This is a genomic window from uncultured Algoriphagus sp., from assembly GCF_963974835.1.
In the GTDB taxonomy this organism is placed as follows: Bacteria; Bacteroidota; Bacteroidia; order Cytophagales; family Cyclobacteriaceae; genus Algoriphagus.
Map to the genome: position 1 here is coordinate 1 of NZ_CAXBET010000014.1, position 57,671 is coordinate 57,671.

The 57,671-nt window shown below is 39.6% G+C and carries 38 protein-coding genes (1 of these 38 running past the window's edge); 14 read left to right on the top strand and 24 right to left on the bottom strand.

Annotation, left to right across the window (positions count from 1 at the left end; genetic code table 11):
* From AACZ73_RS19450 to AACZ73_RS19495, 10 genes are all read right to left on the bottom strand, one after another.
* Positions 1 to 825, bottom strand: an 825-nt coding sequence (locus AACZ73_RS19450; RefSeq protein WP_339880470.1) for a c-type cytochrome domain-containing protein, incomplete at its 3' end; no start/stop codon positions are given.
* A gap of 150 nt (positions 826 to 975) precedes the next feature.
* On the bottom strand, positions 976 to 2,478 hold the full coding sequence (locus AACZ73_RS19455; protein WP_339880471.1) for a RagB/SusD family nutrient uptake outer membrane protein: 1,503 nt from the start codon (positions 2,476 to 2,478) through the stop codon (positions 976 to 978).
* Positions 2,479 to 2,488: 10 nt separating this feature from the next.
* A complete protein-coding gene (locus AACZ73_RS19460; protein ID WP_339880473.1) occupies positions 2,489 to 5,827 on the bottom strand; it encodes a TonB-dependent receptor in 3,339 nt (1,112 codons plus the stop codon).
* A 149-nt stretch (positions 5,828 to 5,976) separates the two neighbouring features.
* Complete coding sequence (locus AACZ73_RS19465) at positions 5,977 to 6,987, bottom strand: FecR domain-containing protein (RefSeq protein WP_339880475.1); 1,011 nt, start codon at positions 6,985 to 6,987, stop codon at positions 5,977 to 5,979.
* Between the two features lie 300 nt (positions 6,988 to 7,287).
* Positions 7,288 to 7,956 (bottom strand): RNA polymerase sigma-70 factor, encoded by a 669-nt coding sequence (locus AACZ73_RS19470; protein WP_339880477.1) that lies wholly within the window; start codon positions 7,954 to 7,956, stop codon positions 7,288 to 7,290.
* A gap of 616 nt (positions 7,957 to 8,572) precedes the next feature.
* Positions 8,573 to 11,380: a PQQ-dependent sugar dehydrogenase gene (locus AACZ73_RS19475; protein WP_339880479.1), complete on the bottom strand. Its 2,808-nt coding sequence runs from the start codon at positions 11,378 to 11,380 to the stop codon at positions 8,573 to 8,575.
* Positions 11,381 to 11,609: 229 nt separating this feature from the next.
* Positions 11,610 to 13,817, bottom strand: a complete 2,208-nt coding sequence (locus AACZ73_RS19480; protein ID WP_339880481.1) for an alpha-galactosidase — start codon at positions 13,815 to 13,817, stop codon at positions 11,610 to 11,612.
* Positions 13,818 to 13,878: 61 nt separating this feature from the next.
* On the bottom strand, positions 13,879 to 14,673 hold the full coding sequence (locus tag AACZ73_RS19485) for an SDR family oxidoreductase (protein WP_339880483.1): 795 nt from the start codon (positions 14,671 to 14,673) through the stop codon (positions 13,879 to 13,881).
* Between the two features lie 137 nt (positions 14,674 to 14,810).
* On the bottom strand, positions 14,811 to 15,812 hold the full coding sequence (locus AACZ73_RS19490; RefSeq protein ID WP_339880485.1) for a Gfo/Idh/MocA family oxidoreductase: 1,002 nt from the start codon (positions 15,810 to 15,812) through the stop codon (positions 14,811 to 14,813).
* A gap of 40 nt (positions 15,813 to 15,852) precedes the next feature.
* Complete coding sequence (locus AACZ73_RS19495) at positions 15,853 to 17,055, bottom strand: FAD-dependent oxidoreductase (RefSeq protein WP_339880486.1); 1,203 nt, start codon at positions 17,053 to 17,055, stop codon at positions 15,853 to 15,855.
* 208 nt (positions 17,056 to 17,263) lie between these two features.
* Here AACZ73_RS19495 and AACZ73_RS19500 point away from each other — a divergent pair, with 208 nt between their 5' ends.
* Positions 17,264 to 18,022: a DUF6503 family protein gene (locus tag AACZ73_RS19500; protein WP_339880487.1), complete on the top strand. Its 759-nt coding sequence runs from the start codon at positions 17,264 to 17,266 to the stop codon at positions 18,020 to 18,022.
* Positions 18,023 to 18,139: 117 nt separating this feature from the next.
* On the opposite strand, the gene AACZ73_RS19505 is transcribed toward AACZ73_RS19500, so the two are convergent.
* From AACZ73_RS19505 to AACZ73_RS19515, 3 genes are all read right to left on the bottom strand, one after another.
* A complete protein-coding gene (locus AACZ73_RS19505; RefSeq protein ID WP_339880488.1) occupies positions 18,140 to 18,631 on the bottom strand; it encodes a heme-binding domain-containing protein in 492 nt (163 codons plus the stop codon).
* Between the two features lie 293 nt (positions 18,632 to 18,924).
* Positions 18,925 to 19,158, bottom strand: a complete 234-nt coding sequence (locus AACZ73_RS19510) for a hypothetical protein (protein ID WP_339880490.1) — start codon at positions 19,156 to 19,158, stop codon at positions 18,925 to 18,927.
* A 299-nt stretch (positions 19,159 to 19,457) separates the two neighbouring features.
* Positions 19,458 to 20,918, bottom strand: coding sequence for a Gfo/Idh/MocA family oxidoreductase (locus AACZ73_RS19515; RefSeq protein ID WP_339880492.1), 1,461 nt, complete (start codon positions 20,916 to 20,918; stop codon positions 19,458 to 19,460).
* Between the two features lie 410 nt (positions 20,919 to 21,328).
* Here AACZ73_RS19515 and AACZ73_RS19520 point away from each other — a divergent pair, with 410 nt between their 5' ends.
* The 3 genes from AACZ73_RS19520 to AACZ73_RS19530 are packed head-to-tail and all read left to right on the top strand — an operon-like array spanning position 21,329 to position 24,142.
* Positions 21,329 to 22,453: a Re/Si-specific NAD(P)(+) transhydrogenase subunit alpha gene (locus AACZ73_RS19520; protein ID WP_339880494.1), complete on the top strand. Its 1,125-nt coding sequence runs from the start codon at positions 21,329 to 21,331 to the stop codon at positions 22,451 to 22,453.
* A 19-nt stretch (positions 22,454 to 22,472) separates the two neighbouring features.
* Positions 22,473 to 22,760: an NAD(P) transhydrogenase subunit alpha gene (locus AACZ73_RS19525; RefSeq protein WP_086501027.1), complete on the top strand. Its 288-nt coding sequence runs from the start codon at positions 22,473 to 22,475 to the stop codon at positions 22,758 to 22,760.
* Positions 22,757 to 24,142, top strand: a complete 1,386-nt coding sequence (locus AACZ73_RS19530; RefSeq protein ID WP_339880498.1) for an NAD(P)(+) transhydrogenase (Re/Si-specific) subunit beta — start codon at positions 22,757 to 22,759, stop codon at positions 24,140 to 24,142. Before AACZ73_RS19525 ends, AACZ73_RS19530 begins: the two co-directional genes overlap by 4 nt.
* A gap of 99 nt (positions 24,143 to 24,241) precedes the next feature.
* Here AACZ73_RS19530 and AACZ73_RS19535 read toward each other — a convergent pair whose 3' ends face one another.
* The 3 genes from AACZ73_RS19535 to AACZ73_RS19545 all read right to left on the bottom strand — a co-directional run bounded on the left by AACZ73_RS19535 (position 24,242) and on the right by AACZ73_RS19545 (position 28,106).
* Entirely contained in the window at positions 24,242 to 25,183 is a 942-nt protein-coding gene (locus AACZ73_RS19535; RefSeq protein WP_339880500.1) for a dihydrodipicolinate synthase family protein, read from the bottom strand.
* Between the two features lie 27 nt (positions 25,184 to 25,210).
* On the bottom strand, positions 25,211 to 26,212 hold the full coding sequence (locus AACZ73_RS19540; protein ID WP_339880501.1) for a sialidase family protein: 1,002 nt from the start codon (positions 26,210 to 26,212) through the stop codon (positions 25,211 to 25,213).
* Between the two features lie 100 nt (positions 26,213 to 26,312).
* Positions 26,313 to 28,106: a hypothetical protein gene (locus AACZ73_RS19545; protein ID WP_339880502.1), complete on the bottom strand. Its 1,794-nt coding sequence runs from the start codon at positions 28,104 to 28,106 to the stop codon at positions 26,313 to 26,315.
* Positions 28,107 to 28,895: 789 nt separating this feature from the next.
* Here AACZ73_RS19545 and AACZ73_RS19550 point away from each other — a divergent pair.
* Both AACZ73_RS19550 and AACZ73_RS19555 read left to right on the top strand, forming a co-directional pair.
* The gene (locus AACZ73_RS19550; protein WP_339880503.1) at positions 28,896 to 31,967 is read left to right on the top strand and encodes a TonB-dependent receptor; all 3,072 of its coding nucleotides are present in this window, start codon (positions 28,896 to 28,898) and stop codon (positions 31,965 to 31,967) included.
* Positions 31,968 to 32,009: 42 nt separating this feature from the next.
* Complete coding sequence (locus AACZ73_RS19555; protein WP_339880505.1) at positions 32,010 to 33,755, top strand: RagB/SusD family nutrient uptake outer membrane protein; 1,746 nt, start codon at positions 32,010 to 32,012, stop codon at positions 33,753 to 33,755.
* Positions 33,756 to 33,983: 228 nt separating this feature from the next.
* Here the strand turns inward: AACZ73_RS19555 and AACZ73_RS19560 are convergent, their stop codons facing one another.
* Positions 33,984 to 35,804: a metallophosphoesterase gene (locus AACZ73_RS19560; protein WP_339880506.1), complete on the bottom strand. Its 1,821-nt coding sequence runs from the start codon at positions 35,802 to 35,804 to the stop codon at positions 33,984 to 33,986.
* A 14-nt stretch (positions 35,805 to 35,818) separates the two neighbouring features.
* Positions 35,819 to 36,895, bottom strand: a complete 1,077-nt coding sequence (locus tag AACZ73_RS19565) for a phosphatidylinositol-specific phospholipase C1-like protein (RefSeq protein ID WP_339880507.1) — start codon at positions 36,893 to 36,895, stop codon at positions 35,819 to 35,821.
* A gap of 253 nt (positions 36,896 to 37,148) precedes the next feature.
* On the opposite strand from AACZ73_RS19565, the gene AACZ73_RS19570 reads away from it, so the two are divergent.
* The 3 genes from AACZ73_RS19570 (at position 37,149) to AACZ73_RS19580 (ending at position 44,927) form a co-directional block, all read left to right on the top strand.
* Positions 37,149 to 38,960 carry an alkaline phosphatase gene (locus tag AACZ73_RS19570; protein ID WP_339880509.1) on the top strand — a complete coding sequence of 604 codons (1,812 nt, stop codon included), beginning with the start codon at positions 37,149 to 37,151 and terminating at the stop codon, positions 38,958 to 38,960.
* A gap of 1,106 nt (positions 38,961 to 40,066) precedes the next feature.
* A complete protein-coding gene (locus AACZ73_RS19575) occupies positions 40,067 to 43,342 on the top strand; it encodes a TonB-dependent receptor (RefSeq protein ID WP_339880510.1) in 3,276 nt (1,091 codons plus the stop codon).
* A gap of 28 nt (positions 43,343 to 43,370) precedes the next feature.
* Positions 43,371 to 44,927, top strand: a complete 1,557-nt coding sequence (locus tag AACZ73_RS19580) for a RagB/SusD family nutrient uptake outer membrane protein (protein ID WP_339880512.1) — start codon at positions 43,371 to 43,373, stop codon at positions 44,925 to 44,927.
* Positions 44,928 to 45,069: 142 nt separating this feature from the next.
* Here AACZ73_RS19580 and AACZ73_RS19585 read toward each other — a convergent pair whose 3' ends face one another.
* Both AACZ73_RS19585 and AACZ73_RS19590 read right to left on the bottom strand, forming a co-directional pair.
* Complete coding sequence (locus tag AACZ73_RS19585) at positions 45,070 to 45,729, bottom strand: TetR/AcrR family transcriptional regulator (RefSeq protein WP_339880514.1); 660 nt, start codon at positions 45,727 to 45,729, stop codon at positions 45,070 to 45,072.
* Between the two features lie 102 nt (positions 45,730 to 45,831).
* Complete coding sequence (locus AACZ73_RS19590; RefSeq protein ID WP_339880516.1) at positions 45,832 to 47,274, bottom strand: sulfatase; 1,443 nt, start codon at positions 47,272 to 47,274, stop codon at positions 45,832 to 45,834.
* 345 nt (positions 47,275 to 47,619) lie between these two features.
* Here AACZ73_RS19590 and msrA point away from each other — a divergent pair, with 345 nt between their 5' ends.
* The 4 genes from msrA to AACZ73_RS19610 all read left to right on the top strand — a co-directional run bounded on the left by msrA (position 47,620) and on the right by AACZ73_RS19610 (position 52,004).
* The gene (gene msrA / locus AACZ73_RS19595) at positions 47,620 to 48,120 is read left to right on the top strand and encodes a peptide-methionine (S)-S-oxide reductase MsrA (RefSeq protein WP_339880518.1); all 501 of its coding nucleotides are present in this window, start codon (positions 47,620 to 47,622) and stop codon (positions 48,118 to 48,120) included.
* 357 nt (positions 48,121 to 48,477) lie between these two features.
* Positions 48,478 to 50,169: a sulfatase gene (locus AACZ73_RS19600; RefSeq protein WP_339880520.1), complete on the top strand. Its 1,692-nt coding sequence runs from the start codon at positions 48,478 to 48,480 to the stop codon at positions 50,167 to 50,169.
* A gap of 383 nt (positions 50,170 to 50,552) precedes the next feature.
* Entirely contained in the window at positions 50,553 to 50,750 is a 198-nt protein-coding gene (locus AACZ73_RS19605) for a hypothetical protein (RefSeq protein ID WP_339880522.1), read from the top strand.
* 447 nt (positions 50,751 to 51,197) lie between these two features.
* Positions 51,198 to 52,004, top strand: coding sequence for a phytanoyl-CoA dioxygenase family protein (locus AACZ73_RS19610; protein WP_339880524.1), 807 nt, complete (start codon positions 51,198 to 51,200; stop codon positions 52,002 to 52,004).
* Between the two features lie 134 nt (positions 52,005 to 52,138).
* Here AACZ73_RS19610 and AACZ73_RS19615 read toward each other — a convergent pair whose 3' ends face one another.
* The 4 genes from AACZ73_RS19615 to AACZ73_RS19630 all read right to left on the bottom strand — a co-directional run bounded on the left by AACZ73_RS19615 (position 52,139) and on the right by AACZ73_RS19630 (position 56,476).
* Positions 52,139 to 53,131, bottom strand: a complete 993-nt coding sequence (locus AACZ73_RS19615) for a kinase (protein WP_339880526.1) — start codon at positions 53,129 to 53,131, stop codon at positions 52,139 to 52,141.
* A gap of 363 nt (positions 53,132 to 53,494) precedes the next feature.
* Positions 53,495 to 55,288, bottom strand: coding sequence for a DUF2326 domain-containing protein (locus AACZ73_RS19620; protein ID WP_339880527.1), 1,794 nt, complete (start codon positions 55,286 to 55,288; stop codon positions 53,495 to 53,497).
* A 1-nt stretch (position 55,289) separates the two neighbouring features.
* The gene (locus tag AACZ73_RS19625) at positions 55,290 to 55,556 is read right to left on the bottom strand and encodes a hypothetical protein (protein WP_339880528.1); all 267 of its coding nucleotides are present in this window, start codon (positions 55,554 to 55,556) and stop codon (positions 55,290 to 55,292) included.
* Between the two features lie 2 nt (positions 55,557 to 55,558).
* Positions 55,559 to 56,476 carry a hypothetical protein gene (locus AACZ73_RS19630; RefSeq protein WP_339880530.1) on the bottom strand — a complete coding sequence of 306 codons (918 nt, stop codon included), beginning with the start codon at positions 56,474 to 56,476 and terminating at the stop codon, positions 55,559 to 55,561.
* Positions 56,477 to 56,822: 346 nt separating this feature from the next.
* On the opposite strand from AACZ73_RS19630, the gene AACZ73_RS19635 reads away from it, so the two are divergent.
* A protein-coding gene (locus AACZ73_RS19635; protein ID WP_339880531.1) for a sugar porter family MFS transporter crosses the window boundary here: on the top strand, positions 56,823 to 57,671 show its 5' portion. 555 nt of this gene lie beyond the right edge of the window; the window shows 849 of its 1,404 coding nt (coding positions 1-849); its start codon is at positions 56,823 to 56,825; its stop codon lies beyond the right edge, outside the window.

A 57,671-nucleotide genomic window follows, 5' to 3' on the forward strand; every position in this document is an offset into this window, starting at 1 on the left:
ATCTGGCCAAGGTGCGCCATTGGCAATCCAAAGCGCAATCAAATCTCGTTCGTCTTTGCTGAGTAGTTTGCCCTTGGAAGGCATCACATCATCATGGTTTTTGGCGAGGTTTATTCTCCGGACGATGTCACTTTCCCCGGGATTTCCAGGGATTAGAATCTGACCATTTTCACCTCCGGCAAAAACAAACTCTTTTTCATCCAAGCGTAATTCCCCTTCGATCTTTGCTCCGCTATGGCACTTGTAGCAGTTGTGCGCCAAGACCATCCGAACTTCCCCGATGAGTTTCATCTCTTTATCAGGAGTGAGTTCTGTGCTGTAGGAAGCAAGGTTGATCGGGGTTTTTTCTATTTCTGATTCATCCTCTGTGCTGCTAGGCAAAATCTCGGTAAGGAAATCTTCTCCATGCGTCAAAGATCCTCCATAATGCCCCGCAGCCGAAACACCGATGGCGGTAAAAAACAGCAGAAATCTAAATCCAGTGATTTGTGATTTTGACGGACTACTGTTGATTTTGACCATCATTGCCAAGACGGCCATACTGAATACAGCAGTTCCGATTCCGATCCATTTATGTAGATCTAATGTACTACCTGTCGTCCCTTCATTAGTTGCCAGAAGCCAACCCATTGGTGCGGCAACAATTGCACTCACTGTGCCGATAGTAGCTAAAATCAAAATTCCGGGCCGAATCTTCGAGTTGAATTTTCCGAAGGTGAAAAGCTCCATCAAAGCCGCAACCACGATTAATGCAATCGGGAAATGGACGATTAGTGGATGAAGTCTTCCCAGAAATTGCCATAGCCAAAATTCACTTACTAGCATTACTTTTATATTTATATTTTAGTTAGAAAAAGCTGACAAATCCACCCACATGCGGCTAGGAATATGTCCAGCTTTTCTGTCCATTTTTGTTTTATAGTAAACGGTATTCTACGCTGCTATTTTCAGTTTTGCTTAGAATACCGTTTATAATTAATACCCTGGGTTTTGTTGAATATTCGGATTAATTCTTATTTGGTCAGCTGGTATAGGAAACAGCAACTGATATTCTTCAATTTGATAATCGCCATTGGAAAACGGAATTCCTCCACGATCAGTAGTAGGATTTTCTAGTTCAGAACGTCCATGGGCTTTTAGCAATTGGATAAGCTCTGAGTTGGAAAGTGTTCTTTTTAAGTCAAACCATCTGTGATTTTCGAAAGCCAACTCAATTCTTCTCTCTTTCCAAATCGCAGTTCTAAATCCATTTTGGTCCAATCCTGATAGTGCAGGGAGCCCTGCTCTTTCCCGTACCATGTTCACGTAGTTAAAGGCTTCGGCTGATGGGCCACTTAGTTCATTAATCGTTTCTGCTAGCATAAGAAGCACATCTGAATAGCGGTACACAGGCCAGTTGTCATCTGAAGCTCCCCGAACTGTATGTTCATGGTTATACTTTTCGATATAGGGCACTGGTATCCATTCACCTGATTGATCGAAATATCCTTCTTTCAGTGATGCATCTTTTCTTGTATCGCCATCTTCATACAGCGCTATGATTTCATTGGTTGGGATATTCCACCCACCACCATTTTGTCCTGGGAAATTAATAACAGAACCGTTTGATGAGCGTGGCGCGAACGTATAAATAAACGAGCTGTTTACACCTCCAGTACTTAAGCCTTGGTATTGGATTTCCCAGATGGATTCGCTGTTATTTTTATTGCTTGTCAGGAATATATCTGCATAATTATTGACTAGCGTATATCCAAGAGGAAGTATTTTATTCAACGTACTTAAGCATTCTGTGTAATTTTTCTGTGTTAAATATACTTTAGCCAACAGCGTAAGTCCTGCACCAAGCGTGACTTTGCCTGCTTTAGTAGGAGCATAATTTGCAGGTAATTTTTGTACAGCATCATCAAGATCTTGTAGGATGAATTGATAGACTTCAGCCTCAGGTTTTCTAACTGCCAAAAAAGCGTCTTCTGGGTTTGTAATTGGAGTGTCGATAATTGCTACATCTCCAAAGGAGCGTACCAAGTCAAAATACATCTGTGCCCGGATGAACTTTACCTGCCCGATTGCTTGGTCCTTTATTTCTTGGTCAAGTTCGACCTGATCTAGATTGAATAATAGGGTATTTATATTCGCAATTATATAGTAGGAACTATTGTAGAGAGTGGCGAAATTTTGTGTTCCGGGATTGTATTGCCAGTATTCTAAAGCTTCTAAGGATGGTCCTTGTCCACGATCTCCTACGTTAAACTCTAACGTGGTATTATCACTGACGTATTCAGTAAACTGCCACTGGTTATTGAAGTAGTCCTGAAGAAGAGCATATACCCCGTTGACAGCCTGTTCGACTTCCGCCTCATTCTTATAAAAGGTATCAACCACTAACACGGTAGGGTCAGTTTTGTCCAGAAATCCGTCACAAGACGAGGCCAAAATAAGTACGAAAGGGATTAGTATAAATTTTTTAATAAGTTTCATGGGTCAGGAATTAAAAGTTGATACTTGCGCCAATTGTGAATACTCTCGGAACGGGATATGCTTCATCGTCTACCCCTAGATTAACCCCTCCTCTTGTATTGACATCAGGGTTTGAACCTGGAAACTTGCTGAGCAGGAACACGTTTTCGCCACTTAGGAATACACGGGGATTGTTCTTAAATTTTTTGACAGGAATAGTGTAGCCAAGTGTGATATTTCTTAGCCATACGTGTGAAGCATCATAAACATATCTTGAATTTGATTCTCTTTCCCACTTCCAGGTGTTTGATGTTGCACCTACGCCATCATCAGGGTTTTCAGCAGATCTCCATCTATTCACCCCAGACTGTAGGATGTTGAAAACCCCATCCATATTCATTGTGGTAGCTTCAATATTTCTAAATACATCATAATTGAAGGCACCTGTAAAAAGCACATTGAAATCAAAATTGCCAGCGTCTCCGCCAATAGTCCAGCCCATTAGTAATTTTGGATGGGGATTTCCGATTTCCACCATGTCTTGTGTGTCGTAGGAGATCACGCCATCACCATTAGTATCCTCATATTTATATGTTCCGGGAATAGCTCCATCTTGTGTTGGAGAGTTGGCTACTTCATCATCGGTATTAAAAATCCCTAAATTTTTAAAGCCATAGAGCATTCCCATAGGTCTTCCTGATTTAGAAACATTGTAAGTGTCGTAAAATCCTCCAGTCCAAATCGCGTCATTCTCACCCCTGATCTCCAGAACTTCATTTCTGTTCATCGTGAAGTTCAGATTGCTTCTCAAATTCACTCTTCTAACGGTAGTCCTAAAATCCAGCCCAAGCTCAAAGCCGTTGTTTTTTACTTTTCCAACATTGTTCAGAGATTGAGTGAAGCCAGATACTGATGGCATCTCGACGGATAGCAGCATATCGTCAGTCAATCTGTTGTAGTATTCTGCCGTTACAACCAGACGATTGTCGAATAGTGCCAAATCAAGTCCAATGTCAGTTTGCTGACTTTGTTCCCACCCTAGGTTACTGTTCCCAAAATTTGCCAACACTTGGCCATTTACAAGTACTCCACCTAACACATAATTAGAAATTCGGAGATTTGAGTAACTGGAATAGTTTCCTATTGCATTATTTCCGGTGACGCCAAAGCTACCGCGAAGTTTTAAGTCAGTAATCCATTGTGCCTTTGGAAAAAAATCTTCTTCATAAATCCTCCACCCAATAGAAAGTGCGGGGAAATCACCATACTTGTTATTAGTGCCAAATCTAGAGCTTCCTTCTCTTCGGATAGAAGCGGAAGCGAGATATTTATCCTTGTAAGAGTAGTTCGCTCGCATAAAGTAGGCCAGTAGGCTCCATCCATATTCTCCTGAGCTTGTCGTTTGAACAGATGCTGCACTCAAGTATCTATTTTCATCGTTTGGAAATGTATTCCCATTTCCTAAAAGAAACGTGGTATTTTCTTGTTGGGCAGAAAACCCTATCAGACCTTCTATTCTATGGGAATTAAAGTTCTTCGAATAACTTAGCAGCTGATCTCCTGAAATATTATATGTGTTATAGGTAGACTGGCCGAGTGTAGCTACACTGGGAGGTGGCTGATTATACCCAGTGCCAGCAAGAGTTGAGGGTCTAAATTCTTTCTGCTCACTACCATTATAAATAGCATTGACAGAGCTTCGAAATTTGAAGTTTTTTAAAAAGGTTAACTCGATATAGCCATTTCCTAAAATGTTATTGCTAACTCTGGTCCTCGTTACTTCATTCAGCTCCTGAACGATATTAGCTGTACCGAAAACACCATTGGTCCCACCTATATAGGAATTGTAACTTCCATCCTCGTTATAAACAGGGTATCTAGGATCAGCCCAAAGTGCTCTTCCTATCACACCATCCCGACCATTGGTAGGAGCGTAGTTTTCTTCAATATGTGCTGCTGACATATTCCATCCTATGGTCAGGAAATCATTGATTTTACCTTCAACATTTACCCTTGCATTAAAACGGTTGTAATCGGTTTTTATCACTGCACCTTCTTGGTTAATATATCCCAAGGATGCGATTGTCTTAAAAGTGCCCTTACCTGCTGTTAAAGTACCATTGATATTGGTGAAGCTTGCATTTTGATTTAAGATCTCTTCAAACCAATCTGTATTAACGGTGGTTTCTTCAGGATATCTAAACTCTGCCGGTATTTCCTCGATATTAGGTTCACGATTTTCAAAATATCTGATTTTGTCTACAAAGCTCTCATTCTTAAAATAAGCGAACTCTTTTCCACTCATCATTTTTGTACGCCTAGATGTTGGTATATTTGTAATACCTTGATTTACAAATAGCTGAAAATTTATCACATCGGATGCGGCGGATTTAGTAGTGATTAATACTACTCCGTTTGAGCCCCTTGCACCATAAATAGCAGTGGAAGCAGCATCTTTGAGTACTGTAATGCTTTCGATATCAGCTGGATTCACAATGTTTCCTATAGAAGTTCCTATAGGAAATCCATCTACAACATATAATGGATCACTTCCGGCACCCAAAGATCCTATTCCACGGATAGTGATTTTCATATCTTGCCCAGGGGTTCCGGATTGTTGTTGTACTTGGACTCCGGCAGCTTGTCCTTGTATAAGTCTAGATGCATTTGTGGTAGGAATATTTCCGATAGCGTCCATGTCTATGACAGAAACAGCTGAGGTTATATCTCCTTTTCTCTGTGATCCATATCCTATCACCACTACCTCCTCAAGAGCCTTCTCATCCTCCATCATTGTTACATTGATTTCGGTTTGGTTACCCACGGCTATCTTTTGCTGCATGAAACCAATAAATGAAAACAATAAAATGTCCTCTGGCTCAGCAGTAATTGAATATTTGCCATTAATATCCGAAACTGTACCACTGGTAGAACCTTCCACGATTATGGTCACTCCAGGTAAAGCTGCTCCTGTATTATCCTGTACTTCCCCTATAATTTCTATTCCCTGAGCGATACCTAGTTCTTCATTTGTCGTAGAAGTGTTTTTGGCAAGCCACATGGATATATTTCTATTTACCTGTTGAAAATTCAAGCCTGTCTGCTTGCCAATTTCTTTCAGTAAGTCTTCTACAGATATATTGGAGTGATTTATCGAGATCTTTTGAGTCAGATATTTTTCATTTTCCTGAATGGTAAAATGAAACTCTGTCTGCTTTTCTACATCATGTAGAACCTTGATTAATTTTTCTTCGCTGAAAGAAACTTTCACAAAGACTTCATCGATTTTTTGGGCTTTAATTGTGTGGGCAAGTACCACGTTCAATACGAGCATCTGAAACAAAAAACCATATAGGGTGTATTTTGTCATTTTCAGAATTAGCAGTAAAGGTTTATTTATCATAATTTTGGGTTAAAAAGTACTGACAAGTATTTTGACAGGTCTAGCTAATCTGCGTCCAAACAATTAGTTAAACCAGCTCAGAATCAGTGGGATCCAATCCCATTGGTTCTGTTTTTTTAAAATGTGATAATCACATTTGAGTCTATTATTTCATAGGCGAATTTTTTAGAATATTGAAGATCAGTTAATACATTTTTCAAAGTTTGATTTTCGTAAACAGTAGTCACTTTCCAATTTGCCGGCACTTTTCCTTTAGTCTGAATTTTCACTCCATACCATCTTTCCAGTTTTTGGGTAACTTCATCAATTGAAGCATGATTAAAGACCAGTTTGCCTTCCTTCCAACCAATCGCATCATTTAAATCAAATGACATCTCTAAAAATGTATGCGCTTCTGGATAAATCAACAGCTCCTTGCCAGGACTAAGAGTGACGGTTTTGCCACTGGTTTCCATTTGATTAATCCTCACTTCTCCTTCTACTAGCGAGACACGCATTTCTTTCTCATCATTAAAAGCGTTCACATTGAAAGCCGTACCCAGTGCAATTGTTTCTATAGTTTTGCTTTCTACTATAAATGGTTTTGAAACATCCTTAGCCACTTCAAAAAATGCTTCCCCTTCCAAATAAACCCGTCTTTCATCTCCCATAAAACCATTCAAATATTTGATTCTTGAACTGCTGTTCAAATAGGCAATTGAGCCATCTGGAAGAAAAATCTTAGTCTTTTGGCCAGGTTTGTTTTCCCTAAAAGTGTAGCTTGGTGTAAGCTCCACTACATCTGCATCTTTTTCTTTATCTGGTTGGGAAGAATAAAAAATCCAGAAAGATGAACTCAATACTATTAATGCTGCCGCCGCATATTTTTGTATAAGATTCCATTTCAGTGATCTCTTCGGCTTGACCAACATCCCTTTCTCCCAAATCTCATTTATCTTTTCATCCACATTTACCAATATGGGCTCAGCAGTCTTTTCCATCCAGACTTGTTGGAAAGTCTCCATGAGCTCCAAATTCTCCTCGCTTTGGCTTGCCCAGTTTTTTAAAATTTCAAGTTCCTCATAGCTGGCAGTATTTGTAAGCCACTTTGTAAGAATTTGGTCAATATGGTCTTCAGGTACATTCACATAGTGATAGACAACCGAAATCAGGGAAAGGCGTAACGCATTTTAAATATTTTTCAAAAAAAAATATTGTCACTAGATTACAAATCCATATAAAATGGCTTTAAAATCGTTGGATATAAAATTTTACATCCATTTTCTTTTTTGAGAAAACCTATGGATTATGGCTTCCAGTCCAAGCTTTGAAGGCATAAAGTGTGATAGAAGAAAAACACCAGATTCCTGCTTGTGCAGGGGGATAGAGTTGTATCAGCGTTTTAAAAGAATTTTCAGTAACAGGAATATTTTAAACTTGTTACAGTGTTAGAGTGATTCACCTGTCATCAAAAAAAACTCAGAAGCTAGTACAAGCAATACACCTAAACCACTCACTTTCCTCGAAATGGGTATTATATTGGAATGGTCATGCTGATTTGAAAGGTATAATCTCATTTCAGTTTTCACATCCCTCACTGCTAATTCTAGGTGTTTTTTCACTGTTTTATTGGCTATATCTAATAGCTTGGCAACTTCATCAATATTCAGACCATCATCTTTGATCATTTTATATACCAGTCTTCTCTTTTGAGGCAAGCTATCTACGCATGCTGTAATTTTCTCACGTAGTTCTTTTGTAAGTAATTGTTCAAGAGGTTGGGTAGATTCTCCTGTTTTGAAATCCTGCAAATCAAGAGGAGTAAAGAGACTATTTTTCCTTTTGTTTTTTTTAAGCTGATTTAGGCATTGATTCTTTACACAATAATAAAGGTAGCCTTCAAAGTTCTCAATATCTTTCAGCTGCTTATGGTTTTGAAGAAGTCTGATAAACACCTCAGAAACCATATCCTCGGCCTCTCCATAATTAGGCAAATAACAAGTCGCAAATGAGATAAGTTTGGAATGGTATCTTTTAAAAAGTTCAGAAAAAGCACTTTTGTCGGAATTGGTAGATATTCTATCAAGAAGAATTTTATTTGAAGCCGAATAGGTCATTGAGTTCCCGATTAAGTTTTTATAAAATTCCAATAAGAGATTTAAACATTCCGGACATAGTTAAACAGTTTGTTTCAATTTGTCTTTAAATAAAAAATACGTTTATTAGATACATGATATTGAATGTGTATATCCACTTTTCTACCAGTAAAGAGAAAACACAAATAAAGGATTTGGTTAACACTAACATTTAGCCCTCTTCAATCACCTGTCTTAAGGCATATGTCTGGGTAAGCGAAGAAAATTATGGATAATTATAATGTTCAAATAATTTTCACTTTTCCCCGTCCTGTACTATATGGTTTATACAAATATTCTAAAGCAAAAATCTTTTTCATCTTAATATAGAATGGGGCATCTCTTTTATCTTTCCATTCTCAATAAATCCCATTGTAGGATTTAGATTTCCTACTTTTATTAATTCAATTTATTAAGCTTAGATTAACAGCTGTCTTGTATAAATTAAGTATTACAAATCCTAAAAATTCATAGTGTTAGGCATCAATGGAAATGTAGTGTATTCAGTCTGGCAATGAAGCATTTCACGAAACAATTACGTCGCAAAAAAAGCCCTGTCTCATAGTGAAACAGGGCTGTTGGATGATAAGCTAAACTTTTACTGAGCACTACTTACAAACTGCACCTCATTGACACTCATGAGGATTTCTTCTCCTTTTACAGCAGGATTTTTGAAAATGATGTATACATCATGTCTTCCTTCGATAGGGGACAATGTGACAACTCCCAAACTAGAATTTCCTCTTCTCCATTCGTTGAAATCCATTCCGACAGGTGGTCTGAAACCTCCTCCTTGTTTGGCCACCAATGGTTCAGATTGCCCGATCATTTCTCCAGTAGGGGAATCAATTCTTATTTCCACAGATCCGCCTTTGGCGTCCACTCTGCCGCTGATGCTGGCATACACAACGATTTCCTTGATTCCAGTCAGATCCAGATTTTTGAAACCGATATGAGATTGATCACCTATCATAAAGAAATTCACACTAGGAGTAGTGAGCAAGTTTACTCCTTTTCTGATTTCAGCAGTTTGAGGATCCAAGTATGGATTTCTTAAAGCAACGTAGTCGCTTCCAGCTAATGCCGGAACATTTCCATTTCCTTTGTCTGTATATGCTGCATGAAGGAGAAAGCTTCCTTGACCATCTTCGTCTGCAGGAATGATGGTCTTCACTGAGCCATCCAAAGGCAAGGATTTCACTGTAGCTTTCACCGCATTCATATTCATAATATAATCTACCATCCGTTTAGCATCGGCTTTCGAAAGTAGCGGGTGGGCGCTCATAGCATGCTCGCCCCATACTCCAGCTCCGCCGTTGATGATTTTGTCTACCAGCATATCGATGTTTTCAGGGATGTTTTCATATTTGCCTGCCACTGCATCATAGCTAGGTCCAATAGAAGTCTCTGAATATTGATGACAGGATTTGCAATCGCTGGTTTCTATAAGATTTCGTCCGATATTTTCCAAAGCTTCGGCTTCTGCACCGCTTTGCTTGGATGCAATATGTATTGGATCAAATCCTGATGGCACATAGTCAAAAGTAACTGCAACTTCATTCTCCTGAATTTTATCGTCAGCCGTACCACCATCTTCATTGTCTGTTACAGAAATGATGTAGGGCAAGGTATTTTCGCCAAAATAAAATGACTTGTTAGCTCCTTTGAAATCAATGCTGACTTTAGGTGCTGCATTTCCTGCAATGACATCGAAGGAAGATGTATTCGCCTCGCCTTTGGTGTCAGTTACTGTAAGTGTCACCTGATGTTTGCCTTCTTCTTCAAATGTGAAGGAAGCATCAGCCCCTTTTAGCTCAGTAGTCTTACCATTTACACCATTTATTTTCCAGGTATATTCCAAGTTGCCCTGATCGTACTCATCGTAATCGTCGGTACCTTCTGACGAGAAATTGGCAGTAAATGGAATTGCTCCCGACATCTTATCCGAAGTAGCCATTACATTAGGCTTGCGGTTTCCTGCATTATATTCAATTTTTACTATTCTGGAATTGGCATTTCCACGAAACCAGGCACTTCCATATTCCAAAACATAAAGTGCACCGTCCGGACCAAAGTCCATATCAATAGCAGAGCTAAAAGTCTCATTTGGGAGGAATCTTTCCATGGATTCAAAATCGCCATTTCCATCCATGGTCACAGACATGATCCAACCTCTCATGAAATCCACCAGAAGCCATTTGCCTTCGTAGTAAGCAGGGAAAACGTAAGGAGCATCAGATCTGAAATCTGCTTTTCTAAATACCGGGCCGCCCGTAGCACTTCTTCCTGAGCTTCCCAAAATCGGGAACTGCTCCGATACACCATAAGGATACCAGATCATGGCGGGAACCACTGGAGTTGGTAAGTCCACTAGACCTGTATTATTCACTGATTCATTTACCGGTTTATTCACATCGAATGGTTCACCATAGGTGTCTGTCTCCAAATCATGTCGGTTATAAGGAATATTGTCACCGATAAAATATGGCCATCCGAAGAAGCCAGGACCTTTTGCCTGATTGAATTCATCATATCCTCTTGGTCCCCAGATCGAATCTTTTGCAGCATCTGGACCTACTTCACCCCAGTACAAATAGCCGGTCTTGCTATCCAAAGTTGGTCTCCAAGGATTTCTATGTCCCATGGTATAGATCTCAGGTCTGGTTTTTTCGGTTCCTTCAGGAAAAAGATTACCCTCAGGAATAGTGTAAGTTCCGTCATCCTCAGGATGGATTCTGAGTATTTTGCCTCGCAAATCATTAGTGTTGCCCGGAGCACGCTGATCATCTGAGTTTTCATGGCCTGGACGCTCATCAAGATTAGAAGTTCCTGAAGTTGGATTGACGGTATTATTTCCTACGGTTAAGTACAAGTTGCCTTCCTGATCAAATACCATCCCACCACCTGTGTGGCAGCATTCTTGACGCTGAGTCGGGATTGTTAAAATGACCTTTTTGGATGACTCCACCAAGGTGTTTCCATCCAGTTCCCATCTGGTAAGTATATGTTGGGTATCTTCAGGATCAGCGTAATACAGATAGATCCAGTGATTTTTTTCATAGTCAGGATGTACGATTACGCCCATCAGACCTTCTTCTGCCTCACGAACTACTCCTTCTTTGTTGGTGTATTTAGTATTGACAGGAATGGTAGCAACCAAAGTCACTTCGCCTGTCTTTTCATCAAGAATTTTCACACCGCCTTTTCTCTCTACAAAAAGAATTTTTTTATCAGGTAAAAAAGTCATTTCCATCGGTTCGTCCATGCCTTCTGTGAGCACGACTTTGGTAAAGCGATTTTCATCAGGCTTTTCTTTGGATTCTGTAGGTTCTGGTTTGGAGCAGGAGAAAAATCCCAGTAACAGCGCAAAGCTCAACACTGCTGTAGATCGGTAAGTTTGTTTCATAGGTTTTTGTTTTGGGCAAATAGGTACAGTCAGAAATGTTCCCTTATATGGATAAATTTTTATCTAGTTCAGTCTATTATCCGCAGAAAAGCAAGATTGAATTAGCCTGCTAATATTTTTCCGGATTAGACATTTCTGACGCTAAATATATTGTGTCAAATTGAAAAAATATGGTTTTGAAGAAATTATTTTTAAGGCCTACAAAATTGATTTTCAGCAATTCAACAATTTACTTCACTACAAACCAAGTGTATCCGCCCGCCGGTATTTCTACTGGAATGTCAATAACGTAATCTCTATCCAATAGAAAACTTTCCATTTCTCCGTTTTCAAATGTGATCGAAGCAGTTTTGTCTAATCCCGAATAGTAGAGAGGCACAGAGATAGTTTTGCTGATAGGCTCGGAGGTTGGGTTGAAAAGCATTCCCAAACCCTTTTCTTTTCCAGTTGGGTCCACATGTATCCATCCATCCCAATCCCGGCCATCCGCTCTTCGGAGTCTTACGATATCCGCATTGAGGATATCACGATATTTCTTATACCAGTCGATCACTTCGATGACTACTTCCTTTGTTTCCTCAGTATCATACAATCTTGGGCCTCGGTAGCAAGCTTGCACACCTGCACCATAATATTGCATCATCAATTGCTTGTAATCGCTCAGGTGTTCTGAAAGAGGTTCCAAAACCGCATTTTCTCCACCTCCATGATAGGCAGTCAATGGCACAAAACCCCAGCCCATGGAAGGAGTCTTTTCCCAGGTTCCATCGTGGATGTTTTGTCGGTTTAGGATTTTTTGTTGTTCACGCGAAAGAGAGAAATTGACTTCACGGTATCCTAGGGCGATTTTGTGAGAACCATCTAAGAAATACCAGTCAGGTGCGTTGATGTAGATTCCCCTACCATTCATCCAATGGTACAATTCCTTCTGTAGATTCATCTGAACCCATTGGGAATCCTCCAAGCCTTGGTGACCGGGATGGGAGGTGGAGGCGCATACATCTCCTGGATATGGGCCGTCATTCTCAAAAATATCGAAACCTGTTTCAGTGTAAAAACTTTTAAGTTTTTGAAGATATTCCAAACCCCATTCACTGGCCAGGCAGGGTGCATTTCCAAAAAAGGCTCCTCCCGGTTTGCCGGTAATTGGACTGATGACGTCATTTTCGGCATTTATACTTCGGGAGCTAAAAAGTGAGTACCCGCCGATTTTTATTCCCCGTTCATGTGCGTAATCCGCGAGCGATTTCCAGCGGGAGATATTTTCGGGTGAATTGTCTTCCATATTAATGTGGCTACCAAAACTGAGAATCAATGCTTCATAACCTGTGGCTACACACTGATCTATGGCAGTTTTTACCTCTTCATCATTTTTGCTCACCAAGTGCATAAATATTGGATTCTGAAGCACCCATGGGGCAATGGTTCGGTACATCTTCTTCCTTGCCAATCCATTTCTCTCCCGATCATAACTGTCCAGCACGAGTTCGTAGCTCCGGATTGATTCAAAAGCCTCACCCGGTCCAAGCGAAATCCCCACACCTTTCTCAGGATATATTTCCAAAACTGCCGGTGTTTCGTAGTTATAATTGACTTGAGAAGTATAGCTGGAGTCCATTTTCCAATGTGAAGCCTGGTTGCTTAGTTCGGCGTGCATGGCATTATTGAAGGCAAAATTGTTTTCAACATACAGTTGATGCTGCTTTTTCATTTTGTCGGTGGCACCTACCACAGCAGATTCCTCCTCTACGACAGCCAGCATTTCGTGCTTGACCTGATCGAGTTGGTAGGTTCTATTGCCTTGATTGTCAATCGTCAGGTACTTTGAGATTAGCGGAAGATTGTCAAAAATTTCATAGTGCACCTCAAGAGCAAAGCCTGAAAGTTTTGGATGTGTGTAAGAAAATGAAATTTTGATACCTTTTGCGGGAAGAGGTTTGCCTGTCCAGTAAGCAATTTTTGTGGAGAAGTGGGGAGTGATTTCAGAGACTTTATAGCTTTGGTACTGGAAATTATTATCTCCTTTTTCCAAATCTTTAAGCCATTGATTCAGAAAATAGCCTTTTTCGGATAGCTCGAGTTTTCCTCCGACATCATATTTTTCCCCATCAATAGTAAGTCTGGCTTCAGGCAAAACTGAACGAAGGAGTTGCTCTCCATTCATGAGATTTTTAAAATCGTAACAAACTAGGTTGGGGGAGAGGTAAAAGCTGCGCTGCACGAGTCCATTGCTGAGGGTGAGTTCGTTCTCTGAAGTGGTAGTTAATTCTGCAGGAAAGGATTTATTGAAAAGCAGCCAGTCGTCTTTAGTTTGCTGCGAAAAAGCAGTGAAACTGATCAGGATGAAAAAAAATACTGAAGAATAAATTTGAAATCCTTTAATAAGACCTGATGGTCTTGACCAAAGAAATAGCTTTCCAAAAATACCCTTCAGCATGATTTAATCGTGGTTTTGCTTTGTCAATAAACAAATATTGTATTGACAAGGCAATACTTATTTAGATAATTGATTTCACCAATCCACCTTCGACGCGGATTGATGCGCCATTGGTAGCTGAAGCCAACGGGCTTGAGTAATAAACTAACGTATCTGCCACTTCTTCTACGGATGCAAAGCGCTGAATCAATGAAGTTGGCCTCATGTCCTGAAAGAATTCTTCCTCAACCTTTTCAACGGATTTTCCACTTGAAGATGACATATCTTCGATGAATTTGCCTACACCTTTGGATTTTGTTGGTCCAGGCAAAATTGAGTTAACGGTGACATTGGTGCCTTTGGTAAGCTCAGCCAAACCTCTTGCCACGGCGAGCTGAGCAGTTTTAGTCATGCCATAATGAATCATTTCATCAGGAATAAATACGCCTGATTCACTTGAGATGAAGATGATTCTGCCCCAGTTTTTTTCCAGCATTTTAGGAAAATACTGCCTGGATAGCCTGATTCCGCTAAGCACATTTACTTCAAAAAACCTAAACCAATCTTCGTCAGGAATTTCAGCAAAAGCTTTTGGCTCAAAAATGCCAGCATTGTTGATCAGAATATCTACTTCAGGAAGTGCTTCCAATAAGTTGTCTACTTCTTCCACTTTGGAGAAATCTGCCGGAATCCCGGTGACTTTATCAGAACCAGTTTCCGATTTTAGTTCTGAGATAGCCTTATCTATGCCTTCTTGAGATCTGCCGTTAATAATTACTGTTGCTCCTTCCATCAGGAATCTCTTTGCGGTAGCATAACCAATTCCAGCAGTGGAACCAGAGATAAATACTTTTTTGTCTTCTAATTTTAAGTCCATTGATTGTAATGATTAAAAATGGTTAGTTCAAAAGCAGCGAAGTGCCACATGCTTGATTAAACTAAGTAGAGAATAAGAAAATTCGGATGAGCGTAAAATTCTGGCTAAAAAATGCCCTGAGTTTACCCGATGGGATATTACACTCTTGCCTTCACCAATTGATCCATAGCCCAATTGGCTCTTGCTCCACTTATACCTGTGCTTTTGCAGGTTGCCGTTCCTAGCAGATCTCCGACTATGGTTTTGATTAGAGGTTCCTGAATGTGTTTAGGTAATTCGAAAGAGAAGGTCTCTATTCCTTTTTCATCCGTGTCTAATTCGAATTCCCCTTTTCCAAAAGTCGCAAAACGGATATTCCCTTTGCTACCATAAATGATGGTTTCGTCAATTTCTGCATTTGCTGAAGTCGTAAAACACCAGTTACCTGAGCCAAGAACGCCACTATCGAAGACAAAACTTCCTGTGACAATATCTTCTGCTTCGTATGTTTTAGCCTGATTGGAAGCAAAGCCGTAAGCGTGAGTGATTTTCCCGAAGAAAAAATCCATCAGATCCAGTTGGTGTGAGGCCAAATCAAAAAAGTATCCTCCTCCGGCGATTTGAGGATCAATTCTCCAATTGGTCTCCACGTGGGAAATTACCTGAGGTTTTAATGTTTGCTTGAGGTTGATATGGACAGTTCGTATTGTTCCTAAAACCCCCGCTTCTATAAGTTCTTTGATTTTAAGAAAATGAGGTAATTCTCTTCTGTAATATGCTACGTAAAGCGGGACATTTGCTTTCTCGCACACTTCAATCATTTCCATGCATTCGGCGTGTGTCCTAGCCATGGGTTTTTCTACGTAGACGGGCTTTCCCGCTGCCGCGGCAAGTTTTGCCAATTCCAGATGGGCATTTGGAGGAGTGGCAATGTAGATGGCGTTGACTTCAGGATCATTGATCAGGTCTGTAGCGGAAGTGTACCACTTGGAGACTCCGTGACGCTCAGCGTAGTCTTTCACTTTTTCTTCCGAGCGACGCATCACAGCCTCTATTTTGCTATTTAAAACGAGATTCATTGCAGGGGCTGATTTCACTTCGCAGACATTTCCTACGCCGAGAATTCCCCATCTTACTTCGGTATCTTGGATTTTGCTCATATTTTAAAAATAAGGCATTCACTTTTAAGAGACTCTATGTTTATCTCCCAAATCTATAATATTCTGCCAATTCCGGATTTTCACCTTCTAAAAGCGCGGTGATTATGTCCATCGCCTGAATGGAAAAAGTAATACCATTGCCCCCGAAACCTAAGACAAATAGGGAATTGTCATATTCGGGTGATTTTCCAATATAAGGCAAACCATCTTTAGTTGATCCGAAAGTACCAGCCCAGCTGAAATCTTCGATAAAATCGATAGATGGCATTATCTCTTGTAATGTCTCTTGAAGTTTAGTGGATTTTTTTTCCTTGATACTTTGTTGGAACAGTGGCATACGGAATTGAGAATCCTCACCACCTATGAGCAGGCGGCCATCATCCGTCATCCTCATGTATAAATATGGCTCGGATGTATTCCAAAAGAGAGTTTTGTAAAATTTTGGCTTTAAGGTGATACGTTGTTCACTGACTGTAGCATAGGTGTCAAATAAATCAGCAATATTTTCCTTAAGCATTCTGGTAGTTTCAAAACCAGAACAGAAAATCACTTTGCCACAGGAAATCTTCACTCCATCACTGGTGAGAACTTCCGGCTTTTTTTGATTTAACTTGAATTCAGTAATCTCCGTTTGATCATAGACTTTCATGCCTCGATCCACATTTAATTTGATGAGTTCATGAGCGAATTTATAGGCATCCAAACTCGCTGCTGTATCGGAAAGGATTCCCCCAAAGCAGATAATACCGTAAGTAGTTTTGATTTCTTTAGCCGATAGCCAGGTAACTCCTAGCTTATGTTTTTCCCTTATCTCAAACTCTTGTTTTAATTTCTTTGCGGCTTCCTTACTATGTGCAAAATAAAGAGACTCCTTGGACTCAAAGCCGCAGTCCAGTTTGTTTTCTTTAACCAATTTCGCTATGGCTTGAATCGCTCTTCTGCCTGCTTGATAACAGGTTGCAGCGGCTTTTTCTCCAATTTGCTCCGCAAGATCCGTCAGAGAAACGTCGATCTCATATTGAAGCATGCTCGTGGTGGCTGAAGTGCTTCCCTGCGCGATATCTCTCTTCTCAATCAGTGCCACCTGATAGCCTTTTTCCATCAAAGCATGACTAACCAAAGCGCCTGTTATACCTCCTCCGATAACCAGAATATCCGTCTTTAAAGCTTTGTCTAAAAAAGGATAACTATGCAATAGCCCGTTTTTTATGAGCCAGAATGATTCAAACGTTCGTAATCTCATAAATTTTTTAGGAAGGTAGGTTAGCCTAGAGTAAAAATAGTCTGTATGTGAATCGGATTTTATTCAGGGAACAAAATTTTCAGATTAACTAAACTAGAGAGTAGTTGTTTTTAATTTTTGCTGTAAAATTTCAGATTTGTCTTCCATAAGACGTTGTTAGCCAGTTGTATGCTTGCAGTCATAATCTTTTTGAGTCAATTTTGTTGCTATGAAAAATCTAGCGCTTGGAATTTATTTGGTATTTGGACTATTCGCATGCTCATCTGGAGAAGTGGAGCAAACTGACAATTCTGTGGACAGATTACCTACAGAATTGTTGAAAGTGATGAACGCCCATGGAGGTTTACAGAACTGGAATGAAATGCAAACGCTTCAATTTTCAATTCCCAAAGGAGAATTCAACGAGATACATACCATAGACTTACATTCCAGAATGGATAGAGTGATGACGCCTTCATTTGATATTGGATTTGATGGAGACTCAGCTTGGGTTAAAGAAAAGTCAGGTGAATACAATGATGATCCTTCATTTAGACATAACCTGATGTTTTACTTTTTCGCTATGCCTTTTGTGATGGCGGATAAAGGCATTTCTTACGATGAAACACCGCCTTTAGCTTATGGAGGCAAAAATTATCCTGGCTTTAAGATCACCTATGCTGCAGGAGTGGGATCTTCTTCCAAAGATGTATACATGTTACATTATGATCCTGAAACCTATCAAATGTCATGGTTGGGTTATAAGGCTACATTTGGAAAGGAACTGAAAGATGGTCCTCCTAATTGGGTCAAATATGATGAATGGGCTCAGGTAAATGAAATTAGCATGCCTACGTCTATAGCTTGGCAAAAAGTAGAAAACGGAGAAATATCTGGCGATAGAAATCGCGTGAATTTCATGGATATTTCACTTTCCAAGGATAAGAAACCAGCTTCGTTTTATACAAAAATTGGCTCAGTTGAATGATCTCGCTGAAATAAAAATGCACACTCAAATTTCCCTAAGGGTTTTTTGGTGTATTTCTAAATAAGAAAATCAGCTCACTCTGACCTATAAAACTCATCTGACGTCTTACTCTGGAGGTTATCTTCTCTTCATTACCAAACTATCAGCCGGATATGTTGCCTTGAGATATGCCATTTGATCATTAGCCCAATCGATAATTAATTGTCGATCAGCTTCTGAAAGGTTTGCTTCAGGATGAAGTCCGAAATAAGTATAGGACTCTAGCGGCATCTCCTGGTCCTCAACCATCTCAATAGTCTCTTCAAATTTATGATTTTGCCAAGCCAATGGACGATTAGTGAATTCGTCGAAATTCAAATGTCTCTTGCCATCCTGAATGTGCCCGTTTAACCAAAATCCTACTGGTTCTATGCTGGCATACCATGGATATTCGGAGGTATTGGTATGGCAATTATTACAAGCATTTATGAGTAACTTGTTTACATTGTCAGGAATATCGTAACTGCCAGAAATAGGATGCTCAGCAGGTTTTCCCTCGTTTTTCTCATAAGGGATAAACTGTATGATTACTAAGACGACTAAAATTACTAATCCGATTTTTTTCAGCATGGCCCAAAGAATTTCAAGTTAGACTAACAGAAGATGTCATGGTTTAAGGTATCCAAAAATCAAGAGAAAGACAATCCTTACTATGAGTTGAATTGGCTAAATTACTGTTGGCTCACCACTGGTAGTAGAGCCTAATTAGAAATACTGAAGGTAGCTTTTCTTGATTTTTAAAATTAAACCTGTCTAATTCTGCGGCTTGTTTAGAGCAGGAATAATAAAAGTTTCTCTATAGGAGGTAGGTGACCGAATAAGCTAACTGTATGAAAGAAGCTATTCAGACCTGGAAGAATTAATTATCTTTTGTGCCAGGATTTGCCTTTATTTTTGGAATAAAAATTACCCTTAGGACCTTCTCCTAACAATTCTTTTCCACCATCAGATAGTTCTGTAAATTCACCTGGACTGGCAGGATTTCCCATATATCTTTGATTCCAACTCTCGCCTTCATCGACAGAATATTCAATTTTGAGCGTATTGGTAGGACAGATACGTATTAGTTCTTTTCCCTTTTTAATCATTTGTGCCATTTATTATTTATTTTTTTCCTGCCAATCTAAGGTGATCATCATTTTAAAAAACTTGAGAGGGATTATTATAAATAAAATCCTACTTTTTGTTGATTATTTCTAGTTTTTCTAGTGATTTCTTAGACTTAACTCACGATTGCCACAATATATCTAATCTAAATTCATTTCAAAGAAGTCTGAAGAAGATTTCTGGTTGGAGAGATTTAAGAATTGATTGGTTTATACATAGGTTTTAAAATATCGAAACCCGTTCAAAATCAACTTGAACGGGTTTCGACTGATTTATTTCTGAGAGAAAATTACATTTCCCACCCTTCTCTGTACGTTCTTCCTACAAATTGGTTGGCTTCTTCGAAGTTTGTGATGAGAAGTTTGTCTCCATCCCAAAGCAATTTCTTACGACCGTAGAATTCAGGTTGACCTTTACTGTTTTCTCTACGAAGCATGTAGCTGCGGATAGCGAGGTTACCCATTAGAACTGTTTCAGTCATCGGCCCTGCGTAGTCGAAAGAAGACGTCAAGCCTTTATGCTCCTCACTTCCGAAACCTGCTTTACATGCATCAACCCATTTTCTCTGGTGACCGTATTCCGGTTCGATATTCTCTTCAGTCTGTGGGCCAAATTCCTGGGTTCCGTCGTTCAGATAAAGCTTTGGCATCAATGGAGAAGAATCATTGATATTCGTAGCAATAATTCCTTTTTCACCAATGATCAATACACCGTTTGCTCCGCCACCTATTTCCTGATCGGCAGGAATGATATCTGGATGTGCAGGTTTTATTCCACCATCCATCCACGTCATATTGATTGGCGACTTGCTTTTAGCTGTAGCATCAAAATTCAAGGATATAAATGAGGAGGCAGGGCATCCATCTGGATGATAATCCGGAGTCCACATTCCGCTGTATACTGAACCAACGCTACATTCCGCATCTGTTGGGTAGTGTAATCCCAGAGTTCTGAAAGGTATATCAATTAGGTGACATCCTACATCTCCAAGAGCGCCGGTACCATAATTCCACCAACCTCTCCAGCTGAATGGATGAAGTTCCGGTGTATAAGGAATTTCCGGAGCTGGACCTAGCCAAAGGTCCCAGTTTAGAGCCTCAGGTTTTGCACTTGGATTTGGTTTAGGAAATGCACCGCCTTGTGGCCAAACTGGTCTGTTGGTCCAAACTTCTACTTTAGAGATTTTTCCGATTTTGTCATCATCTACCCATTTTTGGACAAGCTTCAATAGCTCATTGGATCCGCCTTGATTTCCCATTTGGGTTACCACTTTTTGGCTTCTTGCCATCTCGGTCAGCATCCTTGCTTCCTTGATGTTGTGAGTCATTGGTTTCTGCACATAGACATGCTTGCCACGTTCCATTGCATATTTTGCTGCTGGACCATGGACATGATCTGGGGTAGAAATAGTCACCGCATCGATGTCTTTTTCTTTATCCAGCATTTCGCGGAAATCAGCATAGCGTTTTGCATCTGGGAATCTCTCTACTGAAGCTTTAGCAGATCCCGAAAAATCAACATCACAAAGTGCAGCTACTCTTTCACGCCCGTTTACTGAGGCATTTCTAATATCGCTGGCACCTTTTCCACCGGCTCCGATTGCTGCTAAATTCAATTGGTCACTTGGCGCAATAAATCCTACTCCGCCCAGAACATGTCGGGGAACAATCATAAAAGAGGAGGCAATCGCTGCATTTTTAATAAAATCCCTTCGGGTCTGTCCCTGAGAATTTTTCTTACGGTTCTGCATGAGGTTATTAATTTTAGGTCAAATAAGTATTCTAAAAATAAGAATTTATTTTTCTGGATGAATCCTGTTTGTTTTTAAAGGTTGGATATGGAATGATCAGTGGTAAAGCTGAAATTCATCTTAAACACATATTTTCAAATAGAGTGGGTGCTATAATGCGACTTATCCCAAAAAAATTGGGTGAAACTGGAAAAGTTGGATTGAAATTACTGCGCAATCGATAGCTCAACGGTTGAAATGTTAGTTTTTTGGTTTAAGTTTTATTTTTAGAATTTTCCATTTGTCCATAGAAAATATCAAGAAATAGTAGAAAATCAGGTTAATGCAGGTAGCTGAAACAATAATTTCATACTTTCTTTGAACTATCGAATCGCAATAGCTTTGAAATAAATATATAGAAATAGCCTGACATGAAAATAGGAGTTTTAAAAGAGACTAAGGAGGGTGAGAATAGGGTCGCACTCAGTCCCGATGTCATCAAGCAATTGATCAAGAAAGAATTTACGGTCACGGTGGAGCAAGGAGCTGGAGTCAATTCTAACTTTTCGGATGAAGATTATACAGAGGCTGGTGCGGTCATAGGAACTGCGTCTGATGTTTTTGCTTCTGATGTGCTTCTTAAAGTTAATCTTTTTTCGATAGAAGAAGTGGCACAAATGAAAAACGGGTCCGCTTGCATATCCATCATGTATGCGTACAACCATCCGGAAGTGCTCGCTGAATTGAATAAGAAATCCATCACTTCATTTTCAATGGATGCCGTGCCTAGAATCTCACGTGCACAGAAAATGGATTGCCTAAGTTCCCAAGCCAATCTTGCAGGATATAAATCAGTGATTTTAGGCGCAAACTATCTTGAAAAGATATTTCCTCTGATGATGACTGCTTCGGGTACGATCACACCGGCTAAGGTGTTGATTTTTGGAGCAGGAGTAGCGGGTTTACAGGCGATTGCTACTGCCAAGAGGCTTGGTGCAGTAGTGGAGGTAAGTGATGTACGTCCGGAGACCAAGGAGCAAGTGGAGTCTCTTGGAGGTAGATTTTTGACTGTGGAAGGAGCGGAAGAAGTGAAAGTGGAGGGTGGCTATGCTGCGGAGGTTTCTGCTGAGTTTTTACAAAAGCAAAAAGAACTTATTCAAAATAAAATCAAGGATTCCGACCTCGTGATTACTACCGCATTGGTCATGGGTAAAAAATCCCCTATTCTAGTAACTGAGGAGATGGTCAAAAGCATGAAGAAAGGTGCTGTGATCGTGGATATGGCAGTGGAGTCAGGTGGCAATTGTGAGATCTCTGAAAAAGACCAAATCGTCCGAAAATATGGAGTGACAATAATTGGTGAGTCCAACTTACCATCACTTATGTCTACCAATGCCTCTCAACTTTATGCAACTAACATCAGCACCTTATTGCTGCATTTAGCTACCAAAGATGGATTCAACCTGGATCGGGAAGAAGAAATCACCAAAGGTGTTTTGATCACTTATGAAGGTCAGGTGGTGCATGAATTTACCAATAAAGTATTAAATAAGTAAAAATTAAACTTTTCAAATTATGAGCTCAGAAGCACTGATTATTCTGATTTATATACTTGTTCTCGCGAGTTTTCTGGGGTTTGAACTGATTGCAAAAGTTCCCCCAACCTTGCATACGCCTTTGATGTCCGGCTCCAATGCCATTTCCGGAATTACTATAGTGGGAGCGCTTTTAGCCTGTAATGAAATGGGCTATACCACCCTCAGTAAATGGCTGGGCATGGTAGCCCTGGTGCTCGCCACCATCAACGTAGTCGGCGGCTACACTGTCACAGATCGTATGCTTAAAATGTTCAAGAAAAAATGAGTATAGCCATAGAATTAGCCTACCTGATTGCCTCAGTCTTGTTTGTGCTGGGGATGAAAATGATGAACAAAACCAAGTCAGCAAGGCAAGGCAACCGTCTATCTGCGTTGGGGATGTTTATAGCCATAGTGGCTACCATGCTTCAGATTGATGCCATATCATTGGTTGAGATTTTAGGCTGTATAGTTTTAGGATCGGCGATTGGACTCTATTATGCCAATAAAGTTGAGATGACCAAGATGCCGGAGATGGTAGCGATTTTCAACGGTTTTGGAGGTTTAGCTTCCTTCTCTGTTGCGCTTTCGGATTATTTCCTTCGCACGGAAGTCAATATGGAGTCTATAGAACTAGTGACTGTGATTAGTATTATTGTCTCCGTTTTTATAGGGGGACTGACATTTACAGGATCATTGATAGCGTACCTGAAACTGAATGGAAATATCTCCGGCTCGCCTATCACCTTCAAGGGTCAGCATGCTATAAATCTGATTTTGTTTTTAGGATTTTTGACGGCCGCAGTTTTCACAGTTATCGATCAAACTGACCCGATGCTGATAATTATTTTGATCGTTATCTCATTGCTTTTGGGTATCCTTACAGTGATTCCTATTGGTGGGGCAGATATGCCTGTAGTAATTTCCTTGCTTAATTCTTATTCCGGAATGGCAGCCTGTGCTACCGGTTTTATCCTAAATAATAATGTGCTGATCGTAGCCGGTTCTTTGGTTGGGGCGTCGGGAATTATCCTTACACAGATCATGTGTAAAGCGATGAACCGCTCATTGGTCAATGTGCTGCTGGGAGGATTTGGGCAGACAGTAAATGAAGCTCAGGGAGATGGACCGTCTATTACAGTGAAGGAAATAGGAGTGGAGGAAACGGCGATGTTGTTTGATGGAGTTTCTTCAGTGATCGTAGTGCCAGGATATGGAATGGCTGTAGCACAGGCACAGCACGTGATCAGGGAATTGATGGAGCAATGCGAGAAGAGGAATATTGACTTCAAGTTTGCTATCCATCCTGTTGCGGGTAGAATGCCTGGCCACATGAATGTGTTGCTAGCAGAAGCAAATATTTCCTATGACAAACTGATAGAAATGGAATCCATCAACGATGAATTCCCAAATACTGACTTGGTGCTGATCGTCGGAGCTAATGACGTAGTAAACCCTGCGGCAAGAAACAATCCTCAAAGTCCTATATACGGCATGCCAATATTAAATGCAGACAAAGCCAGAACAGTCATCGTCTGTAAGAGAAGCATGGGCAAAGGCTATGCAGGGGTGGAAAATGAGCTCTTTGGCTATCCTAACTGTCTGATGCTATTCGGAGATGCGAAGCAAACCATTACCAAAGTGGTAACCGAAATGAAGGAAATGTAAGTGGGTATTATAGACCTAAAATAAAATGAGCGATCTGGATTCCAGACCGCTCATTTTGTTTGGTACCACTCTTCATAATTCATGGAAAGGTCGAAGTTGTTAATTTGCGGATGTATTTAAAATTGATTTGACTCTCGCTTCAACGACATCATATTTCTTGCGAAGACTCTGCTTTTCTTCATCTGAATAAGCGCAAAGAGGTAAAGCTAAAATTCCTTTGCAAAGCCCTAAAAAAGACATGGAAGCTTTCAGCCCCTTCAAATAATTTGATTTGTAGGTTCCATGACTGTAAAGATTCTGGCTTAGGAATAAAATGCTCACTTGTAAAGCTTGGATCTGTTCTGAATTCTTCGCCAGAATTGCCTCGTAAAGTTTGACGTATAGCTTAGGAAATAAATTTGCGCCTCCACTTACTCCTCCATGTGCACCCATATTCATCGTTTCTACCAAATATTCTTCCGGGCCTACTAATAATGTGAAATTCGGTCTTCCTTCAAACAATTCACATAATGATTGGAAATACCTTAAATCGCCCGAGCTGTCTTTTATCCCAATTATATTAGGGTGATGGGATAGCTTTTCTACGGTGTTTGCTTCAATAGACATGCCTGTATGTGATGGCATATTGTAGAGCATCAAGGGTAATTCTATTTTGTCGGCCAGCTTTTGATAGTAATTGATCAACTCAGACTGATCAATATTCATGTAAAATGGCGGCGCAGCGACCACTGCCTTAGCACCAGAATCCAACGCTTTTTTGGCAAGCTTTAGGCTTTGGGCAAAAGAGCAATCTGTAATCCCAACCAGTACAGGAACTCTTCCGTCCACTTTCGCGCAACTCATGGAAATCATCTCGTTTTTCACATCTGAACTTAAACTGGCAAATTCTCCGGTAGTGCCTAGAATAAAAAGTCCATGTACTCCACCTGAAATGGTGTGGTCTATGGTCTTGATCAAGCTGGGATAATCAAGGGTGAAATCTGGATTAAGCGGAGTGATTAAGGGTGGAATAATGCCGCGTAATGGTTTGGTTAAAGACATACTAGCTTATAGGTTTGTAAAGTGTACTTATTGTAGGTTTAGAGAAACATATTTAATTTTCTCTCTATTATAGGTATAAGTCAGGTGAACGGTTCCATCTTTTGCCTGGATGATGGCTGGATAGCTGAATTCTCCTTCTGGTTGATCCTCGAGCACGTAGAGTTCCTCCCAGTTGATTCCATCCATGGACATCAATAGGGAGAGTTTATTTCTACCTTCTTTTATAGGGTTGCAAAGCAATAGCTGTAGCCCACTTTTTAAGGTAACTGCATCGATTCCTGAGTTATTATTTACAAGGTTTGTGGCTTCCATGGTAGACCAAGTTTTACCATTATCCATAGACCAGCTCGTTCCGATTACGTCCTCCTGGGTCCGTGCGAGCAATTGGAGTTTACCATTAGGATAAAATAAAACAGTAGGTTGGATGGCATGCAAGGAGCCGTTATCAATTTCTATTTTTTTCCAATTTTGTATATCAGAGGTCGTAGTCTCCACATGCATGCTCCAAATTCCATTAGTTTCAAAACTGCTGGGATGAAGAAGTGTACCGTCAGCCAGACTCACAGTCTTATTTTTTACTGGACCTAGCATTCCTGGAGGTATCTGAATTTCTTCAGACCAAGTTTTTCCTTCGTCTTCCGAGATTTTGTAGAGTCCCCACCATTCTCTTGGATTAGGCCCTTCTTTATAGAAAAGAATGATTTTGCCTTCGGAATTTTTATATAGAACAGGATTCCAGGTAGGATTTCTAAAGTCTTTGTTTTCTACTCCATCAGCTACCATTTCCGGAGTGGACCATTTTCCATCTGCTAAAAGCGAAGTATAAATGCTTACATCCGGATGTCTCTCGTATTTTCCACCAAACCAGGAAGCCAAAATCCCACGGTCAGTTTCTACCAAAGTCGAGGCGTGACAGGAAGGGAAAGGTGCTTCCTCATAAATGAAACCAGTGGAAAGGATTTTCACGGTCGGTTGATCATTTTTTGGAAAAAAGCTAACTAGAGAAAGAATGAAAAGAAAGACTTTCATGAGTTCTTTAAAGATTTTTTATTTAAAGACTAGAAGATAGGAATTAGACCATTATTCCCAAAATCCAAAATGGAAAGGACCTCAATTCAACACGAAAAAATTAATTATAACTAATTAGATTCGGTTCAGTGACAAACACATCTGTTTTTCTGAATTGAAGATTTTTACGGAAACTCAGAGCGAACTTAGAATGCCCTTCATCGTCATTCGGAATGAAAGTACCTTTGATTTCCATTGTTCCGAAGATCAGGTTTTCATTTCGGACCCGCGCTCCCAAACTTAGCCCTGTAAAATTTTGGTTTCTAACTTCGCAAGTAGGGCATTTGAGTTTTGCCCAATAGAAAGAAGCGAATGGTGCTATCCGAAAACCAATTAGTGACCATGGTGTAAAGAGACTGGACTCGAAGCCTAGTGAAATCCGTTGAGTGGCATCGACTTCATCTACCCGAAGCCCTGGTATAGTATTGCCACGAATTGTCAGCCAGCTATTTGAAACCCTGTCAAATAGTTGTGTGTAAAATCCGGAGGCTGAATTTCTGATTTTATATTTGCCAATGGAAAAAGCCTGGGTGTAAAAAGTTCCTCCAGTCTGAATTGCAATGTCCTCCAAACCTCCCTTGCGAAAATAGCTACCAGTATTCAAGAGTATTTCATAGAAACTGCCGCTATTAGATGCTCCTTTGTAATTCAAGTCTATGCCTGCATAAGGTCTCTCGAATCCCATAGTTTTAGTATACCCCAGTGTCGCAGATACATTGTATCCAAATGGTATATCTTCAGTCCGTCCAAAACCATAAACGTACTGAGTTTTAAAAAAGTCCTGCTCATACAGTGTGAACTCTGCCAAAATACCCTTGCTGTTATGATATCTTCCATCGTTAAGCTTGTCCTCCTGTAGAGGAGCATTCAAGAAAATCCCGTCAAATAGTCTTAGTGCTAAAAATTCCCTCCTTCGATCCTGTATTTTTTTTTCTGATCCAAAGTTGTAGCCCGCCCAGAGGTTGCCAACATTATATTTGTAATTCAGAAATAGGGAATCAGGTCGGGAATCCACATTCCGGGACCAATTTTGGCTCCATCCGGCTCCCCCAGCCATTTTGGAATAAGGTGAAACCAAGGGCCTCTCAAGACTAAATCCCATGGCGTATTCTTTTTCCTCACCCAAGCTAATCCCCGAATTCAGCTGAGTATAATATACTGCGAAATCAGCCAGACTACCCATGATGCTACTCTTCGTATAGGCCATTGCGAGTCCCGTCTTTGGTGTGCGGTCCATATCATACAGAAAATCCAATTCAAAACCTTGTGCTCTTCCATCCACATTGGCGTCATACACTTTGATCAAAGGAGCCTTTGGGAAGCTTCCGCCTACTGATCCCCCAATACTAAAAATGTCTCTGGTAACCACCGTTATGTCCACCGAATCAGTGCCAGATACCTGTGTGGCGATGATTCTACTTTCCAAAATGAATGGCTGATCTCTAAGAAACCGTTCATTATCACCCAATTTGTAAGGGTTTAATGGTGTGTTTGGTCGGATGAAAAGGTGTTGTCGGATGGTCTTATCTCTGGTATTTGTATGTAATTTATTCGCCAGCCTGCCCACTTTTTGTACTATGGGCTTTTCTTTACCATAGATGGAAAATTCAAATCCGAGATTTTCCACCGTGATATTCCGGATGATCATTCCTTCATAGCGAAGAAATTTTTTCTCGGCTTTTTCCACCAAGACAGTATCCCTGCCTGATCTGGTAATCAGATCCATTCCCTTATCAAGAGCCTTTTGGGTAATAGAAACTTTAGAGGTGTCATTCTCATCCTGGGCAAAAATGTTCTCTGTTATACCTAATAGTATAACTACTATAAAAAGCGCTCTGATTAACCGATTAGGCACGTAGAAGAATAATTTTAGGGAAACAGCCAGTTTTTGATCAATACCTCAAAGAAAGGAATTCAGATAGGACATTTTCTTTGCCAAGTTTCCAAAGCTACAAAGAGTTAGTTGAGGGGACTGTTCGCCAAAATCAGTTTAAGAGAAAATAACATCCCTTGGCGGAGGTTTGAAAGTGAAGGATTCTAATAGGGAAAGGGGTAGAGAGATTCTTAGGTTTAAAAACACCTTTCAAGCTTTGCTGCAAATGTTAAGTATATTTTAACTGCCTTACTAGTAAGTAATTATTATGGTGTGTAGAGTTGTAGTCTTTTTGTTAAATTATTGTTTTGTTATATTTTAAAATAATACACGAGTTTATGTTAAGTAAAAATTAATTATCTTGAAGTTAAGATAACATGTTTATATCATAAAACTATTCAGAGACGCGTTTGAATGGGTTTTTGAATAAGGTAATTAACATGTGCAGGTCTCTAGTTTTGGTAGTTTTTTAATTTTCAGAATATCAATTGGTTGCAGTTAATTTGAGTAGTAATTATATATTAATATGATTAGTATTTTAGCATAAAATGAGTCTAATTTTTAAAAATTAGGTATGTAATATTACTAAATATTGAAAGTATGTTAACGATTGCTTTAATCTTTAACATACTTCATATAAGGCTAAAGCTGTGGTAACATTATTGGTTTTTATAAGATTTACTTTTGTGCTGGAATTGAAAAGAGCCTGCATTAGCAGACTTTTTAGTAGTAAAGTTTTATAAATTCTTCGTCATCCAACACTTAAATTTTATGGATTCAAAATTACGATTATCTAAAGTCATCTATGCCTCTGCGTGTGTGATGATGTGGACTGGATTTCATAGTCCATCAGTTCTGATTGCGAAGGGGGCTGAACCTAGCACAAGTCATTCGATAACTAACTTGGTACCTTTCCAAGAGCCCATCTCAGGTACGGTTACGGATGAAACGGGAGCTCCTCTTCCTGGGGCAACTGTACGAATTAAAGGCACGGTAAACGGCACCGTAACAGATCTAGATGGGAAATTCACTATTGAAGTCGGAGAAGATGCCGTTCTTCAGATTTCTTATGTAGGATATATTTTGCAGGAAATTACTGTAAATGGACAATCTACTATAGACGTTCAATTGGAGCCAGATGCCACCCAATTGGATGAATTGGTGGTGATAGGTTATGGTACTCAAAAGAGGTCCGATGTAACAGGAGCAATCGGCTCGGTCAAAACAGAAGACTTTAACAAGGGTGTAATTTCCAATCCCGTGGATCTGCTGCAGGGAAAAATAGCAGGTGTGAACATCACCTCTACCAGTGGGGAACCGGGAGCTACCCAAAACGTGATTATCAGAGGTATTGGTAGTTTGAGGTCAGGGACCCAGCCGCTTTATGTACTCGACGGTTTTCTACTTGACAATTCCGATACAGGTATCGCCTCAAATCCTCTCAATTTCCTGAATCCTAACGATATCGAAAGTATCGATGTATTGAAGGATGCCAGTGCAACAGCGCTTTATGGATCTAGAGCATCTAATGGTGTAGTAGTAATCACTACTAGAAAAGGAAAAGCAGGTACAACCCAGATGAATTTTTCTGCTTCGACTGCTTGGTCTTCCATGGCCAAGAAAATTGATGTTTTCAGTGCAGACGAGTTTCGTACCCAAGTCGTAGCGGCGGGTGGAGCATTGGAGGATTTTGGTGGAAATACTGATTGGCAGGATGAATTGACTCAAACTGGCTTCTCACAGAATTATAACTTTTCAATGAGCGGTGCTAATTCAGAGAAATTTTCCTACTTCACATCTGTTGGCTATCAGGATCAAGAAGGTATTTTGAAAAATAGTGAGTTGAAGCGGTATTCTGGAAAATTGAACATGAACCAGAAGGCATTCAACGGTAGAATGATCGTGGATTATAACCTGACAGCTTCTCATACAAATAATTTAAGACCAAGCATCAACTCCACAATAAGTGATATGCTTAGCTTAAATCCTACAGTTCCTGCATACACAAATGGAGAGCCTACGCTGTTGAATACGAATGCGTTGAATCCGTTAAAACGATATGAGTTGTACAGTGATGAAGCCGCAAACAACCGAATTTTGGCGACAATTTCTCCTTCTTTCGAAATCGTGGATGGACTTACCTACAAGTTGAATCTCGGGGTAGATTACTCCAGTACAAACAGATATCAACAATACAAGCCTTACACAGGAGTAATCAATGAATCCAATGTTTCCGACGGTGCACTGGACGAAGGAATAAGTGCCAATACCAATCAACTGGTAGAAAACACATTGACTTACAATTGGAATACAAATGTCCACCATGTAACTGTATTGGCGGGACATTCTTACCAGACTTTCCTTGATGAATACAGATTAACTTCCTCCAGAGGATTTGCAGATAATAATATTGAGCCAAGGTATCAGGATCACAACAGTACAAGTGAATATCCAACCACGGTAAATTCATCTGCGATCAGAAATGAATTACAGTCCTTCTTTGGAAGATTCAACTACACTTATGCTGATAAGTATTTATTTACTGCTACGTTCCGTGCAGATGGGTCTTCTAAGTTTGGAGATAATAACAAATATGGTTACTTCCCTTCTTTGGCTTTAGGATGGAATGTGACTAAGGAGGATTTTATGGCTAACTCCTTCTTCAATAATCTTAAAGTGCGAGGTAGCTGGGGACAGACAGGTAATCAGGAAATTCCGTCTAAAATCACTAAGGCAAGTTACTCAGAAGATAGATTGTCTACAGGATCAGGAAGTTATAATACTTATCCAATAGACACTGATGGCAATTCTCTGGATAATTACCCATATGGAATAGTTTTTACCAGGTTGGCAAACCCAAATTTGCAATGGGAAGTGTCTACGCAAATAGATTTGGGAATTGACTTTGCAATCTTTGATTACCGATTGACTGGTACTTTGGATTACTTCAATAAGGTGTCGTCTAATATTTTGCTGGAGGTAGTACCTGCCGATCCGGTTCAGCCTACTTCTACTTATTGGGCCAATATCAAGGATATGGAAATCCATAACTCTGGTTTCGAAGTAGCTTTGGATTATGCAAGTGACGAGCTTCGTGATTTTTCTTACAACATCGGAGGTAACGTTACTTTTATTCAAAACGAAGTAAAAGATTCTCCCTACTCAGTTCTTACTACAGGTGCAGCTCAAGGTGGAGGACAAACTGGCGCTACCATTAATGGATACATCAATAATCAGCCAATTGGTGCCTTTTATATGCTTCAATTTGAAGGGATTTCTGAAGATGGCGTAAATAGTTTTAAGGATGTCAACGGAGATGGTGCGGTGTTGGACAATGACCGGACGGTAGTAGGTAGTGCAATTCCAAAATTCATCTATGGCTTTCACACTAACTTTAAGTACAAAGGCTTTGACCTAGGCTTGAACTTTAATGGGGCATCTGGCAACAAGATTTACAACCATACTGCCATGTCACTATTTACAAAAGCGCAACTGTCCAGATCAAACAATACCACTGATTTTGCGACAGAATTCCCTCAAGAATCCTTCAATAACTCCAATACAGTTTCTACCAGATTCCTGGAAAGTGGCTCATTCTTTAGATTGAATAATGCTACACTGGGCTATAACCTTAGATCGGAAAACATCGGACTGGGAGATACTTTTCAAAACATTAGGCTATCAGTTACCGGGCAAAACCTGTTTGTCATCACGGATTACTCCGGATTTGACCCAGAGGTAAACACCGGGTCTACAGCAGGTGGAATCCAAACTTTTGGAATTGACTATTTCACCTATCCAAGGGCTAGAACGTTTTCGATCAACCTGAATTTAACCTTCTAAGAAAGTAGATGATTAGTAAATCATACAGTAAATCATAATCAAATGAAAAATATCAGATTACATAAAATACTTCCGATAGCAGCTTTTGTATTCGCTTTCCTCGGATGTACGGATTTGGATGAAGAGGTTCTGGATGAGTCACTGACTGGAACTGGCCAAGCAGAAGTGGTAAGTGGATCTATTGCCCCAGTCTATGGTATACTCCGTCAGGTGTGGTTACACACAGTGAACTTTGGTCTTCAGGAGGTCGCTTCAGATGAAGGAATTCTTCCTTATCGTGGAGGAACGGACTGGTTTGATGGTGGCAAATTTATCGCTATTCACCAGCATTTGATGACGCCCACAAATAGTTTGGTAGGAGATACCTGGACCTACATCACACTGGCTTTGTCCAGAGCTGTTTTGGCAGAGGAAAGAATGCGGCTTGAAGTGGAAAATGGTAATTCAAGTGCGCAAGGTCCTCTTTATGAGATGATCGCAATGAAAGCGTATCTCAACATGTTGGCCTTGGACAACTGGGGTCTTGTTTTCAAAAAGGATGGATCTGACCAGCTTTCTGAAATCCTCAGGGGCCAGGAAGCAATCTCTTACATTGAATCAGAATTATTGTCTGTAGTGGATGTAATGAGCGGTGAAAAAGGTCCAGGTAGACTTAACAAATATGCTGTCAGTGCATTATTGGCTCGACTTTACTTGAATGCTGCCGTCTATAGAGATCCATACGGCACTCCTGATTTTAGATCAGAAGATATGGATAAGGTGATCCAGTACACTAATAACATTATCAACGGTCCTTATTCTTTGTCTCCTGAATACTTTGATGTATTCAGTGATAATAACAACTCAAATCCTGAAGTAATATTTTCACTGGATCAAAGAGGCGTACTTGAGACAGAGCACAGTCGATGGGCTTATTGGCCAATTTCAGGTGACTTGATTCCTAGACCGGAATTCCCGAATACCCGAGGAACTGACGCAGTAGCTGTAACCCCAGATTTCTTCCAGACTTGGGTAGATGCGTATGGTAACGTAGATCCAGCAGAGGCAGATGCCCGCTTCTTCAAGGAAAATACTATTATACCAGAAAACCTGAAGGACCTTTCCGGTGTGAATCCAACAAATGATTCAGATCATTTCTATTCCATTGCAGCTACTGATTTTGAAATCAACAGAGGTATACTACGGAATATAATATGGGGTCCTAGAAAAGATGACGGAGGAAATATTTTGACTGATGACCAAGGAAAGGTGAGAATATATCCTGTGATCAATAGAAGAAGCAGTGGTGCAAATATTCGTTATGTAGACCACACCCTGAAAGTAGATTTCACTACAGAAGGAAGCTTGCACAATGCTGGATACAGATTTTCAAAATATCAGTTTAGCCACACGGCTACGAATTGCTGTAGCTATAGTAGCGTCGATTTGGTGTTGGTTCGTCTAGGTGAGATTTATTTGATGCGTGCCGAAGCAAAATTGAGAAAAGGCGACAATGCAGGAGCTTTGGTAGATCTCAATACATTGAGAACTTCCCGAAATGCTCGGGCTGCACAGACTCCAGCGGCTTTGACTTCTATTGATCTAGATATCATGTTCCGTGAATCTGGTTTCGAATTGTATTGGGAAGGTCATAGAAGAACTTCTCAGATACGTTTTGGAAAATATGAAGATAGCTGGACTGAGAAAACCGACTCCGATGTTAATAAGCGTTTGTTTCCGATACCTCAGAAAGCTATAGATGGAGCGTCAAGCGAATCAGGATTTTTGGTGCAAAACCGTGGATATTAATAGTAACATATCCTAGTAAAAAACTAAAGCCGGTGAGAATTCTCATCGGCTTTTGCATTTATAAAGCTTTAATGGGTCACCAAATTTGACGATGCTTACTAATCATGCCATTTGGCACTTTAGCGCTATTTAGTCTGCATTAATTCCTGGAAATTTGCTTCACATGTTCCAGGATCTCACTTTAAATTCCTTTGGCATATTTGATGGACAACGGGTGGACTGCTACTATCAATCCTCTATTTTTTTGATGGTATTATTTTTTAGATCGATAGAGAAATGGTCGGATGGGAGAGAGTGAAAGAGCTTTTCAAAAATCCCGAAGAACTGGATGAGTTCAGTATTCAGGTTTTTTTCCTGTCGAAAAGTCTTCTTTGCCACAATAGGAATCAGCTCTTCGTAAAAACTTAATCTATCTTCCGGGATAAGTTTTTTTCCAAGCTCATCTCCATTTTTCAGCAAATAAAAATCATCGATTATTGTGCGACTGGAAATGGATCTTGTGGTTTTGGCTTTAAGTTTTCTGATTTTTTCTGAGAGAAAAAGTTTGCCCTCGACTTCATCCATTTTGCTCCAGTCTTTTAGTTCCGCATGCGTCAGATTCTGTAACAGCATAGCTAGATTTTCCGGCCAGTCAGAAGGGATAAATCTAGATTTCGTTAGCTCAAGAAGGTGATTTCTCGTGTATTCCAGATAGTCTTTTGAGGCGAGGACAGAACTGTCCCAAATTCCGGGATCTTGTTTTTCCAACAGCCAGCGATGCTCCATTCTATATAAATCAAAAAATTCATTCATGTGATCCACTTCCGCGAGGGAAATGGTCTCGATTTCCAGCGTTGATGAACTGGTGGTCTTCAGTTTTTTGTAGGCTGGCGGAAAAGCAGCTAATGAAGGGACTTGGATATTGTACATGGTATTATGGGTGGTTGATTGGTCTTTGTATATTCCTGTGTCGTTAATATGCATATGTCCGGCGAAATGTATTTTTATTCCTGCATTTGCATAGCTCTTACTTGTCACTGATGAAGGAACACGCTCGAGCTGAGATTTCTTCGCTCCGAAAAGGATCTTCATTTCTTCCGAAGCTCCATCGTGAAATTCCACTAAAGGGTAGTGACTGAAAGAAATGAGAGTCTTCCCTCTTCTCTCAGCTTCTTTAGCTACTTTTTTAATCCAGTCTAGTTGGTGTTTTTTATGGAAAGCAGCTTGATTAAAGCCTACGGATGATCCTTTCCACTCAGTTTCACTATAAGTATACACATTTCCATCCAAAGCTAAAAGCCAAATTCCTTCTATTGGCTCAACAACATAGCTGGCATCCGGTAAAAACTGCCCAGAATCACCGACTTCATAAACCCGTTTTTGAAGTGCTGCACTGTCTAAAGCTTTCTGAAAGCTATAATTTGCAACATCGAGATCCTGAAATGGATGCGCCCAAAATAAATCTTTCTCGCTAGGGAAAAACCCAAATTTTCCCAGCGCTTGGGTGATTTCAGGATAGCCCCAATAGTTGACCTGATCTGAGATGGGAGCCTGAGTATTAGTAAAAAAATCATCTGAACCAGCAACGGCTTGCTCTGATCCATCTGTACCAAGAAAATCTTTTTTACCTGCGATGCCTCCAAAAGGCTTTACAGGATCATGATTTCCTGTGGTAAGGAAAAAGCGCATCCCTGATTCTGTGGCGTACTGGTCTAGAATTTTTTTCAGTGCCAGCACATTCATAGGTTGACCATCGTCTGAAAAATCACCAGGAAGAACTACGATCTGAATTCCTCTTTTCTTTAAATCCTCCAATGCGCTGATGAAAGCAAAATAGTTCTCATTGAATAGCCGTGTGGAATTCAACTGACTTTTCATCGTGCGGATGGTCGCCCACTTGCCTGTTTTTGGATTATAGACTCCTTTGAAATCATCCGAGTGCAAATCTGCATACACGTCCTGCAGATGGATGTCAGAGAGAAAAGCGATTTCCTGAGCTAGAATGGATTGGGAGCAAACTAGTTGAAACGCAGTTCCTAAGATTGCAGGGATTAGGTATTTTTTATTCAAAATTAATTGAGGTATTACTCGTGTTTGACTAGAACTATATTCGGTCGTTCGTATACATTTTCTTCGAAAATAACTTTATAATCAGATTTGAAGAAGTTTGATGGCTCATAATAATCCGTAGAAATCACCTGCGCTCCGGACGATTTGGCTTTTTCGAAGGTAGTATAGTCGCTATTTCTGGCTTCTTTCGTATCAGAATCTGCTCGCGTACGGACCATATATCCTTTTTTGACTAGCTCTCTGATGTACTCCTCATCTTTTACCGCATTGTTCACGATCCTAAAACCAGCAGTCGAATTTCCTTCTTTTTTATTTACAAAAAGCACAGCATCCTTAAGCTCTGGTTTAGCTTGAAGATATCGGTCGATTTTCTCCTCACTTTCGTCCAGAACAAAAAGAAATTTTCCTTTCACGTCACTTAGATTAGGCCAGTTTCCAGCCAAGACAGCAGATTCCAAATCTTCATATTCTCCCCTTATCCTATCCGGAGTTATCAAATGTTCCATTCCCAGGTTTGTTCTGATTTCCAAGTCTATGCTGTCCAAAGCTGTGGCAGTGAAAGGCAGGACAGATCGGGTGCCAGGGATATTGCCGTCTTTGGCATTGATCAGAATGAAAATAGGAGAGTGCCCGGGATGTCCTTCACTCCAGGTTTTAAGTGCTCGAAGCGCATCTGCAAAGAGTAAATAGTGGGACTGAAAATCCAGATCCTGCACATGGAAAAGTTTTAACCCTGGCCTGGCAAGGGCGCCCGATGGATCATAATCAGGGATGCTGCCTCCGGCGCTCTTAATGATTTCCAATCCCTTTGGATTAGAATATCTACCTCCTTCGGGATCGTGAAAAACGTCCAACTCTAAATTTCTCAAGCCCAGATCCAGCTGCTTCTCCAATGGAATATGTGCATATTCCAGACTCTGCGAAGCTGCAGGGTTGACTTTGGATAGATAGGCAAGAAGCTCAGGAGCCATCTGACTTTTGTAGCTGTTGTGGCTGCCAATTACCTGAATTTCATTAAGCTTCTGGGAGAATAGCTGAAAACTGAATGCAATTAAGAAAATAGCAGTAAGGCAGATTTTGGAAGGTTTCATAGGATTAAGATTAATTTGCAAGCTTCAATTTTTTAGGATGATATCCTGAAAATATGCTTCACCTTTTTGTTATGATTTAATATTGATGACTAGGGACAAAAATTCTTTTAACTGCTTTTATTTCAGTCTACTTTAAAATTGAACCAACGGATTTATTCATATCCCTATTTCTTGTATTTTATGAATGTGTTAAGCCTTTGCTTTTTCGATTTCTTCGTACCACATAATTATTTTGAATGGACTATTTTTAGGAATGAATAAACTCACGTCCATCTTCTTTTTTCTAATATTTTGTTTTCAGGCTAGTGCCCAGAATTCAGAGGTGTTTCAAATTCACTCGCACAATGACTATTTACAGACTGTTCCATTTTGGACAGCTTTTAGCGCAGGCGCATCTTCTATAGAAGTTGATGTGATTTTGAAAGATGGGAAATTGACCGCTGCCCATGAACCGGAAACCATAGATCCAAACCGTACCATCGAGAGTCTATACCTGGATCCTATTTCCGAAGGATTGGAAAGTGGATTGATTTCTTCAATTGATTTTTACTTGCTTGTTGATCTGAAAACAGATGCAATTGCTTCACTTGAAGTACTTCAAAAAATCATGAAGAGCTATGAGTATATACTTTATAGTGAAAAAAATCCTGCCGGATTGAAATTAATCATTTCCGGAAATAGGCCGAAACCTGAAGATTATAGAAATTATCCAGAGTGGATGTTCTTTGATTACCAAAGTAAGGAGTTGAGGAATGATTTGCCTTGGGATAAAATCGGAATGGTGAGCTTGAGCTTTGGACAATTTTCTGTTTGGAATGGCAAAGGTAGAATGGTGGAGGAGGAGCGAAAGAATCTGCAGTCCTTTATAGAGTTGGTTCACAGCTTTGATAAACCTGTACGTTTCTGGGGTTCTCCTGACAGCAAATCAGCTTGGAAGGCATTCCATGAGATGGGTGAAGATTATATCAATACCGATCATCCAATCGAGGCTGCAAATTACCTGAGCAAGTTGGATGAGAATATTTACCAAAACACTTCAAAACACGTAGTCTATCAACCAAAATTTGAGGTAGATGGATCGGACGTGCCGATAGAAAATGTGATTTTAATGATAGGGGACGGGAATGGGTTGGCGCAGATTTCTTCTGCATTATTTTCCAATGACAATCAATTGAATCTCACACAAATCAGGAATCTGGGTTTAGTCAAAACTCAGGCTGCAGATGACTTTACTACGGATTCTGCGGCAGGTGCTACGGCATATGCTACTGGTGAGAAAACAAACAACCGGGCGATTGGAGTCGATTTACAGGGTAGGCCTTTAACTAATTTGCCGGACATTTTAGATGAGTACGGTTTTTCCAGTGGGATCATCACCACAGATCAGCTGACAGGAGCTACTCCTGCTTCATTCTATGCACATCATCCGGAGAGGGACGATAGTAATGATATTGCAGCATTTTTGTCTGCGAGTAAATTGGATTTGTTTATTGGGGGAGGAAAAGATGCTTATGGCTCACAGCTTGAAAAACTGCAAGGTGCTGGATTTACACTTGTGGAAAGCTTAGAAAAAAGTACTGCTAACCGTCTTGGATTTTTTGCTTCTGAAGGATCTCTTCCAAAGAAACTGGATGGGAGAAGAGACTATTTGTTGAAGAGTACTTCATTTGCTTTAGAGTTTCTCGAAGAGAAGAACACCCCTTTCTTTCTGATGGTGGAGGCAGCAAATATTGACTCAGGTGGTCATTCAAACAGTACTTCGATGACTGTATCTGAGATGCTGGATTTTGACGAAGTAATTGGCGAGGTATTGCGATTCGCTGATGAAAATCCTGGAACTCTGGTACTAATTACCGCAGATCACGAGACCGGTGGAGTATCTATTCCACAGGGCGATTTGGCTTCAAATACCGTGGAACTTGCTTATCACAGTGATGATCATACGGGGATAATGGTGCCAATTTTTGCATATGGAGCACATTCTGGTGATTTCCGGGGAGTGTACGAGAATACAGCTGTTTTCCACAAAATAATGAAACTGGTGAAGGAATATCACCACAAATAAGAGGAGAAGTTCCTTTACCTTCTTCCGGCTATGGTGAAAGGCAGCATAAAAAGATTTCTTATGAAATCGAATGAGAGATCTATAGCAAAGCCAAGTAATCTAAAAGGAAGTAAAATCAGCCAAAAGATAGGGTAAAGTAGCAAACCAAGGATGGCAAGTGGCCAGCATAGAACAAACAGTATACACCAAAGAAGGAAACTTATCATTTTTGTTTTTCTGATATATGGTCAATACTTATTCCACTTTGAAAAATAGCTCAATTGTAAGCGTTGAGCCACTTTTTCAGGATACTGTGTATCATTATCGGGCACAATAATGTAGCGAATCGAACGGGGGCTTTTCTGTTGATTAAGCCAATTTGTGCAATATATACAGGGGTGAGTACTGCGAATTAGCACTAAAGTTAAAATTTGGGAGCATTGAGCTCATACATTTCCACTAGGGCTGTAATTTTATTCATTAAAAAATCTTTTGAATATTTGCTTTTTAGTAATCAATAATTCCGCTCAATGTTTTGAATAGTTTTATGAAATTTTTAATAAGATGATCTTCAAAGACGAATATTTTTTTCTAATTTGGTGTAAGGAAAGCCTATAAATTCTAATAGGGCAACCGAACTAGGTATTATCTTAAAGAAGTTTAATCCAATTATTCCTTGCTATGTGTAATGTTTCCTAGGTAATGCAATAAGTTTCTTTTAATAGTTATAAAAATAAGTTTTTTAAGTAAAATAATGTACAGTGATTCATGGGATAAGCAGCTTGTAAATAAAAAATAGCATGTAGCTATAGTTGATTTTGGCTTTCGTCTGTAAATGAGTTTCCAGACAGATTTTAAAAGGTTTTTAAGAATGATATCCTGCTTAAGGGTGTCGACTAATTTTAAAATAGATGAATTTGATGTTTCACATTTCTAATGTTGAATTATTCAGACAAGTAATTTTAATTGATTGTTAACCTAACTAATAATGCCTATGCCTTTTATAAAAACACCTTTGTAAGGAGCAGTTGAAATTCCAAGGGAATTCCTCACTGCACATTATCCGCTCGCCTATGTTTCGATTTTAGTAGGCAAATTCAAATCAATAATAATAAACCTCTCAAAACATGAAAAAATACTTACATAGACAACTTTTGTGGATGTCTAAGAAAATTCTATTTGGATTCATAATTCAGATGATTTTCAGCTCTGTGATTCTCGCAAATACTTCCGAAGAAAATCCTGGGCAAGACAAATTACCATCGGATACTGAAAACGTTTCAGTTGCGGATAATCTCACTGCAACTGATAAATCATCAAATAATACAAATTTAATAGACAAAGCGGATGTAACTGTGACAGGCAAAGTTCTGGATGAAACAGGGTTGCCTCTTCCGGGAGCAACAGTTTCAGTAGCAGGTACCACTTCGGGAACAGTAACTGATATAGATGGAAAATTTTCTATCACAGTTCCTGATAATGCAGAACTTATATTCTCCTACATAGGATACGAACCTCAGCGAGTGTCCGTAGGCTCACAAACAGTAATAAACGTTACTCTTCGTCCTGATGCAACTGCCTTGGATGAAGTGGTTGTTATTGGATACGGTACTACCAAAAGAAGTGATTTGACTGGTTCTGTAGGGTCAGTAGATGCTGAAGCTCTTAGGGAGCGCCCAGCTTCATCTCTAAACCAGGCTTTGGCAGGGAGAGTATCAGGCGTACAAGTAAATAATAACTCAGGCCGTCCAGGAGGAAGAACAACAGTTAGAATCAGAGGATTTAGCTCTATCAACTCTTCCAATAATCCACTTTATGTGATAGATGGAGTACAGATGCCTGTTGGTACACTTAGTCAGCAAACCAGCGCGATAGATTACATTAACCCAAATGATATCGTGTCTGTAGAAGTACTTAAGGATGCATCTTCCACTGCCATTTATGGATCAAGAGGAGCAAACGGCGTCATCTTGGTAACTACCAAAAAAGGTAAATCAGGTGAAGGAAGTGTGACTTATAATGTCGATTTGAGTGTTCCTATCATTGGTCCAAACAGACCTGAGGTTTTGAATGCCAAGCAATATTTGGCAGTTGAGGACCTAGCTTGGGCAAATATGGAGAAATATGATCCAGTGGGATGGGCTGAGGGTAAGTGGGCTTATCTAAATCCTGCTTTGAGAAGAACTGATCCACGTATTTTTGACAGTCAGGGAAATCCTCTTTACGATACCGACTGGATGAAAGAAACTACTCAGAATAAACTTTCACAAAACCATCAACTTGGCTTTACTGGAGGAAATGAACGCACTTCCTATTCACTTTCGCTAGGCTATAGAAATGACGAAGGATTGGTGAAGACTTCCTACCTAACGAGATATTCTACAAGGTTTACAATTGAAGATAAGGTAAAAAGTTGGTTGACTGTGGGTGGAAGCCTAAGCTATAATAACCAATCTGAAAACCTGGTCGACGTAAATGATGCGGTAGCCCGTCAAATGGTAGAGGATTTCCCTTTCTTACCTGTAAGGTATGAGGACGGAACTTTTGCAAACAACCGTGATTATCCTTTTGCGGAAGGTACAATGAGTTCTATGCACCGATTATCAGGTAGAAGATATATCCTGAATACACAGACTACATTGGGTAGCATGTACACCAACATCAAATTTTCAGATGCATTGCAAATGAGAACAGCCCTAGGTGTAAATATTCTTACTCAGGAAAATAACCAATCTCAAACTAGAACATTGGCGATTAACGAAAGAGGTACTGCCTCTAAGAGCATGAGAAAGGATACCTTTTGGTCTTTGGAAAACTACCTGACCTATAATAAAGTATTTGCAGAAAGACATGCTGTAACAGGACTTCTTGGTATATCCTGGCAAGAAAATAATTACACTGCTTTGAGTTCAAGTATCCAGAACTTTGCTACTGATTATTTTACTTACAATAACTTAGGAGCAGGTAGCCAGATTCCTAGAGTAGGTTCGGGAGCCGCCAGAGAAGCATTGAATTCTTACTTCGCCAGAATTAATTACATCTTGGATGACAAGTATTTATTCACAGCAACTGGCCGTGCGGACGGATCCTCCAAATTCGGTGATAATAACAAGTATGCCTTTTTCCCTTCTGCTGCATTGGCATGGAGAGTCTCAGAAGAAGGATTTCTTAAAGGAAACCAGACTATTTCAAACTTGAAAGTAAGAACTAGTTATGGATTGACTGGTAACTCAGAGATACCTCCTTATTCTTCTCTATCGTTATTAAGTTCCAATTATTCAGCTATTTACAACGAAACCCAGGTAGGTGGAACAGGTATAAATAGACTTGCAAACCCGGATTTGAAATGGGAAAAAACCACTCAGACTGACTTCGGAGTAGAATTGGGAATGTTTAATAATAGACTGAATGTAGAGGTAGATCTTTACTACCGTAAAACTACAGATATGCTATTGGATGCACCGGTTCCAAGAACTAGTGGCTATGCAACTATCCGAAGCAACGTAGGATCAATGGAGAATAAGGGTATAGAATTCACACTTAATTCAGTGAATTTTGAGAAAGAAAATTTCAGTTGGAATACTTCATTCAATCTGTCGCTGAACAGAAACAAAGTGCTTTCACTTGCTACACCTGCAGATATTTTTGGAGTAGGTGGTCCTAATTTCACTAACCAGACCAACATCATCAGAGTAGGTGAGCCAGTGGGATCCTTCTGGGGTTTGACTAGACTTGGTACCTGGAGTGAGGCTGAAAGAGCTGAGGCAGCTGAGTTTGTAAGTTATAGAAATGGCCTTACCATACTTCCGGGTGATATCAAGTATTTGGATGTGAATGGAGACAAAGCAATCAATGATTCCGATAGAATGATTATTGGGAATGGTAGCCCGGACTTCTGGGGAGCTTTCTCCAATAGTTTCAGACTATACAATTTTGATCTTACTGTAGAGCTTCAGTATAGTGTTGGAAATGATATCCTGGATATGACTCTTCACCCAAGTGAAGATCGTCAGGCTCTTGCAAATAGCTATACCACTGTATTGGACGCCTGGACTCCTGAAAACCAGGACAGTCAAATTGCTGAAATCCGTGATACACGTGCAGGATATGTGACCAACGTGGATTCTCGTTGGGTGAAAGATGGGTCATTTTTGAGAGGAAGAAATTTACTCTTGGGCTATAATTTCCCTTCTAATGTAACCAGCGCTATCAAACTAAGCAGATTGAGAGCTTATGCATCAGCTCAAAATTTCTTCTTGTTGACTGGAAAAGATATAATCGGTGATCCGGAAATCACACCTACAAATGGAGATCTAAACAGTAATGTGTTCTCCCAAGGTATGAACTGGCACAGTTATCCTAAGCCAACCATCTTTATGTTTGGTCTTCAGGTAACTCTTTAATTCTTTTTTACTTAAAGTGATATAACAAATGAAAAATAACATATATAACAAAGCAGGCAGACTATTCCTATTTGGAATGTTGGTGGCGGGATTCGTAGGTTGTTCAAGTTTTTTGGAAGAAGAGGATCCTTCCAATTTGACCCCGGACAGTTTCTACACTATACCTGACCATGCCGAGGCGGCACTTGCTGCAGTTTATGCAGATACACGATTTATTGGTGGTGGATCGGGAATATTTTCTGTTACATGGCAGTTGCTCGAGGCACCTACCGGTACCAGTACCACAGAGACAGCCCAAAATTCTGATTTGAATAACCTATATGGCCTTATTTATGACGGTAGAACACAACATGTGATCAACTACTGGAATGGCTTGTATAAGGTTATTGCACAGGCAAATTTAGTGTTGGACAAGGTTCCTTCTATTACACCAATGGATGAAGCTCAGAAGACAAAGATTCTTGGGGAAGCCAAATTTTTGAGAGCATGGGCTTATTTCTACTTGGTGAGATTGTGGGGAGATGTACCATTGATTACCATGCCTCAGACAGCTAGTTCAGAGGATTTTAAACCTTCTCCAGCCGCTCAGGATGCTGTCTATGCATTAATTGTGGAAGATCTCAAAGCTGCTGAAGCGGCTGGTTTACCTTGGATGGATGCAAGTGGCAGAGCTTCTCTTGCTGCTACCAAATCTTTGCTTTCTAAGGTATATCTGACCATGGCAGGTTTCCCTCTAAACATGGGAGCTTCACATTACCAACTAGCTGCTGATAAGTCAAAAGAAGTGATTGATTACGGAATGAGCAATCCAGCTTCACTTAATTTGTTTCCAAATTATAAAGCAATTCATAACGAAAACAATGACAATAGATTAGAGCATATTTTTATGCTTCAATACAATGTGGTTGTAGCTGGAAATCCGATGAACGACATGTTCCCGAACTTTAAGCCTGTAACTTTTGCAGGACCATCAGGAACTGGAAGTACTGTCCCTACAGAGGAATTCTACAATTCTTTTGAAGATGGCGATCTACGTGCAGTCAATCAGGAAGGATTTTTCTACACCACTTATTATGAAAATGGTAGCGGTGCAGAATTCGACTTGGGAGCGCCTTATATCTTTAAGCATTTTAATCAGATAGCACTTGGCTCCAAAGATCAACCTGGAACCAGAGCTAATAACCTGAACGTTCCTTTGATCAGATTTGCAGAAGTGTTGTTAATCTATGCAGAGGCACAAAATGAAGTCGGAGGTCCAAATGCACTTGCTGTGGAGAGCCTTAAAAGAATCCGTGATAGAGCTGGTTTGACTACTCCTACGCTAGGTGAATTTACTTCAGATACCTTCAGAGAGGCAGTTTGGAGAGAGAGATGGCATGAGCTATGTTATGAGCAGATTACTTGGTTTGATATGCTTCGCTTGCGCAAAGTCTATAATGAGGCAAGCAACGGATTCGATAATTTCGAAGGACATAGAAATCCAAGTTCTAACCAGACACTTCAGGCTAAGCATTATTTGATGCCTTATCCATTGCCGGAAATGCAGAATAATCCAAATCTTACTCCTCAGAATCCTGGGTATTAAGTTGGAAAGAGTAACGTTGTAATGAAAGGGAGTCATCCAGCTGGGTGACTCTTTTTTTATTCTCAGTTGAGAATAAGCGTACTGAAAGTTGTGTCCCGCTATAATGATTTTCCATAGAACACTCTGAAAGAACTTGGGATTATCAATTGTTGGTCAGCTCTTTGGTGTACCCATACTTTAAAACGGTTTTTTCCTGCTCATTTTTCCCTGCTTCAGTTAGATAGGGACTGATTACTGCCCAAATACTTTTAACCATTGAGCCTTTTTCCGTGAATTTTTCTGTATCCAAGACCTCCCTTTGGGATAACCAGAAAGTGATTATAATTCGGATAATATGCAGGGTCTGTTCCAAAAGATTCTTTTCAATTTCCAACATATATCCGTCGGAGAGAAATTCCTGTAACAAAACATTAAGTTGTTGTTTTCTGTATTCAGAAGTTTTCTGCAAGAGATCAGAGATCCTTGGAAAGGCTCTGGTGATTTCAAGTACATCCAGATTGATAAACCTGTATTTGTATTGGAATTCCTCCAGCTGAATAAGTAGCAAATGTACATGCTCGATGGATGAGGAATTTGCCTTTCTAGTGATAAAGTATTCGGACATTTCATCCCTCATTCTATCATAGATGGCCAAAATAATTTCTTCTTTGGTTTTATAGTGATAATCGAGATTACCATGACTAATTCCTATTTCGGCCGCGATGTGTCTGCTGGTTATGGTTTGTACTCCAGCAGTATTGTAAAGCTCAATAGCAGATTGAAGGATTTTGTCTTTAGTTTTGATTTTTGTGGTTCTTTTCATTTTAAAATTTGAGTTAAAAAAGATAATTCGTATGGGAAGGTAATCAACGGAATGTTCTGTGCTTCCCGATTGGCTTAATGCAACACTAATTCCGACAGTGACTTATTGTTTTGAATAGTTGATTTCCAAATCATTTGACCGGACCTCTTTTAATTTTACTCTTAATTTACTCTGTAACTCATCGACTATGCACGAATAAGCTGGATTCTTTGCAAGATTTATAAACTGCTCCGGATCATTTTTCATGTCATAAAGCTCCATTCCCGAAGCTCCATCTTCGTCGTATTGGATGAAGGCAAAATCCGGTGTTCGGATTAAAAATGACTTGCCTTCCTGAGACACCGAGAATGCAAAATCTCGCACCTTTGTCTCCGGATTTTCGAGAATTGGAATTAGACTTTTGCCTTGAACCCCCTCAGGGTAATCCAGTCCAGCCAAATCAGCCAAGGTTGGGTAAAGGTCCAGCAGTTCTGTAAATGAATTTGCGACCGCAGGCTTTTTGCCTGGCACCTTTATTATCAAAGGCACAAGGACCGATTCTTCATGTAGGCTTACTTTCATCCAGAATTCATGCTCATCCAAATGGAATCCATGATCGGAAGTGAAAATGACAATGGTATTATCTTCCAGCCCCTCATCTTTCAGCGTTTTTAGTACCTTCCCAACTTGCGTGTCCATATAAGAAACAGAAGCATAATAGGCGGCGATAGCTTTTTGCTTTTGCACCGGATTCATATCAGCATTTACACTGGTCACGTAATTAATGCCACGTTCCGGAATATCATCCCAATCGTTTTCCACCTGCTTCGGAAGCTTAATTTCTTGATGAGGAAAAGGCTCAAAGTAACTCTCTGGAGCGACAAAAGGAACGTGTGGTCTCACAAAACCAACCGCCAAAAAGAATGGCTCATCTTTATGTTTTTGAATAAGTTCCGAAGCTTTCTCTGCCGTTTTCCCGTCAGAGTGCGCTAGATCGTCACCAGTAGCTTTGACGATTGTCATCACATTTCCGCCTTTCCGCTCTATGCTGCCATCCGGATTGTTTTGGACTAGTTCAGCTTTTCCGTCAGCCTTCCATTCCGGACCTTGGGAATTAAACTTATCTGTCCACGATGCTGGATCATCCTGCCCATCAGAGCCGGTTTCGATATCTATAGGAACTCCCATATGATAGATTTTGCTTACCCGGGCTGTGTAGTAGCCATTTTTCTTAAAAAGCTCGGCAATTGACGGCCTGTCTTTCCCTACATTTTCCCGCCCACTTACATAGCCATAGGTTTGTGTAGCATTGGGATAATATCCAAACATGAAAGATGCCCTTGAAGGCCCACAGACAGGATATTGTGTGTAAGCATGGGTAAAAACAGTACCCTCTTTAGCTAGCTGATCTATAGCTGGCGTGTGTGCAATTTTATTACCGTTTACCCCAAGAGCAGTCGTAGTCAAATCATCTGAGATAATGAAAAGTATGTTCGGCTTCTTTCTTTGCTGTGCAAAAGAAGTCGTTGCAATTAGGAATAAAGAAATTAATAGGTGTTTTCTCATTTATAAGGTGAAATCAATTGCCTAATTGGCATCGCTGAAATTGTAGGTCTGCTGGCCTAAGTTAAGCTTTGATTCTTATAATTGATGAATGATCGTCAATGATTGTAACCCACAATCTTAATAAACATAGCCAGTTTAATAAGGGGCGGAAGACGGAAGACCTAGGTACACTTACCTAAAATTAAACTTAACCATGGTTGCTTTAGAGATTACACTGGCAATAATTCAGAAATTAATAAAAAGGAAATTGAACCTATTAAGTTAGATTTATGACAGCCTTTAGGTAAATCGGTAAGAAAGGAATCAAAGTCCTGGGCTATCCGTTACTAAAAAAAAATCAATAAAATGAGCAATACTAAAAAAGCATACATCGCAGGCGGTTGTTTTTGGGGGATGGAAGATCTCTTCAGAACGAGTCCAGGAATCGTAGATACGGAAGTTGGATATCAAGGTGGGCAGAATGAAAATCCTACTTATAGAAACCATCCAGGCCACGCAGAAGGCCTTGAATTGACTTATGATCCTAGTGAAACATCCTTCAAGGAGATTTTGGATTACTTCTTCAGAATGCACAATCCCACGACGGTGGACCAGCAGGGTAATGACAGAGGTTCGAGCTATAGATCTGCGATCTTCTACCAAAATGAGGAAGAAAAAGCGGAAGCTCAGGAGATGATTGACATCGTCAACGCATCCGGTAAATGGCCGAGCAAGGTGGTGACTACCCTGGAGCCTTTTGCGCCTTTTTGGCCAGCAGAAGACTATCATCAGGATTACTTAGTGAAAAACCCGAATGGGTATACTTGCCACTTCTTGAGGTTTGAGGAGAGTTTTATTGAGGAGTGAGGAGGAGGGATGTCAGGTGACCGATGTCAGATGTAGGCTGGCGGAAGACGGAAGACGGAAGACCGATGTCAGATGTCCGAAGATGGGAGACGGGAGATGGAAGACCGATGTTAGATGACCGATGTAGGGTGCCCAAAGACGGAAAACGGAAGTAGGCTGAAGTGTAGAGTTAAGTATATCTTATGATGCTTTGTCTCTTTGCTTTTCTGCTAGCATGAAAATTCAAGTAATAAAAGAAGAGGTCAGATCAATTGTTGAGGCCGCACCGGTCATCGGTCATCCGACATCCAGCAAACCAAAGAAACTGCTTACATCTTTAAAGACAAATATTTATACCCCAAAATAACCACCCCTAAAATGAAGCACATTTTAAAATCGATTTTCTTAGGCTCCGTTGCGATACTTGCTTTTGCATGTAAAACCGAAGAGGCTGAAAAAACTGCGGAGAGGCCCAACATCATCTTTATCATGTCGGATGATCATGCCTACCAGGCAATTTCCGCTTACGACAATACCTTGATCGAAACTCCCAACATCGATCGAATAGCGAAGATGGGTATGCTTTTCACCAATGCATCTGTGACCAACTCTATCTGTGCACCTTCTAGAGCTACGATTTTGACTGGTAAGCATTCGCACATTAATAAAAAAGTGGATAACCATTTTCCCTTTGATACAACGAATGTGACTTTCCCGCAGATCCTTCATGATGCAGGATATCAGACAGCCATGTTTGGAAAGCTACACTTTGGCAACAGCCCCAAAGGCTTTGACCAGTTTAAGATTTTGCCTGATCAAGGAGTGTATTACAATCCGGATTTTATCACCAAAAATGAAGGTACTATTAATGTGGAAGGGTATGTAACCGACATTATCACGGATATGACGTTGGATTGGCTGAAAAATGAGCGCAAGGCTGATCAACCTTTTATGCTGATGTATCTTCACAAAGCCCCACACCGGGAATGGCTTCCTGCGGAGAGACACCTTGAGGAATTTACTAACAGAACTTTCCCGGAGCCTGCCACGCTTTTTGATGATTATTCCGGAAGAGGAAGAGCTGCCCACGAAGCAGAAATGAATCTGCTTACCGATATGCACTGGTCTGGGGATTCAAAAATTTATCCTGAAGTGATGGATGAATTGGGGATAGAAGAGACTTCTTCTTGGGACAAGGGAGCTTTCGCAAGGGAAGTTGGAAGATTAAATGAGTCCCAGCGAGCCAACTGGGATAAGGCTTATATGAAAGTAAACGAAGACTTCAAAAAAGCCTACCCAACCATGACAGAGGAGGATAAAATGAAGTGGAGATATCAGCGCTACATGCAGGATTACCTAGGCACGATCAAAGCTGTGGATGAAAACGTAGGCAGGGTATTGGATTATTTGGAAGCAAATAATTTGATGGAAAATACGATCATCGTCTATACTTCTGACCAAGGGTTTTACCTAGGCGAGCACGGATGGTTTGACAAGCGTTTTGTGTACAATGAGTCTTTCAAGACACCACTATTGATGGCTTGGCCAATTAAAGTCAAGGCGGGAACCAAATCAGATGAGATGGTTCAGAACCTTGATTTTGCACAGACATTCCTAGCAGCTGCTGGAATAGAAGCTCCTTCAGATATGCAGGGAGAGAGTTTGTTGCCTTTGCTTACTGGGGAAACTGATAAGTGGACCCGAGATGCGGTTTACTATCACTATTACGAATATCCATCGGTGCATATGGTGAAGCGTCACTATGCGATCATTACCAAGGACTATAAATTGGTACACTATTACTTTGACAATGATGAGTGGGAATTGATCGATAGAAAGAAAGATCCTATGGAGTTGACCAATGTCTATGATGATCCAGCTTATGCGGAGATCCGGGCAGACCTGCACAAACAGCTAGATGGCTTGCGTGAAAAGTACGGTGACAGTTCAGAGCTAAGTCAGGAATACATCGATATGTATCTGGATGATTTGGCAGAACGCCAAGGATTCTTTGGAGCCAAGGACACTACGTTGATTGATAAGATTTTTGAGGAGAGAAAGAAGAAGTAATCATTGTATGATAGTCGGCAATTATGCAAGTGGCCTTGTTTTCTTTGCTCATCCGGTCAGAAGACCGGAGACGGGTGACCGAAGCGGCCTAAATGCTATTGTTTAACTGTCTAGAAGTCGCTTTTGGTGTTTTATATGAACGCTTTTTACGAAAAAGAAAATAAATTGTACAATGATAGAGGCCTCAGCGGATTAGTTCGCTGGGGCTTTTTTTATCTTTTCCCGCGAAGACCGAAAATTTAACCCAGTGGGCACAGTTGATATTTTGTTTTAATGAAGCAAAAAGGGCTGAAGGCCCTCGATATCAAAGCCCAGTCCGACTAGGGCTGGGTTTAAAAATAAATTTGAATACACTAGCTCTGAAGGAGCGAAATAATGCATGTTTGAGTAAGTCTCTGCAAAGTGATTTTCTGATTTTTTTACCGCAAAGCCGCGGAGATCGCGAAGGAAAACGCAAAGGTTTAAATTCCTTTTTAAAGAAAAATTCTCTGCGCCAAAAACTCTGCGACCTTGGCGCCTTTGCGGTAGAAATTATTTTATCCAATCTCTCGTGGGGTCGAAGCTTTTTACCAAGAGAATAACTTCATCGAGCTGCAGCAAAAACAATTTGACTTTTGAGTAAGTCTCTGCAAAGTGATTTTCTGGTTTTTTTAACCGCAAAGTCGCAGAGATCTCGAAAGAAAATGCAGAGAGTGCAGTTTGGCATGAAATAGGGCTGAATGCCCTAGATATCAAAGCCCAGTCCGACTAGGGCTGGGTTTAAAAATGAGTTTGAATGCATTAGCTCTGAAGGAGCGAAATATTGTATTGTTTGGTACTCCTTTGCAAAGTGATTTTCTTTTTGTTTTACCGCAAAGACGCGGAGATCGCGAAGGAAAATGCAAAGGCTTGAATTCCTTTTTAAAGAAAAATTCTCTGCGTTAAAAACTCTGCGACCTTGGCGCCTCTGCGGTTACAACCACTTTTTATTAAAATCTATTTTATTACCCATTTGAGCTTCCTAATTTAAAAGCAAATAACCCAAACCCATGAATAACCTCAATCAACCCTATCCAATCTCTCCTGAGGCCAAAGCTTTTTACCAGGAAAATAACTTCATCAAACTAAAGCAGGTGCTTAGTCCAGAAGAAGTCGCTCATTTCAATGAAGTGATTTCAGCAGAAGTTCAGCGGAAAAACACCCAGGATAAACCTATGGAGGAGCGGGATACCTATAGCAAGGCATTCTTGCAGATTTTCAATCTTTGGACAGAATCTGAGGAAGTCAAAAAGCTGGTGCTCAGCAAACGACTAGCTCAAATCGCCGCGGATCTAATGGGCTGCGAGCAAGTTCGGATATACCATGATCAGGCCTTATTCAAAGAGGCGGGTGGAGGAATTACTCCTTGGCACGCAGACCAGTATTACTGGCCGATCGACACGGATAACACGATTACCGCTTGGATTCCTCTTCAGGCAACTCCGCTGGAAATGGGACCGCTGGAGTTTTCTGCCGGAAGCCAACAGATTGTTTTTGGTAGAGATTTGGAAATAGGAGATGACTCCGAACTTAAAATCAAACAAAATCTCCGAATCAACAACTTTGAGCATGTGATCGAAGCATTTGATTTGGGAGAGGTGAGCTTCCACTCAGGATGGATTTTCCATCGCGCCGGGGCCAATCAAACTGATCAGATGCGAAAAGTAATGACTGTGATCTATATGGATGCTACCGCCAAACTCAAAAATCCTGAAAATGCTAATCAGATCAATGACTGGAATACCTGGTGCCCGGGAGCAAAGATCGGTGAGGTGATCAATACGGAATTGAATCCTGTTGCGGGGGATTTAGGGTAGCGGTCTCGGCTATAAGTAGTTGAGTGATTTAGCGCTTAGCTTTGAAAGTACATACCAATCTGAAAATCCGAAAGGATTTTCAGAGATATGATAGAGCAAACATTTACTTGTAGCCATCTTTGGCATCTGGATTTTTATCTTCTTAATCTTTTATCTGCAAGAGCTAAATATTTTAGTCCGCTTTGGTCAAATACATTTTCTGCTCTTTCTATCTGTAAAGCAGAATACACAGCATTTACAAATCCAGGTAATGCACCAATTACTGCTCCTGTCGTTGATTCTGCCTCAATTCCTTGATATGCACCGATTAGACCACAAACAGTACCAAACAAAATACGGTTAAATTGACTCTCATTCATTTTAGCAGATAATTCATCTCTTCGTTGAGTTAGTTCTGCTAGTCGCTGATAGAATAAAGGTGTTCCCTCAATTATGTTTGGGTCAAGTGCAATTAATTCCACTTGAGTTCTAAAAGCTTGTAATAAGTCGGAATGCTTTTCTTTAAATCTCATTAAGCGAGTGAAATCAATATCTTGAGGAAAAGGAATTAAACTACTTAAAATTATTTCTCTTTTTTCCTGTGTTTTTTTAAATGAGTTTCGATAGTGAAATGGCTTAACATAATCGGTTGTTGGTAGCCTATTTGTTTTAGCACTAATTAAAGTTGCTAAAAAATTCATTAGATTATTTGCTGTCCTTTTCTCGACTGAATACCAACGATCTTCTGAACTTTCAGCAAGTCCTAATTGCTCTAATTGGTAAAATATTTCTTGGTCAAACTTATCAGCGTGTATATTGGCTTTTGAGAATTTTTCACTGTGGATATTTCCACGATTACCTTCAATGAATCTATTTTGTGCTTTTTCGAGTTTTTTACTGTTTTCTCGAATTAATTCAATAAATGGTCTTGTTGATTCCCAAGGATTGTCTAAAACATCCATTGGGTTTATTGGTGTGACTAGGTTTTCTCTTACTAACTCAAGCATAAACTCGTCAAAGTTTCTTTCTGGTTCATAGAAATATTCTTGAGGAACAATCGAACCGATATTGTCATAATAGAGAAGAGTTCTCAATGTCCAATCTGTTCTAGGAACATTTATGTATGGAAAGTAAAGTAAGTTACTCATTCAGTTCTGTTTTTAACTTTCTGCTAACATCTGTGTATACGCAACTAGTTACGTATTTTTCCTATATATCTTAATTTTATTCTTCCCAAAATCTCTGCTTTCATCCCTCGAAGATTCTGTCATTCAAGAAAGTATGTTTTAAGTTGTTATTCATACCCTCAGCAGGGTGTTTTATGCGTTTTTTAGGGAGTGATGGATGCCACCGCCAAACTCAAGAATCCCAAGAATGATAACCAGATCCATGATTGGAATACATGGTGCCCGGGAGCAAATATCGTCGAGGTGATCTATACGGAATTGAATCCTATTTCTGGGGGTTAATGGTCAATGAGGATATGCAATATGAACCATGTTTAAGACGTTTTATTGTTCGATATTTCGTTTAAAAAGCATTTTCTCGGGCACATCTTCCAGAACGATTATCTTCCTAAAATCAAAGTCAAAATCAAATTCACCATAGAGTCCTTTTTTGAATTCAGGGATTTCAATTTCGTCCTCACTAAAAGTTACTATATATTGAAAATTTTTAGTTTTATATAATTGTAGATGCTTTCGGTTTAGATAGTTTAGATAATTAACCATTATCTTATGAGACATGTTCCCAAAAACACCATCATGAATTAAGAAGTCAGGCAATTGTCTTTTATTCTGAATTGCGTTGAGAAAGATCATTAAATCATAAGAAATCATTTTTAAATCCTCTTGTCCTAAAGAACCTGATTTTGGTACTTTAATGTCAATTTTAAACGGTAGATCTGTCTTTTTACCTCTCTTTTGTGATAAACCATAATATCCACTGGTATGATTTTCGTCAACAACTAGTGCAGAGTAAAGAATTTCTGAAAATAATGTTCTTAGCTCATTTGCTAATTTTACAGATTCATGTAGGTCATTAGAAATATCCCTTTTAACTTCACTTAACACTATTTCTTGATCATAAAGAATTTGATTATACTCATCTATTTGAATTAATACTTGATTCTGTCTTTCAATAAGCCCTTTCTCTTGAATTAATTCCTCATATGTATTTTCCAGTTTTTCAAATGCCCCATATTCTTTAAGTTGAGATAATAGTTTGGTCCTTGATTCTTCCAATTTAGAGAGTTCAGTGAAAATAATGTCAATAGATTGATTGAGTTTCTTTTCTCTGCTAATAAGGAATTTAGTTCTGTTTTCTATTATTTCGGATTTAAAGCCAGAGATCTCATCTAGAGATTTTTTAATTGCTGTTCCGAAGTTTTGAAGTACTTCATTGTATATTTTTTGTACTTGCTGAGTGTCAAGTTCTGTTGATTTCTCATAAGACTCTCTTATGTTTTTTAGGCGCTGACTAGTAGAGTGATACTCTTTAGATTTTTCATTTATTTTAGAAATTATTTTCAATAATTTTTCTTCTAAATCTTTATGTGAACCCTTAAAGTCTAAAGTCTTTATTCTGGCTTCAAGGATTTTGACCTTTTGCTCAAGTTTTAATTTTTCAGACCTATACTCTTCGACTGAAAAACCTGTATCAGCTTGAAGTTTATCTTCACTGGTTTTTAAAGCTTCTTTATATCGTTTGTATTCTTGACTGATTTCTTTGAAATTGATAAGGCTATTTGTTTTAAAGCCCATTAGGTAAAAATTGTAAATTGCCTTATCAACTGCATTAGGTGTAAAGCTGAAAAAATTTGTAGGGTCTTTTCTTGATTTATTTTGGACGTCGTCCTTAATGAAAAATTGCATTAAAGATCTGAATCGGTTACCCTCATAATATGTTTCATGGTCTTTTTCGGGAAACAAAATAGTTGATAAAACTTGTAATAATTCTTGTTTTTCGAATTCTGCTAAGGTTTGGCTGTTTTTCCCAAAGTAAATTATTTTATTTTCGTTAAAATTTCGTTTTATGATATAATTATTCCCATTCGCTTCAAATTCTATAAATAAATTATGATTTTCCTTTCTAAGAAAATCATATTTAGACTTATTGAATTCTTTTTCAGAATTATCACCCAAGAACATATAGTTAATAAGCCTTACAAGAGATGACTTGCCAATACCATTGATTCCTTTTGCCTCTTTTGAATCGGAATACTTGCCATAGATTATATTTAATCCAGGTTTGAATTCAATGTCTTGTACAAGCACGTTAGTGTCTGAATAGAGTCTCTTGAGCATGTTAGAATAGTGATGTTTGTTTGTTTATTAATGGAGTAAGTTTGATTTTATAGTCTTTTTTATCAATTAGTCCTACAGCGTAAAGAAAAACTAAGGAATTAAAGAATAGGTCCGGTGTTCTTTTCTCATCTTTCTTTAGGAAATCCCTTAGAACATTTTCTACCAATACATAATTGTTTGATTTAGTACTCGATAGAGTTTTAATTATATCCGCTCCTAAAACCATAAGGTTGATATTTAGATCATCTTCTGGATGTGGAATTAACATATTTAGTTTGATTCGTTTTTAATCTTTTTCCCAATCATACATTGCTCAAAGCAATAAACCAAAAGACTTCTTATGTAATAAGAAGAATAGTCATCTTCGACGTTTGAATATTTATTTAAATAACGATTAGTTAATGATTCTAATTTATATTTGAATGTGCCATTTTCATTGTTGAAATCTCTTTTTATTCTAAGTTTAAGTGAATTAATTTCCTCGGTTTGAAAGGTTGAAAGAATACTATATATTTTTTTAAGCGTCCCTTGAGTGTTAAGTTCTTCATACTCTTCAAATGCTGAATTCATATCTTTTGGAGTATAGTTTAATTCAATTTTTTCTTCAATATTAACTTCCAGTTTGTAGTTAATTACCTCTCTGTCAATTGAAGTGCCTTGTATTAAATCATCAATAATATTTCGAACATGATCAAATACAATTAATTCTTTTGGCACTCCTAGAAGTTTTGCAACGGATCTCAGTTGTAATGCTGAAAATTCTGTTTCGATCATGTGCATGATTTGATCTATACCTTTAATCGAAATATGATTTGTTTCAATATTATGAGTATCAGCAAGTGCTTTTAGGTCATTAGCAATTTTTAATTGAATAGGGGCAAGAGAATTATTATAGTGCATAATCCAATTTGGATTTTTGTCTGCCCATTTTTTTAGAAAATCATCAAAATCATCGTCAACTTTTCTCTTGAATTTTTTCTCATCAAATGTGTCTGGACCATATGCCGCTATAATTGTTTTTGATGAAATTATCAAACCTTCAGCTCCGTCATCTTTCCTTTCTCTTGTCGGTTGAAAACCATCTGAGCCATATTGAATAAGATTAAGTTCCGAAATGAAATTTTCGAATTCAAAACCACGTTTCGATTTTATTAATTCTCTAATATTTGCTTTTAAGGCCTTGTCCATTCTGGGTTTTTATTAATTCTATTCAACATCTGTGTGCACGCAACTAGTTACATAAACTTTCTTTATAACTTTTATTAGCCCTTCCAAAAATCTCTCTAGTTACCTCTTGAAAAATCTTTTTCTCAAGAAAAGGAGTTTTGACTTGAAATTCATACCCTATACAGGGTATTTTGTCCTTTTTTTATGGAGTAGGTCAACTAGTGTCCGACCTTTTTCTTTGATCCTCACTTTCTGCTATTCTTCTATGACGGTTTCTTCCTGAGTAACTACAGGATTGCTAAAATCCTAAAAAGCCCTATTTTATTGCTTCGATTTTATGCCTTTTCCCAAACCCTAACCTGATCCCATGAAGCCTACCTATACTTACAACCAAACTTATATTTGGCTGATTAGCCTCACTGCAGCATTGGGTGGGTTTTTATTTGGGTACGATTGGGTGGTGATAGGAGGAGCCAAGCCATTTTACGAGCCTTTTTTTACTATTACTTCGGTGAGCGATCAGGGTTGGGGAACAAGCTCAGCATTGATTGGCTGCATGATCGGAGCTGGGATTTGCATCTTGATTTCGGATAAGTTGGGGAGGAAAAGATTACTGATCGCCTCTGGCTTATTGTTTTCCATATCGGCTATAGGAACTGCCTTGGCTGGTACTTTCTGGGAATTCAATTTCTATAGAATCATTGGCGGCGTAGCGATGGGAGTAGCGCTAAACCTCTCACCGCTTTACATTGCAGAACTTTCGCCTCCAGAGAAACGAGGCAAAATGGTCACGATTAACCAGCTCCTGATCATGATCGGAGTTTTGCTGGCTCAGTTGATCAACTGGCAGATCTCGCTTGCGGATACCCAACTGGCTGATGATGCCACTTTCGAGATGATTGCAGCGAGTTGGTCTGGGCAAAATGGCTGGAGATGGATGTTTGCTGCTGAGGCTATTCCAGCGCTCTTGTTTTTTGTGTTGATGTTTTTTGTGCCTGAGTCCGTGCCTTGGTTGATCAAGAATAAGGAAGAAGGTCGAGCGCGTACCATTCTCCAAAGAATCGGTGGGAATGCCTATGCAGAAGATTCCATCGCCGAGGTGAAAACTACGTTGAAGGAAGGAGATTTTGGACAGGTGAATCTGAAGGAATTGTTCCAGAAGCGAATTATGAAGCTATTGGGGATCGGTATTTTCCTGGCTTTTCTCCAGCAGTGG

What these genes read in the sequence shown, in the direction of transcription:
- AACZ73_RS19455 (WP_339880471.1), bottom strand. Translation starts at nt 2,478, where the DNA reads ATGAAACTTATTAAAAAATTTATACTAATCCCTTTCGTACTTATTTTG.
- AACZ73_RS19460 (WP_339880473.1), bottom strand. Translation starts at nt 5,827, where the DNA reads ATGACAAAATACACCCTATATGGTTTTTTGTTTCAGATGCTCGTATTG.
- AACZ73_RS19470 (WP_339880477.1), bottom strand. Translation starts at nt 7,956, where the DNA reads ATGACCTATTCGGCTTCAAATAAAATTCTTCTTGATAGAATATCTACC.
- AACZ73_RS19475 (WP_339880479.1), bottom strand. Translation starts at nt 11,380, where the DNA reads ATGAAACAAACTTACCGATCTACAGCAGTGTTGAGCTTTGCGCTGTTA.
- AACZ73_RS19480 (WP_339880481.1), bottom strand. Translation starts at nt 13,817, where the DNA reads ATGCTGAAGGGTATTTTTGGAAAGCTATTTCTTTGGTCAAGACCATCA.
- AACZ73_RS19485 (WP_339880483.1), bottom strand. Translation starts at nt 14,673, where the DNA reads ATGGACTTAAAATTAGAAGACAAAAAAGTATTTATCTCTGGTTCCACT.
- AACZ73_RS19490 (WP_339880485.1), bottom strand. Translation starts at nt 15,812, where the DNA reads ATGAGCAAAATCCAAGATACCGAAGTAAGATGGGGAATTCTCGGCGTA.
- AACZ73_RS19495 (WP_339880486.1), bottom strand. Translation starts at nt 17,055, where the DNA reads ATGAGATTACGAACGTTTGAATCATTCTGGCTCATAAAAAACGGGCTA.
- AACZ73_RS19500 (WP_339880487.1), top strand. Translation starts at nt 17,264, where the DNA reads ATGAAAAATCTAGCGCTTGGAATTTATTTGGTATTTGGACTATTCGCA.
- AACZ73_RS19505 (WP_339880488.1), bottom strand. Translation starts at nt 18,631, where the DNA reads ATGCTGAAAAAAATCGGATTAGTAATTTTAGTCGTCTTAGTAATCATA.
- AACZ73_RS19510 (WP_339880490.1), bottom strand. Translation starts at nt 19,158, where the DNA reads ATGGCACAAATGATTAAAAAGGGAAAAGAACTAATACGTATCTGTCCT.
- AACZ73_RS19515 (WP_339880492.1), bottom strand. Translation starts at nt 20,918, where the DNA reads ATGCAGAACCGTAAGAAAAATTCTCAGGGACAGACCCGAAGGGATTTT.
- AACZ73_RS19520 (WP_339880494.1), top strand. Translation starts at nt 21,329, where the DNA reads ATGAAAATAGGAGTTTTAAAAGAGACTAAGGAGGGTGAGAATAGGGTC.
- AACZ73_RS19525 (WP_086501027.1), top strand. Translation starts at nt 22,473, where the DNA reads ATGAGCTCAGAAGCACTGATTATTCTGATTTATATACTTGTTCTCGCG.
- AACZ73_RS19530 (WP_339880498.1), top strand. Translation starts at nt 22,757, where the DNA reads ATGAGTATAGCCATAGAATTAGCCTACCTGATTGCCTCAGTCTTGTTT.
- AACZ73_RS19535 (WP_339880500.1), bottom strand. Translation starts at nt 25,183, where the DNA reads ATGTCTTTAACCAAACCATTACGCGGCATTATTCCACCCTTAATCACT.
- AACZ73_RS19540 (WP_339880501.1), bottom strand. Translation starts at nt 26,212, where the DNA reads ATGAAAGTCTTTCTTTTCATTCTTTCTCTAGTTAGCTTTTTTCCAAAA.
- AACZ73_RS19550 (WP_339880503.1), top strand. Translation starts at nt 28,896, where the DNA reads ATGGATTCAAAATTACGATTATCTAAAGTCATCTATGCCTCTGCGTGT.
- AACZ73_RS19555 (WP_339880505.1), top strand. Translation starts at nt 32,010, where the DNA reads ATGAAAAATATCAGATTACATAAAATACTTCCGATAGCAGCTTTTGTA.
- AACZ73_RS19565 (WP_339880507.1), bottom strand. Translation starts at nt 36,895, where the DNA reads ATGAAACCTTCCAAAATCTGCCTTACTGCTATTTTCTTAATTGCATTC.
- AACZ73_RS19570 (WP_339880509.1), top strand. Translation starts at nt 37,149, where the DNA reads ATGAATAAACTCACGTCCATCTTCTTTTTTCTAATATTTTGTTTTCAG.
- AACZ73_RS19575 (WP_339880510.1), top strand. Translation starts at nt 40,067, where the DNA reads ATGAAAAAATACTTACATAGACAACTTTTGTGGATGTCTAAGAAAATT.
- AACZ73_RS19580 (WP_339880512.1), top strand. Translation starts at nt 43,371, where the DNA reads ATGAAAAATAACATATATAACAAAGCAGGCAGACTATTCCTATTTGGA.
- AACZ73_RS19585 (WP_339880514.1), bottom strand. Translation starts at nt 45,729, where the DNA reads ATGAAAAGAACCACAAAAATCAAAACTAAAGACAAAATCCTTCAATCT.
- AACZ73_RS19590 (WP_339880516.1), bottom strand. Translation starts at nt 47,274, where the DNA reads ATGAGAAAACACCTATTAATTTCTTTATTCCTAATTGCAACGACTTCT.
- msrA (WP_339880518.1), top strand. Translation starts at nt 47,620, where the DNA reads ATGAGCAATACTAAAAAAGCATACATCGCAGGCGGTTGTTTTTGGGGG.
- AACZ73_RS19600 (WP_339880520.1), top strand. Translation starts at nt 48,478, where the DNA reads ATGAAGCACATTTTAAAATCGATTTTCTTAGGCTCCGTTGCGATACTT.
- AACZ73_RS19610 (WP_339880524.1), top strand. Translation starts at nt 51,198, where the DNA reads ATGAATAACCTCAATCAACCCTATCCAATCTCTCCTGAGGCCAAAGCT.
- AACZ73_RS19615 (WP_339880526.1), bottom strand. Translation starts at nt 53,131, where the DNA reads ATGAGTAACTTACTTTACTTTCCATACATAAATGTTCCTAGAACAGAT.
- AACZ73_RS19620 (WP_339880527.1), bottom strand. Translation starts at nt 55,288, where the DNA reads ATGCTCAAGAGACTCTATTCAGACACTAACGTGCTTGTACAAGACATT.
- AACZ73_RS19625 (WP_339880528.1), bottom strand. Translation starts at nt 55,556, where the DNA reads ATGTTAATTCCACATCCAGAAGATGATCTAAATATCAACCTTATGGTT.
- AACZ73_RS19630 (WP_339880530.1), bottom strand. Translation starts at nt 56,476, where the DNA reads ATGGACAAGGCCTTAAAAGCAAATATTAGAGAATTAATAAAATCGAAA.